Source organism: Halobacillus shinanisalinarum (assembly GCF_022919835.1).
GTDB classification, from domain to species: domain Bacteria; phylum Bacillota; class Bacilli; order Bacillales; family Halobacillaceae; genus Halobacillus_A; species Halobacillus_A shinanisalinarum.
Genome location: NZ_CP095074.1, coordinates 3,968,118 through 4,025,788, shown reverse-complemented (window position 1 = coordinate 4,025,788; position 57,671 = coordinate 3,968,118). Strand labels below are relative to the sequence as shown.

Below are 57,671 nucleotides of genomic sequence, written 5' to 3'. Positions count from 1 at the left end.
TCGATCGCCCATTTCCGTATGCTCATCAAGCGTTTGAAAGTTTAGCGAACTAATTTCAGAGATCTGACTGACTTCAGCAGCTTCTTTCATCGTTTTTGTCACGATAGCAAAGCTGTTCATTCCTTTGTCTTCCAACTGATCCATAACCTTAATAAACGCTCTCTTCCAACCTGGTTGTTTTTCAATAAATGCAGGGAGCGGACCATGCCTCACTACAGGTTCAGCTTTTGGAAGGTCTTCCGGCATTAGAGTTAATAATTGGTTGGCCAAGTTCATGATTTCAATCGTCGTTCGGTAGGTTTTTTGTAAGGTTAAGTAGCTAGGCTGCCGAAACACTTCTTTTAAAGATTCCCAATTTTGCAGTCCTCGATAGCGATAAATCCCCTGGGCGAGGTCACCTACAATCGTAAATAAATCAGTTTGAAAGGCTTTTTTCAAACTATAAAATTCCAGGAAACTATAATCCTGGGCTTCATCTACAACGACCTTCTTCACCTGATCATCAGCATGTAATCCACTTATATAAGTGTACATGTATAACAATGGAGCAAGATCTTCCGAGTGGAGCTGCTTGTTTTGTAAATACTTGCTTGTGGTCTTGCGAAGGTACTGAAGCTCTGTCGAATCCTCTTCTACCAAGGAACAAAACATTTCCTCTTCATACATGGACTTATATAAATTTGTCAGCTTATGCTTAGGGAATTGCTTCATATAGCGTGAGACGGCTGTGCGAGCCTGTTTCTTCAATTCGTTAAGTCTTTCTTCTTTTCGAGTAATTAAGAAACTGACACGTGTTTTACGTTTATCTTTATCCTTCATACCAAACAGCGCTTTATCTAATTCGTCATCATATTTAGCAGCTACTTTTTCAATGATTTGCTTCTTCTTACGTCGCAATTCACTTTGCAATACGCGTTTTATTTTTTCAACACGTACTTCATATGGGAAATGCTGAAAATCCTTAAGAAACAGGCGCTTAATATTCGCGCCACTCTTAATCTTAAATTCTGCTAGCATAAAATCTTCTTCCACAATGTATGTTTGTTTTACTTTTTGTATATAGCGGTCAAGCAGCTGTTTAAAAGCCTTCGAACCCTTGTATCCAGCCATTTGCAAATGACGTGTTTCTCCTTCTTCTGCTTTTTCAATGGTCCCCATTAACACATCATGCTGACTAACTACTGGCCAATCCACTTGGATAATGTGTTGGACAAAATCAGAGAAGGTCGTTTGTTTAGCTCTATTTACACCGAGCTCTGGAAGCACCTCAGATATGTACTGAATGAACAAGCGGTTAGGGGCTAAGATCAGCATTTCATCTGGTTTGAAAATATCACGCATGTTGTATAAAAAGTAGGAAATTCGGTGTAAGGCAATCGTTGTCTTTCCACTTCCTGCCGCGCCCTGAACAATGATTGGCTTTCTCAAATCAGCACGTATGACTCTATTTTGTTCTTCTTGAATGGTTGAAACAATCTCAGTTAAACGGTGTTCAGCATTTTGGGCGAGCGAATCCTGAAGCAGCTCATCCTTTGTCGTTAAATCAACATCTCGAAAGCCAAGCAGTTCTCCGTCCTCAATCTGATATTGCCGCTTTAAGGAAACATTACCTTCATACACCTCTCCATGTGCTTCATAGCTCACGTCTCCTAAGCGTCCTTCATAATAGACGTTTGCTAGAGGTGAGCGCCAATCTAAGATAATCGGTAATTGAGTTTCACGGTCAAATAAAGATACTTTTCCAATGTAAAAGGTTTCTTTGTCTGTCTTTTCTTTACGGTGAAAGTCGATGCGGGCAAAATACGGTTTCTTACGTAGATTCTTGAGGTTCTCTAACTGGTCTTTAGAAAGTTTCATGAAGCTTGAATGTGTAAGCATTTCCTGATAGCGAAGACTGCTATCCTTAAAATCCAGTCTGGCCAGCGTGTCTTCCTGTCGCTCTTTTAAAGCCTTTTGACCTGATTCCTGCACAGTGATTAAGTGGTTCATGTACTCCTTTGTAAAAGTTAACCTTTCCTTTTCACTCTCTAAATGCTCATCATACACTGACATTGCCATTCTCCCTTTCATCGTTAGTTAGGAATGACTATGCACCTGACTCAAGCATGGAACATTTTTTCGAAGCAACGAAAAATAAACATACCACAAATCTTCTGTAAGCGCAATCACAAAAAAGATTTGTCAGAATCCTTCTTGATACCTGGATATAGAGAGGGTGGAGGCACTCTTAAAGTTTTCCTTTTTAAAAAACCTGCTACCCATTTCGATAGCAGGTTAACCCATTATTGGTGTTTTTTATTTTCGACGAACTTAGGTAACCTACTTTCTATGAACACATAAGAAACGACCCTTAGAACAACAGGATAGAGGGCCAACAGCCCAATTAAATCGCCTATTTGTCCCAGCGTATTCGTAGTAATCATCCATAGGAATAGGATCAACATTAGAATGACCGTAACTAATCCACTTCTGCCATTAATCGGTGTCCACGTTCCGGCAATGGTTCTTGTATCTTCCTCTATCTTTCCGAAACATCGATAATGATAAGGACGGATTCTAAACCAGCTTGAAGCGGTTACTAACTCATCACGATCTCGTATTTCTTTATAGCAATAACGACAAATTTTTGACTTCACTTCATCTACCCCTGAAGAAAATATTTTTCATAACTTCCTATATTAATTATAACTCAAAAGTATCTTCTTCTGTATGTCTTGCTGTCGTACTATTTTTCAGCTTTTTGAATAATGGAAATTACCTCATTTTTGGTTCGTTTACTCTCGTATTTCTCCATATTACTGAGCATTTGCTCTTTGCTATCTATTAAATGTTTCAATTCTTTCAGCAAGCTTTCAGAATTAAGTTCTTCTTCCTCAAGCTTGTGCGCATATCCCTGCTTCACGAAAGAGTCGGCATTTAGAATTTGGTCACCACGGCTAGCTTTTCTTGATAAAGGGATAAGCAGCATTGGTTTTTTTAATGCTAAAAATTCAAAGATAGCATTGGAGCCAGCGCGTGAAATAATATAATGGCTGGCAGCAAATAAATCCTTCAATTCATCACTTACATATTCAAATTGAGCATAGCCAGAACGGTTAATTGTCTCATCCTTTTGCCCTTGGCCGCATATATGGATGATTTGCACTTCCTTTAATAGTTCATCTAAATTTGTTCGGATAGCATCATTAATTTTCTTCGATCCTGTGCTCCCGCCCATAACTAAAACAACTGGCTTATTCGTCGTCAGCCCGCTATAAGAGAGGCCTTTGCTTCTGTCCCCTGTGAAGAGTTCTTCTCGGACAACCGCTCCGATATATTGGCCTTTTTCTTCGGGTAAATGCTGCATCGTTTCCGGGAAAGTAGCCAATACCTTCTTAGCAAAAGGAAAAGAAAGCTTATTGGCAAGACCTGGAGTATAATCGGATTCGTGGATAATCGCTGGCACACGATTTAGCTTCGCGGCGGCGACAACTGGGACCGAAACAAACCCACCTTTTGAAAAAATAACCTGAGGTTTACGTTTTCTTATAATCCTGAGTGATTGGATAAGCCCTTTCATGACCTTAAACGGATCTTTCAGGTTCTCTTTAGACATATAACGGCGCAGTTTCCCTGTTGAAATCCCGTGATAGGTTACACCCTCTAAAGAACTAATTAATTGTTTTTCTATCCCTTGATAGGATCCTATATAGTCAACTTGATAGCCTTGTCTTTGGAATTCAGGAATGAGAGCCAGATTCACAATAACGTGTCCTGCTGTTCCTCCTCCAGTAAATAAAATACGCTTCTGCTTCAAAATTTCATCGTCCTTTCATCAGTCACACTTAGGTAACACTGTACAAAATATGCTATAATCCGTTCCTATAGGAATTGTATCAAAAAGGAGATCGCCTATGTATGAAACAAAGACATTAAAAGAAAAAATAAAACTATTTACCGTCATTCTCATTCCTATTTTTATTACACAGGTTGGCATGTATGCAATGAATTTCTTTGATACGATTATGTCTGGCCAAGCAGGTCCAAATGATTTAGCCGGTGTGGCCATCGGCTCCAGCATATGGCTGCCCATTTTTACGGGATTAAATGGAATATTGATGGCTATTTCACCAATCGTAGCACAGCTAAAAGGGGCAAAGCTGGAGAAAGATATTCCTGAATCAGTCAAGCAAGGCGTTTATTTATCCATTGTTATCGCTTGTTTGATTGGAGGAATTGGTTTCTTCTTGATTGATCCTGTGTTAACGCTAATGGATCTCGAGTCAGAGGTCCGTCATATCGCCAAATACTACCTCATCAGCTTAGGAACCGGAATTATACCATTATTCGTTTTTAACATCCTGCGTTCGTTTATTGATGCCCTTGGTCATTCAAGAATATCAATGATGATTATTTTGCTTACATTACCTACAAACATTTTCTTTAATTACGTGCTGATTTTTGGTAAATGGGGCTTCCCTGAACTCGGGGGGATCGGTGCAGGTTTAGCGACCTCTTTAACGTATTGGGTGGCTTTTGGGATTATCACTTTTGTTATCCATAAGCTTTACCCACTTCGAACCTACGGAATTTTCACAAATTGGGTTTCTCCTTCTCTTAAAAGCTGGTGGGAACAATTAAAAATCGGTATTCCTATAGGATTTGCTATCTTCTTTGAAACGAGTATTTTTTCAGCCGTTACCTTTTTCATGACAGAGTACGATACCTACACGGTCGCCGCACACCAGGCAGCCATTAACTTTGCCTCATTTGTATATATGATGCCGTTAAGCATTGCTTTTACGTTAACGATTGCCGTCGGTTATGAAGTGGGGGCCAAACGGTTCACTGATGCAAGAACATACTCTTATCTCGGAATATCGATAGCCGTTTGTATGTCTTTAGTAGCTGGTGCCATTCTGTATATCTTTGATGATACCGTCGCAAGACTGTATAGTTCTAATCAACGTGTAATTGAACTGACAAAAAACTTTATCTTCTTTGCTATCTTTTTTCAGCTTTCTGACGGATTCGGTGCTCCTATCCAGGGGATTTTACGGGGCTACAAAGATGTATCGATTACTCTCATCATGTCGTTTGTTTCCTATTGGGTGATTGGATTGCCAACTGGTTATCTATTAGCCAATTATTCAAGTCTTGGTCCATATGGATATTGGATGAGTTTAATTGTTGGTTTAACAGCTGGGGCGATCACGTTAATGCTGCGCATGCTTTATCTGCAGCGGAAGAACATTCGGCTTTATCAGGTTAAGAAGGCAGGCTCATAAAATGTTCAGTAGAACCCGGCTTTTTGTAAAAATGCGGGGTTCTACTTACAATAAAGTTCTTCTACAATCACGCTCGATTTGCTGGAGGTTGTCTTTCAAGGATTCAATAGAGCCTTCTCATATAACTTAATTAAAGGGAGCCCTCCTCCTTCCTTTCCATATGCTTACGTATGAGCCTGATTTGCCCACGATGATTTAGTTCGTCTTCAAATACATGAAACCAACGAAAATAATTATTGGCTGAATGATTAGGACCAAAGGGTGACACTTCATCTAACCAGCTGTCCTCTTTTATCTTGAATCCTTCTAACGTGCGTTCCCGGACCAAATTTAGTCGCTCCTTATAGAATTCAATTCCTCTGCCATAGATTTTTTGATGAGCATTTCCACCAAGACTTAATCCAACTTCAAGAGTAAGCAGTTCTTCTTCAGTTGGATCCCGTTCCTCAAAGGTTATAATCTGATAAACTTCTTCGACACATGCCATATGATATAATAAGCAGCCTATTGAATTTCCTTTACCGTCTATACGATAATCTAACTCCTTTATTGTTAAACCATTCACTGCTTCAAGGGTGGTTAGCCGTGTGTACTCCATCATGGATAATAATCTTCCTATGGTTGGGGTGAAACCTGCATTTTCTTCTATAATAAATCGTTTACCTTCTGTTGATTGCATTTTTTATCTCCTTTCTAATTTTCACTATTAACGAACAAACAAGCATCTATTACAGATTTAAGTACTTGAGCTTTTTTCTTCATACCACCGAAGCATTCTCCATTCTCCATCTGACTCTTTACGCCATACCTCAAGAGATAAAGCTCGAACTATCTTTTCTTTATGCTGGTGTGTAATTTCATATGAAACAGCGGCTTGGGTTTCAGATTGGGGAATAATATGTAAGCCAGAATAAAGAAACTTAATATTTTTCCCCTTATAGTGTGTTGCTGCACCTTTGTTTCCTTCTTTAATTTGTTCGGCATTGAAGAATTCTACTTGATCCTTATCAGGCATATAAAGATATCCTTGAAATTCCCCGGAGTAGTATCCATTCATTTCATCAAAACAACCATTTGAGAAATTCTCATGTAATTCACGCATTCGATAAACTCGAGTTGCTACTTCATTTTCAATACTCATTAGTCACCTCCCTTTTTCTTCCACTTGAATATATTCAATAAAAGGATGAAGATTCCTTTATTCAAATTACTTCCTCTATAAGGAAACATATCGACCACCAGCTATGAAACCTATGTTAATATGGATCAAACACAGAGATCATCTATGTTTTGATCCTTTTGCTATCCGACGAATTAATTAAACTCTCTTATTCATTTAAGGCTATTTTAATAATGAATAGACGTATGTGTCGTGAGCTATACCATTTTGATACATATATTCCCCTCTTTTTGAAAACCTTTTTTGGTTAATAATCTATTAGATGCTTCATTGTCAATAAATACAACAGCACCTACACGAGTTAAATCCATAACATCGAAGCCATATGAAAGAACTTTAGATACTGCTTCAGAAGTATAACCTTCTCTCCAGTGTTCAGGATGGATTTCGTAGCCTATTTCTGCTCGTTTATGTTTAGGGGACCACGCATTAAAGCCAATTGTTCCAATTATTCCATTGGTCTCTTTCCTTTCAATCCCCCAGCGTATTCCTCTTTTTTCATTGTAGTTTTTGGAAAAGAAATCAACGACTTGCTCTGCTTGCTCTATATTATGTAATGTTTCTTGTCCATAATAACGTGTTACCTTATCATTAGAAAAACAAGCAAAAATACCTGGTGCATCGTCTTTTGTTATTTCTTTTAATTTTAGTCTTTCTGTCTCTAACACTGGAAACATATAATCTCTCCCTCTTCTTATCAGTAAAAAAAATATAAACTATCCTGACCAGTTGCCTTTTAAACAAAGCTTCTTTCATTAAACGGGCTTCTCCTCCAAAAAAAGGGTGCAGATTCTTATTCTGAAAATGCACCCTTTTGAACTTCATTTAAATTACTGTCTTATTCAAGAAAGCCTTAAGTTAGTGGTTCTTCGTTTCGCTCGATCCCACGCTTTTTTAAAAGCATTAACACTTTCAAATCTCACTTCTCTTTTTTCGCTAACCGCACGTAAAGCTACATCATACAGTTGTTTCCCAGCCTCCCATTTTGAAAAGGAGTGGTCCATTTCTCCGCCCAGAGCACCAAATGCAATAGCTCCCATAGTGAAAACGTTAGTCCTTGCATCTATAGGAGATCCTAGACTAAATTCTTCCGGTGATTTTGACCGACTTGATCCCCAGAAGCTCTGCCCCATATCATTTATAGTGGGAGATTTTCTATAAAAATCTATATCGCATATTTTCGTCCTATCGTTAGAAAAATCATATAAAATGCTTCCATCATAAAAATCTACAGCTACATACCCTTTTGATTCGACAAAATTATGAAACGACAGAATGGCATCTAGTGAAACTAATCGGTTTTTAACAGGTAAATTTTTACACCTATAGTATGGAGATTCAGGGTGAGTGTATTTTGCGGGAGGCGGAAAAGACCAATGTGAATGTAAACATTCTCCTTCAAACCATTTGTATACAGCCGCGTAACCATGATCTGTGTGAAAGTAATCCACTAAAGTGATTAGGTTAGAGTGTTTTAGATACTTGTATAGTGGTATTGCATTTTGCAATCTGGCTATAGCATCTTGTGGGTTCCCTGAAAAATCAATGGGTTTTGAACCTGCATACTTCACAAAGCTCTTTTGGCCATCATTCTCAATCCCAAAACAAATATTACCTGAATCTTGTTCGTCAAACACGCAAAATACATGCCCCAAAGAACGTAACCATTCAAAATCATGTGATTCTTGAAGTTGAAAAGTAACATCATCTAAAGATATAATAACTGGAAACTTATCTGATCTACTAAATTCCATTTGTACCCCTTTCAACAAAAGGATAATACGTGGTTTATAGGGCCAGTTATACGTATATCCCCTCAATTTGGTTAGCCCTGCACCGGATTATGTTTATATACATATTACAACGCCTCCTTTCAATAATTGCGAATAGTCGCTTTCTAAACATCAGCAAATACTCTATTAAATAAAAAAAAATGGACAAGGTAACGTTCACTTTCCTAAAGTGCTTATCCAGTAAGCATTTGATCTCTTGTCAATTTCCTTTAATAGCTGCACTAAAGGTTGCGGCTGCAAATTATATTTATGTATATTTTCTACACTCACCCAAATAAACTCTAGGTGATTCTCTTTACTAAAAATTTTCTCTTCATCATTTTTCAACTCGACTTTAAACAGATGATTAATTTCAACATTCTTTCGACCTCTTGACATCCATTCATGTTCAATATCACCTATAAATCCTTTTAACACAACAGTAATTCCCAATTCCTCTTTTATTTCTCGAATAAGGGCCTTTTCAGCTCCTTCCCACATTTCAACGTGTCCACCAGGTAGAAAGGTATGACCATACCCCTTGGCTCTTGCTAATAATACGTGACCATTTTTAAGGATAACTCCCCTACTTAACCGATGAATTTAGCCATAATAACGCTCCTTCTATTTCAGCCGTTCATCTATCTGTATATTTCGATTTACAGCTTTGAAACTCCTTCCCTTATTCAACGAAATGGACCTATTGAAGAAAATCACCGAACAGGTATGTTTAAACGGAGTATATATTTTATACTTTTAACGAAAAATATCAATAAACTAGGGATGCTCATCTTTATACAAAAGCGCTAGGAGGAATGTTTGCTATGAAGGAAAACAACGTAGTTAAGGAATTGAATGAATATTTAAAAGGTGAATATATGGGAATCCATGCTTACGAACATTACATCAAAAATGCACAAGACCAGGATATTAAAGCTGCCTTACAATTAATCCAGCAAGAACATAAACAACATGCATTGAAAATTGCTGAAAGAATACAAGATCTTGGTGGGAAAGCTGCTGAGGACAATGGATTCATGGGTTCTGTACGAGAATCAATGATGAATCTCAAGGGTTTTCCTGATACAACAGGAGAAATTTTGAAGGGCGCAGTAAAAGGACAACAAATGGGAATCCGCACCACGGAAGATATTGTACGAGGAGACCTTGATCCGAGAAGCCGACAAATGGTTGAAGAAAATTTGGCTGAAGACAGGTCGCATATTGATCAATTGAACAACCTAATGTATTAGATCCCTCCCCCTGGTGAAACTGATCTATTGATAAATTAAGTGCAATATTTGGTAGAAATCGTTGCCCTGTTGAAGGAAGCAGAGAAAGGGATACCGGATTTTTCAGATCAGAGTGGTAAAAGTCAGCCTTTTACACACTCACTTGCCTCCCAACAATATGTCTCGTTTACTTAAGAACAGAGACTATTATAGTAAAGAGCTTTACTGTTACTCGGCAAGCGTGTCGGTAGTTATAATTCACAAAACCCTAAAAAAGGCCGTGGAGTCCACGACCTTTTTTGGATAAGAGAAAGTACACGTTTGCTTTTCCAAATTACTGATTTAAGTTCATGACAACTAATCGTTCCTCTGTCATTTCCTCAATAGAATACTTCGGTCCTTCTTTGCCTGAACCGCTATCTTTCACACCGCCATATGGCATCAGATCCACGCGGTATTGTGAAGAATCATTGATCATCAGCCCGCCGACTTGCACATGTTTGGCTGCATAGAAAGCTGTATCAAGATTTTGTGTAAATATGCCGCCTTGCAATCCGTACTGGGACTTATTGACTTCATTGATGCATTCTTTAATATCTGTGAATGGGATCAGACTTACAACAGGCGCGAATATTTCTTCACAAACAACTTTCATTTCAGGTGTAATATCTTGAAGAACTGTTGGATATAAAAGGGCACCCTCTCGTTTACCGCCGTGTACGACAGTTCCACCAGCTTGTTTCGCTTCCTCTATCCATTGCTCGGCACGTTTAGCCTCATCTTCACTAATCATCGGTCCTACGTCTGTTTGATCATCATTCGGATCGCCGACTTTCAACTCTTTCACTGCTTTAATAAACTTTTCTTGGAATTCTTGCCGGACATCTTCATGGACATAAAGACGCTGAACAGAGAGACACACTTGTCCGGCAAAAGCGAAGCTCTTAGCCGCTGTGTTTTTTGCTGCAGCATCGATATCTGCTTCTTTATCAACAATAACCGGAGAGTTATTTCCAAGCTCAAGGATCAGCCGATTGAGACCGGTAGTTTGTTTAAGTTTAAGCCCAACTTCAGCACTCCCTGTAAACGTATATAGCTGGATTCGTTTATCTTCCATCATTTGATTTCCCACAGTGGACCCCGAGCCCACAACGACATTGAAGAACCCTTTTGGCAATCCAGCTTCATGAAACATTTCAGCTAACATTATGGAAGCGACAGGGGTTGCACTAGCCGGCTTCAACACTACAGCGTTCCCCGCGGCAATAGCTGGGGCAATTTTATGAGAAACAAGATTTAATGGGAAGTTAAATGGACTGATTGCCCCGACCACGCCCACAGGGACTTTAATCGTAAAGGCCATACGATTCTCAGAGCCTGGGGCTGATTCGACAGGAACCCCTTCCCCATGGATCCGCTTCGCCTCTTCCGCTGAAAGTTCAACCGTTTGTGTGGCGCGGTCTACTTCGTTACGTGCCTGTTTAAGCGGCTTCCCTGCTTCCATGGTAATGGTTTTCGCGAACTCCTCTTTATTTTCCTGTAAAAGTTCACTAACACGCTTGAGCACTTGATATCGCTTATAAGGAGACATTTGCTGCTCTGTAAATGCACGTTCAGCGGCACCGATCGCTTGGTCTACTTCTTTTTCAGATGCTTTTGCTACTTGGACATACGTATCATGTGTATATTTATTTGCTACATTTACTACTTCATCTGTATCTATCCATTCACCGTCTATATATAATTTAAATTGCTTAACCACAGAACATACTCCCTTTCAAATGGAATCTATAGAGAATATAACCTTTTTAAGTAGGAAGTAAACTTATTGTAGTTCTTCTCAAAGATGAACTTGCTCCTCACTCCAGCGCCATAATTTTTCAGCCAAGTCTAAATCAAGACCTCGCTTTGAAGTAGGAGCCTTTTTTTTATTATAATAATACTCACCAGATATCCCCTTCACTTCAGGACTAGTTGCTAGGTAAATGGCTGTCTCAACCCCTTGTAATGGTGTCTTGAAAAACGAAGACAGACCTTTCATAATCATCTTTCCGAAGCCAGTCCCTCTGTCTACGCCAAGGTTAGTAGCAACTGCACCAGGATGAAGGCTATTTACGGTTATATTTGTCCCTTCCAACTTATTTGCTAAAGCTCTTGCAAATAAAATGTTAGCCAGTTTAGATTGTCCATATCCCTTGATTACATTATAGTTTTTTATGAAATGTGGATCATTAAAATAGATCTTCCCCCATTTATGTGCCCCCGAAGAAACTACAATGACTCTCGCTTCATCTGCAGCCTTTAAATTATCAAGCAGTAAATTCGTTAATAGAAAATGACCTAAATGATTGACACCAAGTTGAGACTCAAAACCGTCCTGAGTCACACGTTTTTTAATAGAAACAACACCCGCATTGTTAATAAGCAAGTCAAGTGCTTGATGATGTTTTTTAAATTCCTTCGTTGCTTTTCTTATACTTTCAAGTGAACCGAGATCGCAGAGAATTAGTGAAAGATTGTCTGATCTACTTTTCTCTTTAGCTATTTTTAAAGCCTCCGCCCCTCTATTTTCATTCCTGCAAAACATGATTACATGTGAACCGTATTTAGCAAGTTCAATCGTCGTCGCAAGTCCCATTCCTGAATTAGCGCCTGTTACTATAGCTACCTTCTTATCCATTCAACCACCTCAATTTATATAGGATTAATTTATTATTCCAATCTCTCATAAGTCCCCCGAGATCATTTATGTTTTTATACGTTTAACCATACAAAAACATGAGAGAACATTGCAACACAGAACAGTTCGATAGTTTCTACAAAGGAGAGTATTATTTATGTCTAACATAAAAGAGAAAGTAGTGATTATTATGGGAGCATCTAGTGGAATTGGTGGGGAGACTGCCAAAGAATTAGCAGATAAGGAAGCAAATATCATTCTCGCAGCAAGAAGGGAAGAGCGTTTGAAGGATTCTGTCCTAAATCATTGTGATTCTGCCCACATGCAAAAAAGCCTGGCCAAGGAATCTCTCTGGCCAGGCTTCTTCTTACTTATTTTTATAGGAATAATCCAGCCATCGTTGCAGAAAGCATGGAACCAAGTGTTGCACCAACAAGAAGCTTCATACCAAATCCTGATACGCGAGCACCTTTGTCAGCGTCAATCCCTTGTACCGTGCCTGCAATGATTCCTATAGAAGAGAAGTTAGCAAAACTTGTTAGGAACACCGTAACAATACCAACTGTTTTTTCTGATACTTGATCAACCATTCCTTGGAACTCAAGCATGGCAACGAATTCGTTCGTTACAATTTTCGTTCCCATGATGGCACCTGCATCAATTACTTCTGAAGCAGGGATACCCATTAGAAAACCGATTGGTGCGATAAGATAGCCAAGCCCTTCCTGTAAAGTGAAGCCTGCGAATAGGAATGAAAAGAGAGCATTAACTAATTCAAGGGATGCGATAAACGCGATAAGCATCGCCGCTACGATTAAAGCAATTTTACCACCGTCTAATGCACCATTCCCCATGGCCTCGAAAAGACTTTTCGAACCAGACACGTCTTCAATGTCTACGTAGTCTTCCTCTTTAGGCACTTTAACGGGTGCAATTAATGAAGCAACAATAAGTGCACTAAACATATTTAGCGGAAGGGCTACAAGAACATAATCAGGAGGTAGAATGCCAAGATATGCACCGACAATGGAAGCTGATACAGACCCCATTGCTGAAGCACTTACGATATATAAGCGGTTATCACTAAGCTGTTTAAATTGTGACTTAATAGCAATAATGGCTTCGGATTGTCCAAAGAAGATACTGTTTACTGCGTTAAAAGACTCAATCTTAGGTAAGCGAGTAATATAAGATAAGAACTGACCTAAATATTTAATAATAAATGGCAAAATCTTTAGGTACGTAAGAACAGATAGAATGGTTGCAAAGAAGATAATTAATAGTAGTACATTAAAGAAGAATACAGAAGCTCCCTCATCTGTCGCCACACCGCCAAGAACAAAGTTGACACCAACGGTCCCGAATTCAATGAGTTTGTTAAATACCCATGATATTTTGTTAATAATCCATGCGCCAACTTCTGTCTCAAACATGACAAAAGTTGTTATAAGCTGGGCCAGGAGCATAACACCAATACCAAAATAATTTATATTTTTACGATCATTAGACATGAAATATGCGATTCCAAGAATAACAACAACGGCCAAAATTCCTAGTAAGATATCCACGCTTAAGTTCCCCCTCAAAAGTTTAAATCGTCAGACACACACAAAATGAAAATGCTTTCATGATCTGTTTCTAATATGGATTTTAACAGGTTGTCAGACGTCTTGCAATACTTATTCAATTGATAGAATTTTCATTAAATCGATCTTTATCCTCATTTATCGATATTATTCCCAATAACAAAGCATTTACAAGTGTTTTTATTGATTCAGGAATTTTTTCCTAAAGCATAAAAAAAGCTGCTGAATGATTTATTCAGCAGCTTTTTTTCCATAAATATTTGTGCCTGTTACGTCCCAGAACTTCCATTCTTAGTAGACCTACTTACGTCAAATTGGCAGCATACTATCAACCATCTCTTCAGCTGGCGTTGCCCTGCTGCGATATTTCCCGCAGCATCCTATCAGTTTCTTTTGAAAGGAGCGTAATCTGTAGGAATAACTTCTCTCATAAAAAACCAAAATGCACCCTCCGGTGGTCAGCCGAAGAGTGCTATACCTAAGGGGAGGTATATCATTTTTATAATGAAAGGCTCGTGTAACAATAATGTATCACGACCTGTTCACCAAACTTCACATACTCAGTATCCTCTAACGCTTTAAAGTGTTTCTATACATTAGACGAATCAGTTAAATAAATAGTTTCAAAAATTTTAAATTAACATTTATGTTAGTCATCCCCCATGTTCTTGCATGAGGAACATAACTTAAGAACTTAATGACCTGGGAAAAAGATCATTTGCAGGATGAAAATAAAGCCAAATACATATAAAATCCAGTGGACATCCTTCGCTTTGCCATTCATTAGTTTCAACAGCGGATAGGTTATAAAGCCAAAGGCGATTCCTGTAGCGATGCTTGATGTCAAAGGCATAGATAGAATAATAATGAAAGCTGGAAAAGCATCATCAAAATTCTGCCAATTGATTTTTGCTAAGCCTTCCATCATAAAACAACCGACGATTATAAGCACAGGTGCTGTAATCGCGGCCAAATTCGATACTGCTCCTACTAACGGAGAGAAGAAAATAGAAAGTAAAAATAAGCCAGCAACAACAACAGTAGTAAGCCCGGTTCTTCCGCCGACAGCCACACCTGAAGAGGATTCAACATAAGCGGAGGATGGACTCGTACCAAACATTGCACCAGCGGTCGTAGCTGTGGCATCAGCCATCAAAGCAGCACGTGCTCTCGGTAAACTTCCATCTTTACGAATGAAACCGGCCTGTTCAGCTACTCCAATCATCGTTCCTGTCGTATCAAAAATGGTCACGAGCAAAAAGGCAAAAATCACTGTATATAGTCCATTACTGAATACTCCAGCTAAATCAATGTCCCAAAATACGGGAGAAGGTGGTGCAGACATAAGTCCATCTTCAAAAGATAACTGCCCTGTAAACATTCCTATAATAGCTGTAACGACCATGCCAATGAATAACGCCCCTGTTACTCGGCGAGCAATTAAACCAAGTGTGATAAACAAGCCAACGATCGTTAACACCGTCCCTGGTGCGGTGAGATCACCAAGGGTAACGAGTGTAGATTCACTTGCGACAACGATGCCTGACATTCGTAATCCCAAAAATGCAATAAAAAGACCGATCCCTGATGTAATTCCGTACTTTAGTGAAGATGGGATAGCTGTAATTAGGATTTCTCTCAAGCTGGTTAAACTTAAAATAACAAATAGAATACCTGCTAGGAAGACGGTCCCTAAAATCACAGAATAACTTACATCTTGTTGAGCCACTTCTGTAACAAAGTAAGCATTCATCCCCATTCCAGGTGCAATGGCTATCGGATAATTGGCAGCTAACGCCATGATTAACGTACCAACAATCGCTGCAATCACTGTTGCCATAAATACCTGGTCGAAAGGCAGACCAGCAGCAGAAAGAATCGCAGGATTAACGATGACTATATAAACCATTGTTAAGAACGTTGTTAGACCCGCCAGCATCTCTGTTCGGACATTTGTATTGTTTTCTTGTAAACGAAATATTTTCAACATGAATCACACCTTACTTTCCGAATGAAAATCATAACATGTATAATAATATTCGTTTTACGAACAAAATTCAAGTATTTATCAAAAATCGTTCGGTTTTAACAATAAAAAAAGTCGATTTCTACAAAAACAATAGAAATCGACTGAGGATCACCCTATATTTTCATGTTTAAACCAATCCATTATCTGTTCAATATCCTCATTCTCTAAGTGATGACAATGTGCTCTTGCCTTTCCTACTCCTGTTTTTAACGTTACTTCAACTGAGGAAAGGCGGGCACGTTTTTGTAATATAGATTGTGAACACTGGCTTGATTGAATTCGGTGCTTTTTCATAACATAGGTTTGTTTCGTCATAAACCGATAGCTTAATGTTAGTTGTTTATCACGAACATTCCATCCTGCATCCCGATGATTCAATACACCTAACCCAATGAAAATCGGAACAATCAGTAAGGAAACCAAACCAACAGGCCAAAAGAACACACTTGCAGCTATGGCAAGGACGGCAGGAAACAAGACACACCTTACTAGATAGCGTATTCGTGCACGCTTCGGCGGACGTTTTAACGATACATCAAGATCATATTGGGGCAGGATGCTTTCCATAACACCTTTGATTTGACTCCGCTTAATTAAAGGGAGCACTTTAAACTGCTGCTCCGCGTCACCCTTGATGGAGCCACCTGCACTAATGATCGATATGGTTGCAAACCCTAAAGGCTGCCGTATCATATTTTCATCCACTCTTATCCCTTGAATCCGATTTAAGGGTATGGTGATTTGTTTCTTTTCTAGTAAACCACGTGTGATGATTAAGTCTTCCCCCTCAATGAAAACGGAAAATTTGCCAAAACGAAGCACAGTTAAGATAACAGAGATTCCGTAAGCCAGTAGAAGAATAAGTAGTGCGGTTAAGCCGACAATAAGAACTCCAATTTGAAGCCAATCGAGCACTTCTTCATAAATCGTTCCCACGGGAAGAAATTCAATAATCTGCGAAAAGAAAACCGCTACCCCTGAAATAACTACACCTGCTCCTCCAGAGGTAAGAGCCATGAGCACCAGATCCTTCATAGTCATCCCATAAACAAGCATCCGATCCGAATCCATTCCCTGTTCCTCTGTCTGCTCCTCTACGAAAGAACGTTCCTGTTTACCATGGTATATAATTTCCTCAAGCCTTTTTGCTTCTGATCTCTTAATTGCCGTCAATTCAGCTTCTGCCTCTTGACTTCCTGGAGAACCGGCTGTTTCAATCGAAACTTTCACAAGTTGAAAAGGCCTGTGCAAAACCCCTTCAGAGAAATTGAGGCTTTGGATCCGATCCATAGGGATATACCGCTTTTTTCGAAAAATCAGACCATATTCAATACGCAGTTCCCCTTCCTGCACTCGATAAGTAAAACGAAGCCACTTTACAATCCCGGCTATTAGTATGAGTACTAAAAAGGAGGCTGATAAAATGAGGGGAAGCCAGTTGAGGAAGCCTTCCACCTGGTTCCCATTTAAAAAGAAAATAGCAATGATCGGAAAAATCGCGTCCTTTAACCCTTTCACAAAGTTAAGAACGGCGGATACTGGATGAAGACGTTGTGGTTCAAACATCATCCTCAGCCACCCTTGCTAAAGATGAGATCGTATTCCTAAGCCCCTCAGCTTCTCGTTCATCGAGTGCCGGTATTTTATGTACCGTTGCGGCTGTAGATATACTAATTGTAGCCAATCGATACTTTCGAAGCAGCGGGCCTTGTTCTGTATCCACATGCTGCACACGAACCATTGGTACAAGAATCCGTTTAACGATAAATAATCCATATTGGTATTCAATTTCCTGATCTCTCACTTCATACCGCAAACGATCCCACTTAATAGATGGAATCAGCCAAATAGAAAAAATAATTTCTAAGACAAATAGAACACCAATCACAAAGCTTGGCCAGAGCGGCCATGAATATAGATTTGTAAGGATGATAATCGCAATGGCTATGACCCCTACGATTCCTGTATTTATGTACCCATAAATCCTCCAAAGTGTGAGGGCACGTCTCGATATTCGTTGACTTGGTTCTCTCATAAGCAGACCTCCTTCTCCTCTTTTTGTACGATCGACCCCTTCCGATCGTTTCAAAACAAACAAAATCCAGGCCAAACATGCCTGGATTCCACCTACCTATGAGCCGTTAGATAATTCTTTAGATTTATCCGTGCAGGCATTCATCGCTTGAATGACCGAACTTCGGAGCCCTGCTTGTTCAAGCGTGTTCACACCCTCAATCGTAACCCCTCCAGGCGTACAGACGGCATCCTTGAGCTCACCTGGATGTTTCCCTGTCTCTAATACCATTTTCGCAGCCCCTTGGACAGCCTGGGAAGCCAGCTTATAGGCCTTCTCTCTCGGGATACCCTGTTGAACCGCGGTATCCGCCATTGCTTCAATAAACATATAGACAAAAGCTGGTGATGACCCGCTCACTGCTGGAACAGCATCCATTAAGCGTTCTTCAATCACTTCAGCTTCACCAAAGCTTTCAAAGATTTCCTTTACATCATGAAGATCCTCTTCGGTTACAAAATCATTTGGACAAAGCACACTCATACCTGCACCGACTAATGATGGGGTATTTGGCATCGAGCGAATCACTTTCACTTGAGAATCAAAAGACTTCCTCACTTTATCCAATGTCATCCCAGCTGCAACTGTTACGATGACTGTATCATCATTAACAGATGATTTAATTTCTTGAATAACTCCTTGGTAAACATAAGGCTTAACAGCAAGGAACAAAATATCACTTTCCTGTGCCAACTTTTTATTATCATTAGAGATACGGACCCCTAGTTCCTCAGCAACAAAGTCGATCGTTTCATCCGTTAATGCTGTTGCTGCGATTTGCTCAGGTCTAACTGCACCCGATTGAATCATCCCTTGAATCATAGCCTGGCCCATTTGACCGCAGCCAATGAAACCAATTTGCTTTTCCACCATACAACACCCCTTTCTTGTGATTCTTATTGTATCCGAATATGTCTTTCACTACAATCTCTTGATGATTTAAAGATCGCAGTCAGCGATTTTCCCATGTTTTCCTGATAAAGCCTTTACAAATCCAACCTGCTTTACTATAATTAACATTGTATTCTTCATATCATAACGATCCACAACAAATATCATAGCTGCTACGAAAAAAGCTGAGCTGCCTTCAAGCTCAGCTTTTTTCGTGGAATTATTTTCACTCATAAATCAGCATAACTTTAGAAGCTCCACCTATCCATGGATATATAGTCATTGACAGAACAACTTTTTCTGCACTAACTCGCACAATGTCTAAAAAAAGCACCCACAAAAAGAACCAGGATCGCGACGATCCTGGTTCACAGTTTTCAGCTTGTTACTTCCGCTTTTTTTACATCATTAAAGAATGTTTTCATCGCATGAAATACATCTACTTTTTTCCTCAAAATATGATGCCTGAATTTAGGATGATCAATAGATTTGTATGCCTGCATTAAGCTAGAAGAACGGTTATATTGATTCACCTCACCATAACCAAACATTTGTGACACTCCGATAAGCTCCTCAATAAGCGAAATACATCTCTTGTTATCAGAAGTAAGATTATCACCATCAGAAAAGTGAAAAGGATAAATATTATAACGTTCTGGTGAATACTTTTCGTCTATCAGTTGAAGTGCTCTGCGATAGGCTGACGAACAAATTGTTCCACCGCTCTCACCCTTAGAAAAGAAATCTTCTTCACTAACCACTTTTGCTTGCGTATGATGGGCAATGAACTCCACATCTACCGTTTCGTAATTTTTGTTTAAAAAACGATTCATCCAAAAGAAAAAACTGCGGGCCATATATTTTTCCCATTGTCCCATACTGCCGCTCGTATCCATCATCGCGATCACGACAGCTTTCGATTCTGGTTTTTCTTGATCTGTCCATGCCTTGTAACGAATATCTTCAGGGTATATCGGTGCAAAAGAAGCATCGCCTGCAAGTGCATTCCTTTTATACGCTTCAAGCATCGTCCGTTTTTTATCTATATTTCCTGTTAATCCTGTTTTCCGTACGTCACGGAATTCAATATCTTCATGAACGATCGTGTCTTTTTCTTTTTCTGCCAAATCAGGAAGAGTCAACTCTTTAAAAAATGCTTCCTCTAGCTCAGCCAAGGTGACTTCAGCTTCATAGTAATCTTCTCCTGCCTGGTCGCCAGCTCCTTCGCCTTGCCCAGGCTTGGCTTTTTTCTCCTGTGATTGACCTAGAACATCCCCTACCTCACTATCACCATCCCCTTGACCTGCATGCTTATTCTTGTCGTGATTATAACGAATTTTATATTCATCAAGTGACCGAATCGGAATTTTCACAACACGTTTTCCATTAGACATCACAATATTTTCTTCCGTAATCAAGTCAGGAAGTTGTTTGTTCATTGCATCTCTTACTTTTTCCTGATGCCGGCGCTGATCATCATAGCCTTTCCTGTGGAGGGACCAGTCGTCTTCAGCAATTACGAAACTTTTCTCATCATCCATATTCAAATTTCCCTCCTAGCTTTGAGTATTACTCTATCGTATGCAGGTCCTTGTCAATGGATGAAGCGAAATCGCGGAAGGGTCAATTATTTCTGAAAAAAGAAATGTGTGCCTATAATGATCGGAAAATAGATTTGGGAAGGATCTTGCTTTTTCTTGACAAAATCGCAACATTTTTGGGCAGAATCCGGCTTTCCATTCAAGACCGTCTGAGTCACACTCATTAAAAAAAAGCGAAAAAAGAACCTCGCTAACTAAAAAGTTAGCAAGGTTCTCTGCTCTCTAGTAACTTATCCTTCTAAAAGTAGATCATATGGATCTTCAATCATTTCTTTAATTCTGCGCAAGAATTGTACCGCGTCTTTTCCATCAACGATTCTATGATCATAGGAAAGGGCGATATACATCATTGGACGTGCTTGAATCGTATCATCTGGCATCACTTTAGCTCGCTTCTCGATATTGTGCAAGCCTAGAATACCTACCTGTGGTGCATTTAAGATCGGTGTAGACAACATGGATCCAAAAATACCACCATTGGTAATTGTAAAGGAACCACCTTGCAAGTCATCTAGCTGCAGCTCTTTGTTACGAGCTTTCGTAGCTACGTCTGCAATTCCTTTTTCAATTCCAGCAAAGTCAAGGCGGTCTGCGTCACGAACCACCGGAACAACTAGTCCCTCTTCGGTTGAAACAGCCATACCAATATCATAGAATTGCTTCTTCACGATTTCATTACCCTGAATTTCAGCATTAATCAGTGGAAATTCTTTCAGGGCCCCGATAGCTGCCTTCGTAAAGAAGGACATGAAGCCTAGTTTAATATCATGCTTTTTCAAGAACGAATCTTTACGTTCTTTACGAAGATTCATCACATGTGTCATGTCTACTTCGTTGAACGTTGTAAGCATGGCAGAGTTTTGCTGCGCTTCTACAAGTTTCTTAGCGATTGTTTGACGACGACGAGACATTTTCTCTCGTTCAACAGGCTTAACAAACTCTGTCTTCTCGTTTGAGTCTTGCTTGCTTTCCTTCTTCTCTTTCTTCGGAGCTTCTTTTTTCTCATTCTTGCCGCTAGCAGCAGATTCCACATCCTCAGGACGAATTCTGCCTAAAAGATCACGAGCAGAAATTTGGCTTAAGTCGATGCCTAGCTCGCGTGCACGTTTGCGGGCTGCTGGTGTTGCAATCACATCGCCCTTCGATCCCTCTTGTTCTTTAGAGCCTTCCTCTTGCTTGTCTTCTTTTTGATTAGAGGAAGCAGTACTTTCTTGTTTTTCTTCTTTAGGCTCTTCTTTTTTCTCTTCATCATCTGAAGAACCGCCAGCTTCTCCGTTCTCATCAACCTTAGCGATCACATCGCCTACTTCTACGTCATCCCCTGCTTCTTTAAGAAGTTCTGAGATAATGCCACTAGCATCAGCGTTTACTTCAACATTTACTTTGTCTGTCTCAAGTTCTAGCACAGGGTCCCCTTTTTCTACTTGATCCCCTTTTTTTACAAGCCATTCGGCAATAGTACCTTCAGTGATGGATTCAGCTAACTCAGGAACTTTAATTTCCTTCATTTGATTTTCCTCCTTTAGACATCTGTAACGCTTCTTGGATGATTCGGTTTTGTTCTGTTTTATGAATGTTTGGTTCACCTACAGAAGGAGAAGCCCGATGTGGTCTGCCTACATAACGGTGAATTTGTCCTTTTTTTAGCAATTTGTGAAGGATTCCTTCAACAAAATACCAGCTCCCCATATTTTGCGGCTCTTCCTGAACCCATACAAGTTCTTCGAGATTTGGATATGTCTCTAGAATTTCCGCAAGCTTCTTCGCAGGGAAAGGATAAATTTGTTCAATTCGAACCGCATCGATCGTATCGAATGTTTCATTCTCAGCATTCTCCACTACATCTTCAATTTCAACCATAATTTTTCCGCTGCCTAAAAGCAATGATTTAACTTTATCCTTATTTTCTTCTTTGCTTAAACCAGGTTGTTTCAGGATTGATTGGAAGTTACTGTCACTAAATCTACTGCCTTCAACGGCTACGCGCTGGTTACGAAGCAAGCTTTTCGGTGACATGATAACCAATGGTCTAGCTTCCTCTGCATTACTAATCGCTGCCTGGCGTCTTAGTAAATGGAAATATTGGGCAGATGAGGTCACGTTAGCCACCGTCCAGTTATTCTCAGCCGCTAATTGCAAGAAACGTTCAAGACGGGCACTTGAGTGCTCTGGTCCTTGTCCTTCATAACCGTGTGGAAGTAAGAAAACCATGCTTGATTTCTCTCCCCATTTGGCACGACCTGCTGCAACAAACTGGTCAAAAATAACTTGACCCGCATTAGCGAAATCGCCAAACTGCGCCTCCCAAATAACGAGCGCTTCAGGTGCCTGTACACTGTATCCATATTCAAAGCCAATGACTCCAGCCTCTGATAATGGACTATTATAAATATCAAAGGAGGCTCTTGCCTGTTCCAAGCCGTGGAGTGGGCTATATGTTTCATCTGTTTCAATGTCGTGCAGAACCATATGACGGTGGGCAAAGGTTCCACGTTCTGTATCCTGTCCTGTAATTCTTATTGGTGTTCCATCTTCTAAGATAGAAGCAAAGGCAAGCGCTTCTGCTGTAGCCCAATCTACTTTATTTCCGTCATCCAACATATTTCCACGGCGCTTGAGGATTTTTTCCAGCTTCTTAAATCCGTTAAACCCTTCAGGGCGTTTAAGCATATCTTGATTTAATTTTCGTAAACGTTCAATATCAACCATTGTTTCAATTTCATCAAGCGGTCGCTCTACTCCACCAGGACGATTTTTTACATCGGCTTCTTTTGTTTCATTCTCATTCATATTGTTGTAAGTAGTACGAAGATTCGTTTCGATTTCTTCATTAATTTGCTTAAGAGTTCCTTCTTCCACACTGCCTTCATCAATAAGAGATTTTTCAAAAATGTTAGCAACTGTTGGATGATCATCAATCTCTTTGTAGAGTTTCGGTTGTGTTGAGCGGGGCTCATCTATCTCGTTATGTCCATAACGGCGATAACCGACTAGATCAATTAGAAAATCTTTATGGAATTTTTGACGATATTCATAAGCCAATGACATCGCAGATAAGCAAGCAACTGGATCATCAGCGTTCACGTGAATAATAGGGATTTCAAAACCCTTGGCAAGATCACTTGCGTACCTTGTCGAGCGGCCATCCCGTCTGTTCGTTGTGAAACCTACTAAGTTATTCGCAATAATATGGATGGTCCCACCTGTGCGATACCCTGGTAAGTCACTCATATTTAACCCTTCAGCGACAACCCCTTCTCCGATGAAAGCAGCATCGCCGTGAATAAGAATTCCGAATGCTTCACCCTCGTCCATCTGAGCATAACCCGGTTCGGAACGGTCATCTTGAGCCGCCCTTGTAAATCCTTGTACAACAGGATTGACATATTCTAAATGGGATGGGTTGTGGCTTAATGTCACCCGAGTGCTTGTTTGTTCTCCATCGCCAATTTCTCGGCGAGCACCAAAATGATATTTCACATCCCCTGTCCAGCCATAGTTAATTCCTGTGGAACCTTCTGAAGGTACCAACTCTTTATCTGGGGAAAGATGAAACTCAGAGAAAATTCTATCGTAAGGCTTTCCTAACACATGAGCAAGAACATTCAATCTTCCTCTGTGAGCCATTCCCATCATAATGTGTTCGATTTTGTCACCAGATGCTGATTGAACAATATGATCCAGCATCGGCACCATCACATCTAAACCTTCAATAGAGAAACGCTTTTGAGCAACAAAGGTTTTAGCAAGGAAATTCTCGAAACCTTCTACATCAGCCAGTCTCTTAAGGAGCTGTTTCTTCTCTTCTTTACTTAAGTTGACTTGGAAGGCAGCTGACTCTACATTATTCTGAAGCCACTTGCGTTCTTCGTCATTATTTACATGGTCATATTCAAAGGAGATCGTACCTGCATATCTCTCCTTAAGCGTGCGAACAACACTTAAGGCATTATCTAATTTAACAGGAGACTCTGGCCAAACCCATTCAGCTGGGATTCCCTTTAAGTCTTCTTCAGTCAATCCATAGTTTTCAATGTTTATTAAAGTCGAAACAGGACGTTCCTCGCTTCCGACCGCATAAATGTCTGCCTCTAAGTGACCATGACGACGAATAGCCTCAACAAGTTTCAATGCTGAGGTCACTTTCACAATATCTTCGGATGAAGCCTTTGCTCCCCCATTCGTTGCAGGAGATGTATGTGTATTCATCATCCATGCTGGTGCACCATAATTATCAAATACTTCTTTTAACGAAGCGTCGACAGAATCTGCGTCATTTTGATATAACTCATACTGTTCTTCAATATACCCCATGTTGGGGCCGTGAAATTTTTCCCAAAAGCTTTCACTGGAGCCTTGATTTGACACGTCTAAATACCCCCAAGTAATTGTTGTCCAATGCTAGAACGTAAACGTTTGCAAATACATACTCTATTATAGAGTCGAAACGTCCATTAATTCAACATATAGTACTTATTTTTTAAACCTTAAACAACATTTCCATTATAACAATAAAGGCGCACCTATGGGTACGCCTTTTTCACTTTTTATCGGTAAAGTGTGAGAATTCAAATTCTCTCCATCACTGAAACACGTGCTAACCCTCATGACTAGAAGGCTTACACATATTTAATGGATGATGTAGAATTTTGTCGATGCTTTTGTTTTCTCATCAAAAAGTCGCCCAAGATAACTGTATACTATTATTCCCAGTTTTCGAATAGATAAAACATGGTACCTGTTAAAGCTGAAGAGTCTGGATTATGTAGTGCAGGTTCTACTAGTTCGAAAAAGGAAGGAATTCGACTAAAACGAAAGACGTTAAAAAGCATGCCAGCCTATATTTAGACTGACATGCCCTTAATGAATTTATCGATTTAATAAACTTCCTACATACTTTAATAATTCATTTGCTGAAGTGGAATTATAGCCGTGCTCATCTACTAATGTAGCTACAACCTCATTAATCTTCTTCAACTGCTGTTCATCAGGTGTTTTCGTTGATGTGGTAATCTTAACAACATCCTTCAAGTCAGCGAACAGCTTCTTCTGAATCGCTTCACGGAGCCGTTCATGGGATTGGTAATCGAATTTCTTCCCTTTTCTTGCATACGCGGAAATTCGAATAAGAATTTCCTCACGGAACGCTTTTTTCGCATTCTCCGAGACACCAATTTGTTCTTCAATAGAACGCATTAGTCGCTCGTCAGGGTTCAATTCTTCACCTGTAAGAGGATCACGTAGTTTCGCTTTATTGCAGTAAGCTTCCACATTGTCTAAATAATTATCCATTAATGTTCTAGCTGACTCCTCATACGAGTAAACGAATGCTTTCTGGACTTCCTTCTTAGCAAGATCATCATATTGTTTTCTGGCAAGCGAAATAAATTCCAAATAGCGATCCTTATCCTCACCTGATATAGAGGCATGACTATCAAGGCCGTCTTTAAGGGAGCGTAACACATCAAGCGCATTGATGGATGTCATTTCTTTTTTAATAATAGTCGAAGAAATTCGGTTTATGACATAACGTGGGTCAATCCCACTCATCCCTTCATCCGGGAACTCCTTCTTCAATTCTTCTACATCCACATCACTAAAGCCTTCCACCATTTCCCCGTCATATAGATACATTTTCTTCAATACATCAACCGATGCCTTCTTCGATTCTTTTAAACGCGTTAGAATCGTGAACATGGCAGCTACTTTAAGCGTGTGTGGCGCGATATGCACATCACGTATGTCACTTTCACGGATCATTTTTTCATAAATCCGTTCCTCTTGTGTGACTTTCAAATTGTATGGAACCGGCATGACAATCATTCGAGAATGAAGCGCTTCGTTTTTCTTATTGGCAATGAAAGATCGGTACTCCGCTTCGTTCGTATGTGCGATAATCAATTCATCCGCAGAAATAAGTGCAAATCGCCCTGCTTTGAAATTTCCTTCTTGTGTGAGACTCAATAAATGCCACAGGAACTTCTCGTCACACTTCAACATCTCCTGAAATTCCATCATTCCACGGTTCGCTTTATTCAGTTCACCGTCAAAACGATAGGCACGCGGATCCGATTCAGAGCCGTACTGTGCGATCGTTGAAAAGTCAATAGAGCCTGTCAAATCTGCAATGTCCTGTGACTTCGGATCAGAAGGACTAAATGTTCCAATCCCCGTTCGCTTATCCTCCGAGAAAAAGATGCGTTCAACTTGGACATCTTCCATACGGCCACCATAATCCTGTTCCAGCCGCATCGTGTTTAATGGTGAAAGGCTTCCTTCCACACGTATTCCATATTCTTCCTGGAATTCTTCCCTAAGATGGTGTGGGATCATATGAAGAGGGTCTTCATGCATGGGACAGCCTTTAATCGCAAAGACAGCCCCATCGTCGGAATACGAATATTTCTCTAACCCGCGTTTCAATAAGTTCACAAGTGTAGATTTCCCGCCACTCACAGGCCCCATTAATAACAAAATTCTTTTTCTTACATCCAATCTCCTTGCTGCGGGGTGAAAGTATTCCTCAACCAGCCGCTCCATTGCTTCATCTAACCCATAAATATCTTCATCAAAAAAGGAATATTTCTTGTGACTGCTGTCTTCCTCAACCCCGGCTTCTGTAATCATATTATATACACGCGAATGGGCAGATTGAGCTAAGAACGGTTTCTCTTTTAATAGATCTAAATATTCTCGAAAAGTACCTTCCCATTTCAATTCTTCCTCATGCTCTCTTCGTTCCTGAATTTTCTTTAAAATATCCACTTAACGACCTCCCTCGTCGTATCAACCCAAAGTTAATTTAGTCTATGCCCGACCTTATGAAAACATGAATCTCGCGTGATATTTGGATACCCTAAGAAAACCTTAAACATCGAAACGAATGAATCAAATAGTAAATTACCATTTAACAATTAAATATAAATAGTACCTAATGAAGATTTTGACACTTGTAAAATGCATTGTTAGAATTATTATGAATATTTTAGGATGATAAATAATTTAGTATAGTGTATGTTCAAAGAGTTGACGAATGAAAAACGAGGCGCGAACGTTTTGAGGATCACAGCGTATGCCTTTCCTACGTGGGGATCGGAAAAACCGAGCAACGAAGAAATTCGCCGTATATCATTGGGTGACTCTTTGAACATCCTCTTATAGGAAAGAAGGCGAACATGATGGAAACATGGTACTTTGTCGATTCTAATCATCTGTCACCTGCCTTGAACATGGCCATGGATGAAGCTCTGATGAATTGGCATCGTGAAGGAAAAATACCGCCTGTCCTTCGTTTTTACGGATGGAAACCAGCCGGTCTATCTGTCGGTTATTTCCAAAAAGTTAATGGAAAAATTGATATAGAAGGTGTTAAAAGGCACGGTTACGAACTCGTTCGCAGACAAACCGGCGGACGCGCCGTACTTCATGACAATGAGTTAACCTACAGTGTCATCGTCTCAGAGCAACACCCGCAAATGCCGGCTTCTGTCAAAGAAGCCTACCTTATTATTTCCAAAGGATTGTTTGAAGGATTTAGAGAATTAGATATTAAAGCTGAATTTGCCATCCCTGAGGGGAAACTCGACACAACTGGTTCCGCTGTATGCTTTGAAGAACCTTCCTGGTACGAGCTGATCGTCAATGGAAAAAAGACAGCCGGCAGCGCCCAGACAAGGAAAAAAGGAATCATCCTCCAACACGGATCCATTCCTATCGATGTCGATGAAACCAAATTGTTTGACATGTTTATCTACAAAAATGACCGAATCAAGGCAAGGGCACGGAAAGCTTTTGGTGACAAAGCAAGTTCCATTAACAGTCTGCTATCTGAACCCAAGTCGTTTGATGAGGTGAAGTCTGCTTTTAAAAAAGGATTTGAACAAGGATTAGATCTAAATTTAAAGCCCTTCACATTAAATGAAGAGCAATGGTCAGAAGTACACAAAATTGCTGAAGAACGATATACCAATGATGAGTGGAATTACTCACGTTAAAAAAGGGAGCGGATCAAACTATGGCCAAAAAAGAGGAGCACGTCAGAAAACCTGACTGGCTGAAGATTAAAATCAACACAAATAAATCTTACACAGGGTTAAAGAAACTCATGCGTGAGAAAAAACTGAACACCGTATGTGAGGAAGCACGCTGTCCAAACATTCACGAATGCTGGAGTGAAAGAAAAACCGCCACGTTTATGATTCTAGGGGATACATGCACACGCGGCTGCCGCTTTTGTGCCGTTAAGACAGGCCTTCCTAATGAATTAGACTGGGGTGAGCCAGAGCGCGTTGCTGAATCTGTTGAAATTATGGGTCTCAAACACGTCGTTGTTACTGCGGTAGCACGTGATGATTTGAAAGATGGCGGTGCAGCTGTGTTCGGTGAAACTGTGAAAGCTATTCGCCGTAAAGTTCCTGGCTGTACCGTCGAAATTCTCCCTTCGGATATGAAAGGGGATTACGAAAGCCTTCATACATTGATGGGTGGCGAGCCTGACATTTTCAACCACAATATTGAAACTGTCCGTCGACTAACGAAAAAGGTACGTGCTCGTGCCATGTATGACCGCTCTCTTGAGCTGTTGCGCCGAGTGAAAGAAATCCGTCCAGATACACCAACGAAATCAAGTCTCATGGTCGGTCTAGGTGAAACGAAAGAGGAAATTATTCAAGCTATGGACGACCTTCTTGCACATAATGTAGACATAATGACAATTGGTCAATACTTACAACCAACGAAGAAGCATTTAAATGTAGAACGCTATTATCACCCTGATGAATTTGAGGAGTTAAGAAAAATCGCAATGGAAAAAGGCTTTAAACATTGTGAAGCTGGTCCGATGGTTCGTTCCTCTTACCATGCCGATGAGCAAGTTAATGAAACTTCCGCACAGCGTCGGATTAAGTACATGCAAGGCTACGAATCTCAAGGGGAAACATTAAATAGTACCAAATTTTAATATGGAAAAAGTCGCCTAGAAGGCGACTTTTTTAATGGAAGTTACTGATCTTCGTCATCAGTTGGTTGTTTACCGTCCGTTGATTCTTCTCCATCTGCTTCCTTATTTCCTGGTTCTTTCTGACCTGTTTGATCATCCTCTGATGTACTACCGTCCTCCGGTGTCCCATCCTGCTCCTTATCCTTTGTTTCTTCGTCGCTGCCTTGATCTCCCTCTGTTGGATCGGTTGGTTGTTCCGGTTTTTCAGCATTAGGATCAGGAACATCATTTGTTACTTTTTCATCTTCTTTGTTAACTTCCTCTTCTTTCTCAGCCGTGCTACTATCAGGAGTTTTGTCTTTTTCCTTTTCCTGGAGCTGTGTTTCTGATGTATCTATGTTTGACGTATTTGACGACGAACTCCTCTCTGGGTCCCATGTGTATGAACTTTCACCTGAATAACTGTGTGATGGAGGATTATAGCTAGGCTGGTCACTTTCATTATATGTATTTCCGGTTTGATTAGATGAATAGGTTGGTTCAGAAGAGTTTGGAATATCAACCTCTTCCGTATCTTTCAAAACAATTTCTTCTCTTGCCTCTCGTTCAACTTCTTTATCTGTCACCTGATCCTTTTCAACCTGTTCTTCATCATTTTCCTTTGTTGTCGAAGCATCTTTATCCTCTCCCGCTTCAACTTTCATTACTTTGTCTGATGGTTTATCTTTGTCCATTTTTTTCTCAAGCGTAACCGTTATCGGATCTTTCGTTTGGCCCTTCTCCCCTTCCACACTGCCACACGCGGCTAAGAATAAACAAAGGATTCCTAACAAGAATGCCATCTTTACAGCTTCCACAATACCTACGCTCCTTTTAAAAAGTATTTTCGAATCCTGAATAGTTGGACTTTTAATATAGATAAATTATAGCATAAACTAAGAAAATAGCCGCCTAGTCGACGGCTATTGCAAATAACTTTTTTACCAGGGCGAACCATAATAATAAGGCGGACGTCCGTATGGCGGGCGATATCCATAGCCTCCCCCGTAACCATACCCTGGACTAAACCCTGGGCCATAACCTGGACCATAGGGGCCATATCCAGGCCTAGGACCAGGGCCATAACCACCATAGCCTCCATCTGGTACAATAACGCTACCTAATAATCCTCCAAGAAACCCTCCTGCAAACGGGCCCCAAAGAACCTATTTCCCTCATAGCCGTATCCAAATGATTGCTGATCAGCAATTCGCGCATTTTCCTCGTCATGATAACCATACTGATAGGGATTGTGATAATACGGATCCATTTATATTCCTCCATTTTAAACCTTGGTTATTCACCTACATTTCAGCCTATGTAGGGAAAAACCCTACTGTATAGGCACTTACCTTATATATTTCTAATTTGTTAGGATAATTCCTAATGCAAGCGATTCACATTGGACAACAAATGGGGTATAATAACATCAGCATGCTTGTCTGTATAGACTTAAAGGAGGACACAATACATGAAATTAACTCTAATTATCCTAGTGACGATCACTTATTTAGTATCAATCTTCGCTGCAGGGTACGATACAAAAGCAGGTAGACCTAAAAAATAGTCAACGTATAAAATCGCACCCCAGTTTTGGGATGCGATTTTTTTAACGACTTTATTTTATTAAATCAGGAAAACTCTGCTGCTTCAACGCGTTGAATAAGATAATCGAAGCAGTATTTGCCAAGTTTAATGAGCGAACCTTGTTCGTCATAGGAATCCGCAGGCAGCGATCCTCCAAGCCTTCGAGCAGTTCAGTAGGAATGCCATCCGTTTCCCTGCCAAAAACAAAAAACCACTCTTCCTCCACATCACTAAAATCAAAATCAGCATACGATCGAGTTCCAAAATTTTCAATATAATAATATTGACCATGTGGAAATGTCTCGTAAAGCTCTTCAATGGAATCGTAATAATGGATCTTCACATCATGCCAATAATCAAGACCGGCTCTCCTCAACATTTTATCGTCAGTTGAGAAGCCTAGCGGACGAATTAAATGCAGCTGTGTATCGGTAGCTAAGCATGTGCGAGCAATATTGCCTGTATTTGCAGGAATCTCGGGCTGAAATAATACGATATGATTAGCCAATTTGTTCACCTCAATGTATGCAGAATCAACCTGACCATTATACCATATTCATTCCGCTCCTATCTTAAAAAATTTATACTGAATAGATGGAGTGTAAGCTGTAGAGTCATGATAATCCCAAAATCGTTGGCGACTATTCGTTGTATGAGCATTCACTAGAGGAAGACCTTGGCTGTTCATCTTCACAACAATCGTATTATGATCAAAACGACCCGTCCCTTGAAAATCATAACAAATGACATCGCCGGGAGATAAAAGGGATGCGTCGGTTACTTCTTTAGCCGTTAACCCTTGCCTTGCTCCGCTCAAGTACCAGCGAAGGGAATGGGCAACAGCCCAGCTGTAACTCCAGTTATTACTAGAATACCACCAACCCTTGCCACGGTTAGGCTGGCCCCACATCGGTGCACCACCTGCTCGCAAGCATTGTGATATATAGTTGGTACAGTCTACCTCGAAGTGTTTATAAGCAGGATTGTAACTGTCCCACCATCGCTCAGCATACTGTACAGCCGCTCTCCTATCGTATTCAAATGGGACACGTTGACTTGATTCTTTATCAGTAAACGCAGTGGCCAGATGCTCACTCCCACCTGTACTCTTTTCAGTTTCAGTATGCTGCTCTACTAATTCTCCTTCGCCTACTAATGCCTTACAATGGTAGACACCTTCTTCCAAGTAATACTTCTTCCGGTCCTTTATCAAAAGAGAGAGGGCAAGCATATAAGAAACATCCCTTGTTGCCTCGTAATGCACTTTATGATAAGGCTTCAAATGAAATGTCGCTCGTTTAACAACTTGCCCTCGTTCATGTAACTTTTGCACCTTCCGTTCTAGCCATGGCTCATCTTGCTGCTCCATCAATCTCTCCATAATATCTTCCCAATACTTTTTTATAGCCTCCATTCACATCGCTCCTTTTTTCTATCCTATGAGCGAGAAATAAAACCATGATCATAAGCATGAATGCTTGGATCATGGTTTTCGTGCGCTTACTCTCTTTTATCGGCATCGCTCACACAAAAGGATGCGCCAGGCGCATCCTTTTGTGAAATCATTATTTGGCTTGCATAAGCTGCGGATTCCCTTCCCACTCAAGCAGCTTTTGCTTTTTATCTAATCCACCTGCATAACCTACTAATTTTCCGTTGCTCCCGATCACTCGGTGGCACGGTACAACGATTGAAAAAGGATTTTTGTTAACGGCCCCGCCTACTGCACGTACAGATTTAGGAGCCAGAAGGGCCTCTGCCACTTCCTTATAGGACTTTATCTCACCTAATGGAATGGTATGAAGCAGCGCTCTCCAGACACTTCGTTGAAATGCTGTACCGTAACAATTTAGCGGCAGTGAAAACTCTTTCCGATCACCACTAAAGTATTCGTTAATTTCCGTCCTTGCCTGTTTTACATACTGGTGTTCCGTGTCTTGTTTGAACTCACCTTTTAGAAAGTGTTTTTTTCTCCAGGCTTGGTAAAATGTTATCCGATTCTCGTACTCTCCATAATCAATCCTGTTTACCCCTTTATCATCAGCCAACACGGTTATCGGACCCACAGGGGAGTCGAATACGTCATAATACAGATAAGATGGATGATTCATAGATAGTCCCCTTACTAACATTTTTTTCTATTATACAATAATCTATCTTCTTATGAAAAGGTATACTATATCATTGATATTGAAATTGCAGGCCCTTATTCATTTCAAAAAGTACTTCGTCATTATCTTCCATTGTTTGAGCCTTTTCGATAGCAGCGTAACAAGCTGTAGTTCCAATTTTCCCAAGTCCATAGGCTGCTGTTCCTCTAATCACAGGCCTGGGATCGTTTTTCATCAAGCGAATCAATTCATCAATTGATGTTTCATCCTTATAATGGGCTAAAGCAAGGATTGCATTGCGTTGAATCGGTTTCTTCCCACGCCAGGATCCAGACGCAGAACCGAATTTCTCTTTGAACTCACGGTTTGACATGGACAACAAAGGAATCAACTTTGGCTTAGCTACTTCAGGATCCGGTTCAAACTCCTCGTGGTTATGGAAATCTTTCTTCCTATTTTTAGGGCAAACTGTCTGACACGTATCACAGCCGTAAAGGCGATTGCCAATTTTAGTTCTAAATTCATCAGGCAGAAAGTCTTTCGTCTGGGTCAAAAAAGCGATACATCGCTGCGCATTAAGTTGCCCACCCTGAACAAGCGCATCTGTCGGACAGGCATCTACACATATATTGCAATCCCCGCAAGAATCATCAACCGGTTCATCCGGCTCAAAAGGAATGTTCGTTACCATTTCCCCTAAATAAACATAAGAGCCAAATTCTGGTGTAATAATCGCACTGTTTTTCCCGCTAAAACCAATCCCTGCGCGTTCAGCAACGGCACGATCTGATAGTTCCCCTGTATCGACCATCGAGGATAACTCAGCTTCTGGAAAACGTTCCTTAATAAATGCACCTAATTTTTGCAAACGATCCCTAAGCACATCATGATAATCCCGTCCCCAGGAGGCACGGCAAAAAATCCCACGCCGTTTACCTTTCACACTACGTGGGGCATCGTGCATTTTTGAAGGATAGGCTAGGGCTATGGATATTATCGACTGGGCCCCAGGGAGCGTGCGGTTCGGCTCTGTACGCTCCTCCAGACTGCCCTTTTCAAATCCAGATTGATAGCCAAGGTCTTGTTGTCTCTTCAATCTTGCTTTCAGTTCTCCAAATACATCAACAGAGGCAAAACCGATTTTGTCTATGCCAATTTCTTTACTGTATGCAATGACTTCTTCTTTGAATGTGTGATCGCCCACCTTGACTACCTCCTTTGAATGTTTTAACTTCAGCGCCTATACAGCATAAGCTGCTATTATTTATCTCAAATCACTCACTTTTGCAGTACGCAATCGATTTAAAGCTGCCGCAATTTCAAATCGTCTAGGACGGGCAAGTTCCCCTGGATGCTGATCCTTAAAGGGAGCAACTGATGCTAGACCTTCCCCTTCCAGTTGTTGATCAATTTTATCAAGCAACTCTTTTACCGAATGATTTTGATCTAGCCATCCTCTTTTACTTAAATGTAACAAAAGATCGGCAATCAAGTTGGTTTGCGAAGGATCGACAAGTTGTTCAACCGCATCGAGTGACAGCTCCGTCCTCCCCATTAAAATGAGTGTCCTTCCTTTCGCTTGCACCTTTTCTTTTTTCCCTTTTCTTGCCTGAATCGATTGAGACTCAAATGATCGTACAGGCAATGTACCAAACGATTCCTCTAAAGGTTGACGCTTACTCGGATATTTTGCAGCGATTTGTTTTGCCTGTTCTGTCACATGATACGGGACATATTGATCCATCATAATCACTTCATCAGCCGCATGAAAGTAGTCACCAGATCCACCCATAACTAATATGGTAGATACATCTAGCTCATTGCGCATCTGTGTGATTTTATCAATAAACGGGGTAATCGGTTCCTTCTCGCTGACAACAAGTTCCTGCATGCGCTCATCACGAATCATAAAGTTGGTTGCACTCGTATCTTCATCAATGAGTAACGTTTGTGCACCAGCCTCGATTGCTTCAATGACATTGGCAGCTTGTGATGTACTGCCACTGGCATTCTCCGTTGAAAATTGCGTCGTATCGACCCCATGAGGCAGATTTTTAATAAAAGGAGAAATGTCTACATTCGTAACTTGACGGCCATCTTCCGCTCTTACTTTGACTGCCTGAGGGTCTGTAACGACATACTCCCGACCATCGCCACTAATATGGGGATACACTCCTCGCTCAATGGCTTTGAGTAAGGTACTTTTACCATGATAACCGCCACCGACAATCAGAGCAATCCCCTTACGGATCGCCATCCCTGTCAATGGCTCCTCTCGATGCGGCAGTTTAATTGCGACCCTGTTTGCTTCAGGGCTTTGAAAAGCAACAGCATTCTTCATTGGTTGATCGCTTACCCCACTCGCCCGCGGCAAAGTAGCGCCATCCGCAATAAATGATATAAACCCTTCTTCTTTCATTTTGTCCAAAATCGCTTCATGCTGATCAGCTAATTTCACCGCTTCGTCTATCTCTTTATCCGTTATACTTAGAACAGACTTTTGTATAATTTCAGGTAACACTTGAAAAAACAGCTTGTCCGCCTGTTTCCCATTGATCCTCCGCCCATTCGCTGGCAGACCAACTGTTAAACACACGGTCGTATACCCATTTTCAAAAACAGCCGCCGTACGTTCCAAGATCTCCTGACCAGGACGATCAATGGCAACAAGGCCGCTCTTTCCTGAACCATGCACATTGGGATTTGAATGCTGAATAACATTTGACACCTTCCTTGTCATCACATCTTCAGCAAACACCTTTCGCTTGTTCGTTGATGTCCATTCCTGATCAATCGTACGCGTTTTATTAGGAATGCGTACCCGTATTTTCGAAGGGGCCGCAAAAGGATCCCCTTGAACATAATCAATGAGCAATTCATACGATGGGAAAAAGTATCGTCCTTGCATTTGCTTATAACCTTTGTAGCTCTTACCATCTATTTGCTGCAGCAGATTTTTTAACTTTTTCATAGAACACCACTCCTCTATCCTCTATGTATCCTTTAGCCTTCAATAAAAAACGCAATGCTTCGTTACTTGAATAAACGAAACACTGCGTTGGTTCACATTGTATAAAAATAATGGCATACTACCTTATAGGCAGTTATGGAGCGGGTGAAGGGAATCGAACCCTCATCATCAGCTTGGAAGGCTGAGGTTTTACCACTAAACTACACCCGCATAATAGGGTTTCATTAGCTGCGTTTGGTCATGCCTCTTCCTCTAAAAGATTATTCTGGGAAGTAAGATCCGTCGAGGCAACTCGCAGTGAATTCGGGGAAGTTATGCTCGTGGCTGAGGTTTTACCACTAAACTACACCCGCATTTGATTTCGAAATCGTATTTTTTATTATAACAACCATACACAGCGTATGCAACACGAAATAATCGGTTTTTGTCGAATAATATCATTCATTTATTCTATTGTCTTACTATATTACTAGTATAGTAAGCATGCTCCCTTTTTATACGAGGACAGCAAAAATCATTAAGACCTTTTTTACCATCTAGAGAATTAAATCCTATAAGGGGGATCAGAATAGTGATAAATCTAGTGCTCGGAGTCGTTATGCTTTTTATCGTGGGACTATATTTGGGGAGCTATATATTTGATCCGAATAATGCTTTAGTCGTTTCATTGTCAAAAAAACAATTCATCATTTTGCTTATCGTATTTACCTTGATAACGGTGTACTTATTAGGAACAGGTATTTATCACAGCTTTTTAAAATAAAACAGTTGAATTGATTGGGAAGGAAACTTACGATAAGAAGAGTATATAATATGCGATATTTTAGAAAAGGTTGATGAAGCATTGAAGCAATTACAATTTAAGAATTATTGGGTCACTCGACTACTCGCCTCAGACCCCGGGCGAAAACGATTGAATCAAGCTGGCAAAGCCGTCATTAGTTTGATTTCTTCCGTATCATCAGTAATCCTCATTCTACGTATGTTAGGACAACCTCCCTTAACCCCAGCTATTGTCGCTGGTATCACAGGCATGCTTGGAATTATGACTGTGATGGATGATACAAGGAAGAAAAAGAAAATAACTACGCTGCTACTGGGGATATCTGCAAGTTTTGGAGTGACAGCAGGATCGTTATTAGCGTGGAATGTCTATCTTGTCTCAGGTTTGATGATCCTTATTATATTTAGTGCATTTTATTTTTCACGATTTGGGAGCCGTTATTTTTCACTCGGTATGATCGGATTTATGACTGTTTATTTTTCTTCCTTTTTAGGGCTTTCCCCTAGTCAGTTACCGTGGTTTTACATGGGCATTGCCTTAGGTGTAGCTTTCGCATACCTATATAATTTTATTATCTTCAAAGACTCTGCCCAGCTGTTAAAAAGAAGTATGCGTTCCTTTCATATCCAAGCAAACCTGACATTCGAATTACTGATTGAAACGATTCAAGATCCAGAAACAAGCGACCCGCGGATTAAAAAACTTCAGTATAATGTGAGCAAGCTCAGAGAGTATGCAAGTAACGTCGCAACAGATTTAAACGCTCAAGATGTAAAAGGAATTTGGCCAGGCCTCACGACATCACAGCTAAGGCTATACGTGTTTGATACGGCAATGCTGGTTGCGACGTTAGCTGAATCCTTGCACCAATTAAAGAAAGATGATGCATTCGAGGCAGATGAACTAAGAGAGTTGTTAATAAGGGTGATTACTTCTCTCCGTGAATCAGAAGTTCTAGCACAAAACTATGAGGAAGAAAACTTGGTGAAAGCCCAGAAAACATCAGATTCTTTACGTCAGATGATCAATGAGCTATTTTCGAAGCAAGATTCACACCCTGGAAGATGGCTCTACATCATACGTAGAATTGAATCGATCACTACACATGTGACAAACGGTGCGCTAGCCATACAACAATCCTTACACAAAGGACAACAATCGAAGGAAAATACGGAAGAAGATAGCAGCCAAGATGGAGACAATGAAGAAAAAGAAGAAGATCAAGGGTTAAAACCATCAACGAAAAAAGCCTATCAATCACTAATTGCCGGAACGATAGCGATCATTGTTGGTCATTTAATCTCACCTGTCCAGCCCTACTGGGTCCTGCTCACAACATTTATTGTGCAGCTCGGGACAGAGTCCGTTGGCCGAACCTACATGAAAGGCCTTCAACGTTCAGTGGGCACAGTCATTGGGGCTATGCTTGGATTTGTATTAGCTAAAGCCGTTTCAGGACACTCCGTATTGGAAATTATTCTTCTATTTGTTGTCATATTTTTAGCCTTTTATATATTTGCTGTCTCGTACACATTAATGAGTCTCTTTATTACCTTACTTATCGCCTTTATGTATGACCTTTTGCTGGGAGGGATAAGCTTCTCCTTATTAAGTGCCCGTGTCATTGATACCATCGCTGGTGCAGCGATCGCCTTAACCATTTCCGCGGTTATTTTTCCAACAAAAACGAAGGAAAAAGTATCGGAGGCTTTTACCGATTATCTTAATGAACTTAACTCATACGTTATCCAGTATATTCGAAGCTTCCGTGAAACCATGGATATAAAAGAGCTAGCCGATCACGCTTTTAAAATGGATGAAAAAGTTCAAGCCATTAAAGACGAATCAAAACCGATCCTCCAGCGTCCAGGGGCACTAAGACATCGGGAGCTCCCACGCTGGATAACCATTTTCACAGCCATAAACTATTATGCCAAACACTTAGTCGCATCATCCTATCAAAAGAACTTCACTTATCCTGATGAACTAGAGAAAGTCTTTCCGTCGATGGAAGATAAATTTAACCACAATATAGAAACATTAACCCATATGATTAAAACTGGTGAAGGTGCCGGTGTGATCTACAACATGGATAACGAGAGAAAGCACATCGAACGCTTCGCACCAGGACATAACGAGAACCAGGGGGACCTCATTCATCATCTTTACTATGTATGGCGGATAAACCAGTCCATTTTAATTTTAGGGAAAGAATTAGGTGCCGAAGAAAGGGATCGGTAAGAAAAACGAAAAAAGAACTGACGTCAAGTAAACGTCAGTTCTTTTTTATTTAAAAAAAATTAAAATTGCGATAACCACTGTTCCATTTTGCCCTCTTCATCAGCACTATGTAGAACATTACTAAAAGAGAGTTATTCCCCTCTTAACGTTTCAGTTACGTCCCAAACCTTGTCGTAACCATTATATGAATTTAAAGCTATATCAAGATCGTGAAACATACGATGAAGGTTTCTAACTGTACCTTTATCTTCACGTTCAAGAACTGAATTCGCAAGCCCTTCAATTTCTTGTAAATCGCTTTTTAAGGTTTCGGAAGTCACATTTGGCAGCAACTCTTCAACCTTTTTAAGAACCATTTCCGCTTTCGCTCGTTGATCGTTCCAACTTAAGTTTCCAATTCCACCAAAACCTGTTGTGTCATTATAAAAATCGTGGGTCGTGGAAACGAATTCGCCAACATCTTTGTTCTCCTTCCCAACTGTTGCTTGTGTTTGTTCGATCGTATTGGCTGAAACCTCCCCAGCTTTCGCCTCTTCCTGCGCCCCTTTCGTTTGGTTTGTATCGCTACTCGCTTCCTGTTGAAAAATTACATTTGCAACAATAAGGTAAACGAACACGCCAAGGACTAAAAACGCAACCGTTCCTAGTCCCCACATGATCTTCTTGAATAATGTATCAAACATAAAATCCCCTCGCTTTTCTTGTAACGTAATCGTAACATTGAAAGAAAATCATGTAAATTAATCCAGTAAAATATATATAATACATCATTAACAAGGAGTTCTTCATAACTGCTTCAACGGAGAAAAGATGTTTACTTTGACTCAACCCTATACCATATATAATGGGCCGTCATTAGTTAGCCATTCTCAATTTTACATACCCACTTATAGTAATATAAAACAATAAGTAATAAGAAAGGATTAACCAATACTGAATACCACAAATTCCACCACCCATGATTAAAATATCCCCACGGTTCAGGTAATAAGGTGATGGCTTCGTAAAATGTAATTCCTATGACCCAAAATAAAATGTAAAAAATACGTTTATACATTAATTGTCCAAATGGGTACCAGTTTAGAAAAATCATATTCACGGGAGGGATCAATATAAGTAATGCAGGGATTGATCGCCACTCTATAGATTTAGAAAAGTACCAATATCCTTGATACTTTGCATCAATATATATATCAACAATTATTTGAAATGCTATGGTAAACATCCATATATGAACAACTTGATTTTTAGTTAAACGATTATTTGTTCTAAATGCAAGAAAATTAAATACAAAGACCGCAATTATTAGCCCTAACATAATAAGGCTCCTTTTTAAAATAGCCTTCCACTCTATCCCTTAAATTAATCATTCGTTCTAGTAAAAGAACTTCCATAAATTAGTTGAAATTTTTAGGGAAGTTAGGTAATTATTTGGGGATTTAAAGTGATAAATCAAATATACAACTTTGTAAGGAATTTGAGGATAAACTTAAAACAGATTTAACGGAACAAGCTTAGGATTCTCCTAAGCAAAATTACTTGTCTTTATAATACTTAATTTAAATCAACTTAATACCTTTTATATCGTTGCTAATTGATTGGTGTGAGGTTCCTACCTATTATGGTGCGTCTATTTTTAGAACCACCCTATCCGTTCTAAAATTCTCATTTGGCTTTTGGTCTCCAACCATAAGGGTCATGTCTACTTCAAACCAACCTTGAACTGCTTGACCGCCACCTTGGCATTCTTTTGGTAGTAGTAGGTGGAGCGCTTGATGCCAACGATGTTCAGAACCTTCGTCATGGCATAGCCCTGAGCGATCCAGTAATCGGCTACTTCAATTTTTTCCGTGAATGAGGGCTTTTCTTTTACGAGATCCCCAGAACGTCGATTTCAAGATCCTTCTCACCCAGAAGTTTCTTTAAATGACCGATCTCTTCAGCCAGGTGTTTCGTGTCAATTGAATCTACTTGATCAAGAGACACATCCCCAAGTTTTCCTTTATGAAACTCCTGGCACCAATGATCTACCATATTAGCGCTTAGTTTATAAAGACGAGTGACTAGGCTTTTATTCGCGGTTTCTTCGGCTTCTTTGAAGACTTGTTGTTTGAGCGCTATCGTGTACTGATTGCGTTTCATTCAACTCATCCCCTTTCTATTTGTCAGAGTAGTAAGATTCCCACCCACTGTCCAACGTCAAAAAGGGACTTTTTAGAGAATTAAACTGCATTTATCTCATGATTAGTTTTGAATTATTGTACTTGTTAGCCAGGATATACCTCTGAATAACAACTTAAAAGGTAAGAGAAACAATTGGGGTATCCAAAGTATCCAAGACAGTATCAAATTCAATGCTTCTGATATATAATCGCCCCTCCTTAGCTTTTTTATCAGTCCTCTCCCTATTTCTTAAAACTTCATTAAACCCCATTTTTATACCCTCCCATACTATTCTTGAACCTTACGCTAACCTACTTCGTTTGTTAAATAATGATTACTAATATTCTAACATAAATTGTAAAACTCAATACCTTTTTCTTATGTAGGCTATCCCTAAATCAAAGAATACTGGGACGGTCTTAATTACATAAATCACAATATCATTAAATAAATTATCGCTTCATTGAATGATTCTGCATACGAATGAATTCGAACTTTTTCGGACAATGGATATTTCACGGTCATTAAGATTATTCTTACGTCTTGCCATAGCTTGCCTTCCTTCGGAGCTATTCGCACGATTAATACACATGATTAGAGACAATGGGTAAACACTAAAAATCTACGTATTTTAGCTAAAAAAGACAACAAAAAAAACGCTTCCCACAATGTGAGAAACGTTGATATTACAGTATATTCAAGACTAATTGACTTACTCTTAACGAAAATAAAATAATACCGGTGGTCGGGTTCGAACCGACACTCCGTGAGGAACACGATTTTGAGTCGTGCGCGTCTGCCAATTCCGCCACACCGGCATGGAGGCGGCAACCGGAATCGAACCGGTGATAGAGGAGTTGCAGTCCTCTGCCTTACCGCTTGGCTATGCCGCCGTTTTACATCCTATGCTAACCATCTCTTAGTTATGAATATAAAATGGAGCGGGAGACGGGATTCGAACCCGCGACCCCCACCTTGGCAAGGTGGTGTTCTACCACTGAACTACTCCCGCATCTGATGGCTGGGCCAGCTGGATTCGAACCAGCGCATGACGGTACCAAAAACCGTGGCCTTACCGCTTGGCTATGGCCCAACAGATTAATTTAAAAATGGGGCGACTAGTGGGATTTGAACCCACGCATGCCGGAACCACAATCCGGTGCGTTAACCCCTTCGCCATAGCCGCCATAATGTAAAAAGCAGGGGTAGTAGGAATTGAACCCACATTGGCGGTTTTGGAGACCGCAGTTTTACCATTAAACTATACCCCTATAAATGGTGGAGGGAGTAGGACTCGAACCTACGAACCCGATGGGAGCGGATTTACAGTCCGCCGCGTTTGGCCAACTTCGCTATCCCTCCATCACAATGACCAAATGGTGCCGGCCAGAGGACTTGAACCCCCAACCTACTGATTACAAATCAGTTGCTCTACCAGTTGAGCTAGGCCGGCTAGTGGAAAAAGGTGGCTCGGGACGGAATCGAACCGCCGACACACGGATTTTCAGTCCGTTGCTCTACCGACTGAGCTACCGAGCCAGATTTCTAATGATTTACGTGTATATGTAAACATGGCGGTCCGGACGGGACTCGAACCCGCGACCTCCTGCGTGACAGGCAGGCATTCTAACCAACTGAACTACCGGACCAAATTTGGTTGCGGGGACAGGATTTGAACCTGTGACCTCCGGGTTATGAGCCCGACGAGCTACCAGACTGCTCTACCCCGCGATAATGTGGAATTTCCACTAGAAAATAGATGGTGGAGGATGCAGGGCTCGAACCTGCGACCCCTTGCTTGTAAGGCAAGTGCTCTCCCAGCTGAGCTAATCCTCCAGCTATATAACTTACTAGATATGTAATGTATTAAGAAAATGATATATTTAATAATACTTTCACTAATAAGCTTTGGGAAGTTGGTGACCCGTACGGGATTCGAACCCGTGATACCGCCGTGAAAGGGCGGTGTCTTAACCACTTGACCAACGGGCCAATCGAAAACTTTCGTTATGTTCGATATGGCGGAGAGCGAGGGATTCGAACCCTCGAAACCGCGAAAACGGTTTACACGAATTCCAATCGTGCTCCTTCGGCCAGCTCGGACAGCTCTCCGTAATGGCTCCACCGGTAGGATTCGAACCTACGACCGATCGGTTAACAGCCGATTGCTCTACCACTGAGCTACGGTGGAATAATAATGAAACCTGGCAGCGTCCTACTCTCACGGGGATCGACCCGACTACCATCGGCGCTGAAGAGCTTAACTACTGTGTTCGGCATGGGAACAGGTGTGACCTCTTCGCCGTCGCCACCAGATCTCTTAATTCTCTTTTTTAAAGGACAAGATATATTATATTGCTCTTTAAAAGAAAAATCAAGGGTTTATGTAGAAGTTTTTGAAAACCCTCAAAACTGGATAAGACAGGCAAGACCAAACGATTCAATTTTGATATAGATAAGTCATCGATTGATTAGTATCCGTCAGCTTCACGTGTCACCACGCTTCGACCTCGGACCTATCGACCTCATCGTCTCTGAGGAATCTTACTTACTTGGCGTAAGGGGAAATCTCATCTCAAGGGGGGCTTCATGCTTAGATGCTTTCAGCACTTATCCCGTCCACACGTAGCTACCCAGCGATGCTCCTGGCGGAACAACTGGTACACCAGCGGTGTGTCCATCCCGGTCCTCTCGTACTAAGGACAGCTCCTTTCAGATTTCCAACGCCCACGACGGATAGGGACCGAACTGTCTCACGACGTTCTGAACCCAGCTCGCGTACCGCTTTAATGGGCGAACAGCCCAACCCTTGGGACCGACTACAGCCCCAGGATGCGATGAGCCGACATCGAGGTGCCAAACCTCCCCGTCGATGTGGACTCTTGGGGGAGATAAGCCTGTTATCCCCGGGGTAGCTTTTATCCGTTGAGCGACGGCCCTTCCATACGGTACCGCCGGATCACTAAGCCCGACTTTCGTCCCTGCTCGACTTGTAGGTCTCGCAGTCAAGCTCCCTTGTGCCTTTACACTCTGCGAATGATTTCCAACCATTCTGAGGGAACCTTTGGGCGCCTCCGTTACTCTTTAGGAGGCGACCGCCCCAGTCAAACTGCCCACCTGACACTGTCTCCGAACCGGATCACGGTCCTGGGTTAGAATGTCCGTACAGCCAGGGTGGTATCCCACCAGCGCCTCCACCGAAGCTAGCGCTCCGGCTTCTCAGGCTCCCACCTATCCTGTACAAGCTGTACCAACATTCAATATCAGGCTACAGTAAAGCTCCACGGGGTCTTTCCGTCCTGTCGCGGGTAATGCGCATCTTCACGCATAGTATAATTTCACCGGGTCTCTCGTTGAGACAGTGCCCAAGTCGTTGCACCTTTCGTGCGGGTCGGAACTTACCCGACAAGGAATTTCGCTACCTTAGGACCGTTATAGTTACGGCCGCCGTTTACTGGGGCTTCGGTTCAACGCTTCGCGCCAAGCGCTAACGCATCCCCTTAACCTTCCAGCACCGGGCAGGTGTCAGCCCCTATACTTCGCCTTACGGCTTCGCAGAGACCTGTGTTTTTGGTAAACAGTCGCTTGGGCCTTTTCACTGCGGCTCCTCGGCAGAGGAGCACCCCTTCTCCCGAAGTTACGGGGTCATTTTGCCGAGTTCCTTAACGAGAGTTCTCCCGCTCACCTTAGGATTCTCTCCTCGCCTACCTGTGTTGGTTTGCGGTACGGGCGCCTCTTTCCTCACTAGAGGATTTTCTTGGCAGTGTGAAATCAGGAGCTTCGGTACTCTAGTTCCCTCCCCATCACAGCTTGACGTTGCCGAGCGGATTTGCCTGTCTCGACCGTCTCACTGCTTGGACGCACACATCCAGTGGTGCGCTCTCCTTATCCTCCTGCGTCCCCCCGTCGTTCAAACGGAAAGGAGGCGGTACAGGAATATCAACCTGTTGGCCATCGCCTACGCCTTTCGGCCTCGGCTTAGGTCCCGACTAACCCTGAGAGGACGAGCCTTCCTCAGGAAACCTTGGGCTTTCGGTGAAAGAGATTCTCACTCTTTTTTCGCTACTCATACCGGCATTCTCACTTCTAAGCGCTCCACCAGTCCTTACGGTCTGACTTCGCAGCCCTTAGAACGCTCTCCTACCACTGATCCCTAAGGATCAATCCGCAGCTTCGGTGGTGTGTTTAGCCCCGGTATATTTTCGGCGCAGCGTCACTCGACCAGTGAGCTATTACGCACTCTTTCAATGATGGCTGCTTCTAAGCCAACATCCTGGTTGTCTAAGCAACGCCACATCCTTTTCCACTTAACACACACTTGGGGACCTTAGCTGGCGGTCTGGGCTGTTTCCCTTTCGACCATGAACCTTATCACCCATGGTCTGACTCCCAGAACAAAGTCGTTGGCATTCGGAGTTTGACTGAATTCGGTAACCCGGTAGGGGCCCCTCGTCCAATCAGTGCTCTACCTCCAAGACTTTCTATTCTGAGGCTAGCCCTAAAGCTATTTCGGAGAGAACCAGCTATCTCCGTGTTCGATTGGCATTTCACCCCTACCCACACCTCATCCCCGCAATTTTCAACTTGCGTGGGTTCGGGCCTCCAGTCAGTGTTACCTGACCTTCACCCTGGACATGGGTAGATCACACGGTTTCGGGTCTACGACCGCCTACTGCTTCGCCCTATTCAGACTCGCTTTCGCTGCGGCTCCGCTGCTTTAGCTTAACCTTGCAGACGGTCGTAACTCGCCGGTTCATTCTACAAAAGGCACGCCGTCACCCATCAATGGGCTCCGACTACTTGTAGGCGCACGGTTTCAGGATCTCTTTCACTCCCCTTCCGGGGTGCTTTTCACCTTTCCCTCACGGTACTGGTTCACTATCGGTTACTAGGGAGTATTTAGCCTTGGGAGATGGTCCTCCCGGATTCCGACGGAATTCCTCGTGTTCCGCCGTACTCAGGATCCACTCCGGAGAAAAGAAGATGTCGACTACAGGGCTCTTACCTGCTCTGGCTGATCGTTCCAGATCGATTCATCTATCCTCTTTTTTTGTAACTCCAAAGGAGTGTCCTACAACCCAGAAAGCAAGCTTTCTGGTTTGGGCTGTTTCCGTTTCGCTCGCCGCTACTTGGGAAATCGCGTTTGCTTTCTCTTCCTCCGGGTAATGAGATGTTTCAGTTCCCCGGGTCTGCCTTCCCTTACCTATGTATTCAGTAAAGGATCCTGCTCCATTACGAGCAGGGGGTTCCCCCATTCGGAAATCTTCGGTGCACAGCCTACTTACGGCTTCCCAAAGCATATCGGTGTTAGTCCCGTCCTTCATCGGCTCCTAGTACCAAGGCATCCACCGTGCGCCCTTATTCACTTAACTATTGTCGTCGTGAAAAGACGTTAAAAAATTGATGTTTGATGTCTTGTCATCCCGTGTCGATCTCTATCTAAAGAGGATCGTCACGTTCTGATTATCTTATCCAGTTTTCAAGGTTCACATTGAAAGATCGTTTGATCTCTCAAAACTGAACAACCAACCAGGTACGTCTTCCGTATGCGGCAGCTTCCCGACTTTCTCGAAAGAGAAAGAGGTCGCCTTGCATATGTCCTTAGAAAGGAGGTGATCCAGCCGCACCTTCCGATACGGCTACCTTGTTACGACTTCACCCCAATCATTGGCCCCACCTTCGGCGGCTGGCTCACATAATGTGTTACCTCACCGACTTCGGGTGTTGCCAACTCTCGTGGTGTGACGGGCGGTGTGTACAAGGCCCGGGAACGTATTCACCGCGGCATGCTGATCCGCGATTACTAGCGATTCCGGCTTCATGCAGGCGAGTTGCAGCCTGCAATCCGAACTGAGAATGGTTTTATGGGATTTGCTACACCTCGCGGCTTCGCTGCCCTTTGTACCATCCATTGTAGCACGTGTGTAGCCCAGGTCATAAGGGGCATGATGATTTGACGTCATCCCCGCCTTCCTCCGGTTTGTCACCGGCAGTCACCTTAGAGTGCCCAACTGAATGCTGGCAACTAAGATTAGGGGTTGCGCTCGTTGCGGGACTTAACCCAACATCTCACGACACGAGCTGACGACAACCATGCACCACCTGTCACTTGGTCCCCGAAGGGAAAACCCTATCTCTAGGGCGATCCAAGGATGTCAAGACCTGGTAAGGTTCTTCGCGTTGCTTCGAATTAAACCACATGCTCCACCGCTTGTGCGGGCCCCCGTCAATTCCTTTGAGTTTCAGCCTTGCGGCCGTACTCCCCAGGCGGAGTGCTTAATGCGTTAACTTCAGCACTAAGGGGTGGAAGCCCCCTAACACCTAGCACTCATCGTTTACGGCGTGGACTACCAGGGTATCTAATCCTGTTTGCTACCCACGCTTTCGCACCTCAGCGTCAGAAACAGACCAGAGAGTCGCCTTCGCCACTGGTGTTCCTCCACATATCTACGCATTTCACCGCTACACGTGGAATTCCACTCTCCTCTTCTGTCCTCAAGTTCCCCAGTTTCCAATGACCCTCCACGGTTGAGCCGTGGGCTTTCACATCAGACTTAAGGAACCGCCTGCGCGCGCTTTACGCCCAATAATTCCGGACAACGCTTGCCCCCTACGTATTACCGCGGCTGCTGGCACGTAGTTAGCCGGGGCTTCCTCGTTAGGTACCGTCAAGGTACCGCCCTGTTTGAACGGTACATGTTCTTCCCTAACAACAGAACTTTACGATCCGAAGACCTTCATCGTTCACGCGGCGTTGCTCCGTCAGACTTTCGTCCATTGCGGAAGATTCCCTACTGCTGCCTCCCGTAGGAGTCTGGGCCGTGTCTCAGTCCCAGTGTGGCCGATCACCCTCTCAGGTCGGCTACGCATCGTCGCCTTGGTGAGCCGTTACCTCACCAACTAGCTAATGCGCCGCGGGCCCATCTGTAAGTGATAGCTAGAAGCCATCTTTTACCTTCCTCTCATGCGAGATAAAGGATTACCCGGCATTAGCCCCGGTTTCCCGGAGTTATTCCGATCTTACAGGCAGGTTGCCCACGTGTTACTCACCCGTCCGCCGCTCATTCCACAGGCTTCACCCCCGAAGGGGATCCGCCTGCTTCCTGCGCTCGACTTGCATGTATTAGGCACGCCGCCAGCGTTCGTCCTGAGCCAGGATCAAACTCTCCATAAAAGTTAAAGTTTGACTTGCTCATTTGCACACCGAATGTGCTTGTTTCAAATTCTCTCTATTTAATAGAAAGAATAAATTGACGTACTGGTTGGTTCGTTCAGTTTTCAAAGATCAAAAGTTGTTCGCCGCTTCAAAACAGCGACCTAATTAATATATCATGGTGAGTAAGTTAAGTCAATAACTTTTTCCATGATTTCTTCTTAAATCTGTGCGTCTGCCGCGTTTGCTTTGTGCGACGTTTAATAATATATCATGCTTATAAAATATGAGTCAATACATTTCATCAAAAATTTATAAAAAGCTCCATTGAAATCAGTCAGGGAAACTCATTCATAATAAAAACCCTCTCTTACCTTTGATAAGAAAGGGTGAACATTCCCAGTTTAGGATTGGCTTATTGGAGCTGCTTGATACATTCGATGATAAATATTTGCACCTTTTGTTTCCTGTCGTACAACTTCAATGAGCCCTTTATCTACCAAGTACTCAACCATAGACGACAGATCAAGCGCATACTCTTGGATTTCTGGGTGGATCTTAAGCTCACCAAATGACCACGCTCCCTCCCTACTATCTATTAGCAAAAGCAAGTGTTTAGCACTTGTTCGAGATCTTACACTAATTGCATGTTCAACAGCAAGAATCATCAACTGAACCCTTTTATTGGTTTCCTCTTTACTTTCAATGAGCTCTTGGTAAAGCTTATATACTTCAGGTTCTATTCTTCTCACCTGATTCCATACGGTAACTTCTGGGTGGAATCCTTTCTCAATAATAGCTAATCTAGCTAGATAATGAAGAGAGTGAACCATTCGACTGAATGAGTCAAGGTATTGTTCCGATTCAAACAAATCTTTGGATTCACTATAGCTCCTTATTAATTTAGCAAACTCAATGGCTTTCTTTAAATCCCTTGTTCGTGTAGGGAAAGATCTTAAGCGTTCCTTTAAATCCGTTACATAGTCATTGCGTTCAAATACCACCGTTCCATTGATTACCCACTCCACTGCTCTTCGATAAGAGCTCGTATCGATCCACTTTTGCAAAAGGGTTTCGTCTACAATATGCATGGCGGCGGATTGGTCATCGAATTCGTAATGCTTTACATACCAAGGATCTTTTGCGTCCTTAACAATTATAAACAGGATGACATCAAAATTATCTGTTACAGGACTATTTGGTTTCTTTTTTTCTAATATGAGAATTCCCATTGTATTGGCCTGGCTCGCCCTTTCTTGATAAATCGGGCGCAGTATATCTTCCATTATTTATCCCCCATATCATTAATTGGTTCATTGTTTTATTCGATACTTTTTGGTGAAATCCTTTTTTCGAATTATATTTTAATAGGGGAAATATGCTATACTACGTCTGTAGAGTATGTAGGAGGGACTTAAGATGGCTTTAAAGTACAGCAGTAAAATTAATAAAATTCGTTCCTTTGCTTTTTGGTTAATATTCGCCGGCTTTGGTGTTATGTATATTGGTCTTTTGTTTAAAGAAACAGCATGGGCGATGGCTATCTTTATGATTTTAGGTATGGGATTCATCGGACTAAGTACAGTGGTGTATTTTTGGATTGGGATGTTATCGACGAGGACCATCCAAATTGTTTGTCCATCATGTGAAAAGCCCACCAAAATGCTAGGCCGGGTAGATGCCTGTATGCACTGTAAACAGCCGCTTACATTGGACAAGTCATTAGAAGGTAAAGAATTTGATGAAAAATATAATTCAAAACGTTATAAGAAACAAGAAGCTGAGCATCAATCATAAAAATACTTACACTAAAAAGGGACCTCGTGCATTCGGCAGAGGTTCCTTTTCTTATAGTCCATAAAAAAACTGAAAGCATGGGCTTCCAGTTTTAGTGAGCTGTTTTCACTTTACATTCTGAGCATGTTCCGTAAACTTCCATGCGATGATGACTTACAGTAAATCCAGTCACCTGTTCAGCTAGTGCTTCCACTTCATTTAACTTAGGGTAGTGAAAGTCCACAATCTTACCACATGATTCACAAATAATATGGTAATGATCAGAGGTATTACAATCAAAGCGGCTGGATGAATCTCCATACGTGAGTTCGCGGACCAATCCAATTTCCCTAAACACGCGTAAATTGTTATATACTGTTGCGACACTCATATTTGGAAACTTGCTCTCCAATGCCTTATAAATATCATCAGCTGTCGGGTGAGTCATTGCATTCAACAAGTATTCAAGCACCGCATGACGCTGTGGTGTAATTCGAACCCCGGAACTTTTTAGTGTATCAATCGCTTCTTGTAGTCGTTGTTCAGACACCGTCATGCACCTCGCTTTCATATACTAACTTTTTTGAATTAGAAAATTATTAAATTAGAATCTTTATAATTAGTTTAACCTGTCTATAAAGGTATTGTCAATAAAATCATCATCTAAAGAAGCTGATCTGGTTACACATCTGGGTGCAATGGCAGCTCTTTTCCTCCGAGATGCTGATTGACATATCTTGCAGCTACAAATAACAAATCAGACAATCGATTCAAATATGACACAACCAGCGGGTTGACTTCCTCTTCCAATGCAACAGCTGTACGTTCAGCCCTTCTTACAATCGTACGCGCCATGTGCAGCCCGGCTGACGCTTCATGGCCTGATGGCAGAATAAAGTTATTTAATTCTGCTAAACTAGTGTCCCACTCATCAATATATTGTTCAAGATCATCAATATGCCCCTTTTTCAGTTCCCAAGTCACTTTTTTCCCCTTCGGTGTGGCTAGCTCAGCACCGACATGAAACAGGATCGTTTGGATTTTTTGCATTGCGGTGAGGAAGGCGTCTTTCTCCGTCCAATCTTCACGTACTAGATGACTTAAAGCCACACCTATAGCCGAATTGGCTTCATCACATGTACCATACGCTTCTACTCTTAAATCATTTTTTGCAACACGGTCCCCATAAATCAAAGAGGTCTTTCCTTTGTCTCCCGATCTCGTATAAATACGCATATTAATACCCCCGTTTAGGATCAATAAGATTTTCCATATCTTCCTTCTTATTTAAGAAGGATTGTAGATTTCTTTCAAAAATTTCAAACCCACGTGGTAAATATTGTGGAGTTATTCCCGATAAATGTGGGGTGACAGTCACTCTTTCTTCCTCCCAAAATGGATGGCTCTCAGGAAGGGGTTCTTCCTCAAAAACATCCAAAACGGCATGACTTATCTGATTCTCCTTAATTGCCTGCAAAATAGTGTGTGAAGCAACCAAGTCCCCTCTACCCATGTTCAAAAAGATAGCATGGGAAGGCATGAGCCGAAAGTGTTCCTCTGTAAGAAGATAGGTTGTTTCCTCTGTGCTTGGCAATACGGCCACAACTACATCACCGTGTGACAAGGCTTCCTTCATCCTATCTACTGAATATGTTTCGTCAAAATAAGGTTTAGTTCTTCCAGACTTTGATACCCCAACCGTCTTCATTCGAAACGTTTTTGCCAGTCGTGCTGTCTCTTGGGCAATCGCGCCTGTTCCGAGCAATACCATCGTTTGTCCATTAATTTCTTTCATCGGAGTTCTTCGGTTCCATTGGTGACCCTGTTCTAACTGAACCAAGGCCTTTGCTTGTCGTGACACCTGAAGAACCATTGAAATGGCATATTCAGCCATCGGAATTGCGTGAATGCCCCGTACATTCGTTACCAGGATGTTCCGTCTGGATATGTCTTCAAACGGCATTTGATCCATTCCGGCAGACAAAACCATGATCCACTTAAGCCTTGTAGCATCGGCTATCAGTTCAGGTGTGACATCCTCCCCGAACGTAATTAGCACATCCGCTTCCTTTAAATGCTGTCTACCCTCCTTCATTCCGTGACAAAAGTAAAAATCCACTTCTCCAAAGTTCTCCACTAACCGCTCTTTTATCTCATCCGGCACTCGTTTAATCACTGATACAACCTGCATAAACACACCTCTATCTCCATCTATTATTGGAATTTATTTTGATTGATTAGGATTTAATCTTTTTGTAATTCTTCTTTCACAAATCATCCATTGTCTCTAATTATTTCACCATGAGTGTACACTTGGCCACCATATTCAGGACGCTGAATTAAAACCATATCCCAATGAACTGACCCTCTTTAATGATTGGGATAATAAAACATCTGCCAATTTCCTTAATCTGGGACCCTTCATATGTATGCCTCCTCTTCCTACCGCTCCTTCTTAAATCATTCTGTACACCATCTTTAATTCCCTTCTTAAGCAACAAAAAAACCGTGATAGACGGATCCACCACGGTTTAATTCATTATGCTAAGTTTTCACGGATATATTGCAAGGCGGATTCTACGTGACCCTCTACTTTCACTTTACGATAATCTTCAGCCAAGTTCCCTTCTTTGTCAATAATAAAAGTGGAACGTTCAATACCATAATATTCTTTACCGAAGTTCTTCTTCAGCTTCCAAACGCCGTATTCTTCGGCTACCTTATGATCCTCATCAGCCAGAAGCAAGAATGGCAAGTCATGCTTGTCAATGAATTTCTTATGACTATCAACTGGATCCGGGCTAATACCAAGAATCACTGCATCTAACTCTTCAAAACTTTCGTGTTGGTCACGAAAATCGCATGCCTCTGTTGTACAACCCGGCGTCATATCTTTTGGATAAAAGTAAAGCACTACATTCTTCCCTTGATAATCTGATAGCTTCACAGTTTCCCCATTATTTGCTGTCAGTTCAAAATCCGGTGCTTTTTGTCCAGTTTCTACTGTCATTCTTAAATCCCTCCTAATTAGTATCTCCCTTTAGGATATCATGTTCTATTTATAAACATCCACTATCAAGAATCTCTAGTAGAACTCTGCCAAACCTTAGCTACAATCGCCGCCGGAAGTGTGTAGCCTATTAATGCTTCTATAACAGCAAAAAAACGCCCCCATCCGATCGGCATAAGATCCCCATAACCAACAGTAAACAGTGTGACCCCGCTAAAATAAACACCGCGCGCAACTTCTTTCGTCCATGAGTATGGGAATACCCCAGGGGATTGCGCAAAAATGATTAATCCTTGATAGGAGAGCGTCGCGTAGATGATACCAAATCCAACCATTATAATCGTGTACAATAGAAGGAGGGAAAAGAAGATTTGTCTGGAAAATGTTCGGTGTTCTACCTCAAGTGATGTTAACAACTGCCGTAAACTGCCTGCAATCAACAAAAAAATCAGGAAAGCAACAACTATGGTAAACACCGTAGATACACTCCCTTTATACAAGAAGCAAGAAAGGTGGATACTTCATGAAAATTTTTATAATAGAGGATGATCAGAAAATAGCCATGCTGCTCGCCCAATTTTTAGAAAAGTACGGGTATCAACCTCATGTGGCTACGCAATTTGACCAAATTAAACAGGAATTCATTCAGGTGGATCCACAGCTTGTTTTGCTCGATATTAATCTTCCTCGTTTTGATGGATTTTACTGGTGTCGCCAAATCCGTACACAATCAAACTGTCCTATCTTGTTTATTTCTGCAAGAGACTCAGGAATGGATCAAGTGATGGCAATAGAAAATGGCGGCGACGACTACATAACCAAACCATTTGATAACGATGTTGTATTGGCGAAAATCAAAGGACTAATCCGCCGTGTGTACGGAGAATATGCTGAAGCGAAACAAACGTCAGTGATCGAATTGAACGGATTGACACTTGACTTCTCTTCAATGGAGGCTGTCCATCAGTTTAAAAAAGTTATGCTTACTAAAAAAGAATTTGTTTTGTTAAAGGAATTTATGGACAAGCCCAGCCAAGTTCTATCCCGTGATCACCTGCTTGGGCTGCTCTGGGATGATCTGAATTTTGTTGATGATAACACGTTAACCGTTAATATTACGCGAGTCAGGAAAAAGCTTTCAGATATTGGAGTGGACCAGGCAATTGTGACGGTCAGAGGGACAGGGTATAAACTCGCTCATCAATGGAAGTCAGAGTCATGAAACTATTTATATTGGACAAACTTCCGCTTATACTTTTTTATTATGTAATGACTTCACTGTTTATGCTTGTTCTAAAGTTAGCAACCATGAACGTAAACAGTCCGCTGCCGAATGAAAATATTTTTTATTTATTTATCCTTGCAACCCTGGGACTTGCCGCGTTCCTAGGTTGGCAATATCGTAGGCAACGTCAGTTTTACAAGCTGGATTCTTCTAAAGATGATTCCTTAGAGGATTTAAGCTGGCTGCCTGAGCCTTGTGATCACAGATCAACACTGCTAATCACTCGTTATTACACCCAGCACCATTCTTATCAAAATCGTCTGGAAAGAGAAGACAAGAAACGACAGCAGCATATCGACTTCGTCCAACAGTGGGTGCATCAAATGAAAACCCCCTTGTCCGTTATAAAGCTTGCCTTAAATCAGGAAAAGGATGCAGTGAGCACTGAATTTTATAGAAGCATGGAAGAAGAATATGAAAAGTTGCAGCTTGGTCTAGACCTTGCTTTGTATCAAGCGAGGATTGACCGCTTTGATCGTGACTTTTTAGTTGAAAAAGTCACTGTGAGGGAACTGGCGCAAACGACCATCCAAGATTTCAAATCATCCTTTATACGAAACCGTGTGTATCCTGTCATTGAAATAGATAATGAAACAATTGTAGAGACGGATGAAAAATGGATGCGATTTGTCTTTCAACAGTTGACGGCCAATGCGATCAAATACTCCTCCGATACGAAGAAACAAATGACCTATGCTGCCCGACGTGTGGAGGGTACTGTGGAGTTTACTTTGGCTGATCCTGGTGTTGGAATACCTAAGCAAGACCTCACTCGTGTATTTGATCCTTTTTTCACAGGAGAAAATGGTCGGCACTTTCATGAGTCAACGGGAATGGGACTGTATTTATCCAAGGAAATTTGTGATCAAATGGGCCATGATTTAACCATTGAATCCATAGAAGGAGAAGGTACCATCGTCCATATCGTTTTTTAACTCATATTCTTACAAAATTGTAAGCTTAAACAGGTGAATTGAAAGGTAATTCGATGGGCAGTTGCTGTTTTCCCTTCTATACTTAAAGCAGATTAATGACAACAGGAGGTTATACTAATGTCTGTTTTAATAGCCAAGCAAGTCACAAAAACATATGGAGGTAAACAGGGAATCAAACATACTGCCATTGACCACTTAGATTTAAAAATTAGGAAAGGTGAATTCTTAGGCGTCATGGGGCCTTCAGGAAGCGGAAAAACGACCCTGCTTAACCTCCTCTCTTCTATTGATAAGCCAACATCCGGAACGATTGAAGTCAACGGTAAGCGGATCTCTACCCTGTCTACAAATCAATTAGCCAAGTTTAGACGGAGGGAAATGGGATTTGTGTTTCAAGATTTCAATCTCTTAGATACGTTAACCATCGGTGAAAACATTGTTCTTCCGCTTACACTCGCCGGCATGTCTGTTAAAGAAATGGAGAAAAAACTTGCTGCTGTAACGAAGAGATTAGGGATCGATACGATCTTACGGAACCGCACTTATGAAGTCTCAGGTGGTCAAAAACAAAGGGCTTCGATGGCACGCGCCATTATCCATGACCCAGCTGTCGTTTTTGCAGACGAACCAACCGGAAACCTTGATTCCAAATCCTCTAAGCAAGCCATGGAATCATTAGCTTCCCTACACGAAAAAGATGAATCAACCATTATGATGGTTAGTCATGATGCCTATGCTGCAAGCTTCTGTGAACGGATCGTGTTTATAAAAGATGGGAAACTGTTTACTGAAATCCACCGTGGAGATAATCGGCAAAGCTTTTTCCAGGATATCTTAAACGTTCAAAGTTTGTTAGGAGGAAACACCGATGACCTTCAGACAGTTCGCGTTTAATAATATCCGCCGTAATAGCCGACAATACTTAAGCTATTTCTTAAGTGCGACGTTTTCCGTTGCCGTGTTTTTTATATATGCCGTGCTGGTCTTTCACCCTGAAGTACAGGAAGCTACTTTCCGCCGAGACGTCCAGCAAGGGATTCTGGCAGCGGAAATCATTATCTTCGTGTTTTCCTTTCTGTTTGTGCTTTATTCCACAGGGTCATTTGTCAAATCCCGCAAGCAGGAATTTGGATTGCTTACAACACTTGGAATCAGTCGCGGACAGCTGAACCGAATGATTTTCATTGAAAATACCATCATCGGGATCGTTTCTATTCTGTCCGGAATAATTGTCGGTGGCTTGTTGTCAAAGATTTTCATCATGACATTTTCGGAGATACTTAAGTTAGATCAAGCCCTTTCTTTTTACTTGGCTCCTGAAGCGATCCTTCTTACGGCTGGTGCTTACTTTATTATGTTTGAATTAAATTCGTTTCTTTCGTTATGGACAATTCGGATGAATTCAGTCATGGAATTGTTCCGAGGGTCAAAGGCACCGAAGAAGGCACCTAAATTTTCATGGAACTTAAGTATCTTGTCACTGCTTCTTATAGGTGCAGGCTATTACTTAGCGATCACAGCTAACTTATTAACGATCGTTTCTCGCATATTGCCTATTTTAGCCTGTATTGTGCCAGGAACTTATTTATTGTTCAGTCAATTTAGTATAGCTTTTACAAAAGCCTTGAAGAGCCGCAAATCTCTTTTTTTCAAAAAAACAAATATGCTTACGATTTCAGACTTAATGTATAAGTTAAAAGACAACTCTAGAGTACTCTTTCTTGTTACGATCTTAAGTGCAGTGGCTTTTACATCTTCCGGGGTATTGTATGGAGCTTTCCAAGGGATTAAGGAAGAAACAGAAAAATATGAGCCGCTGTCCATTATGATGGCTACTACAGATAATATGGAGCTGTACGATAACTATCATAATAAAATAATCGATGAGTTGAAAAAACTAGAGATCCCCTATCAGTCTCTAGAAAAACAGCTACTAAAGGCTGAAGCGGTAAACGGTGAAGGGAAAAGCAGAGAAATCCTTGTCGTTAATGAATCAACCTATAATCAGTACGCCGAATTAACTGGGAGAGAAGGCATTTCCTCCATCCAATCAAATGAAGCTGTCCTATTGAATCCAAACGCTTCCATCTCAAGTCCTTACAGGGATTCATTGTCCTTGCAAATAAATGGCGTGACGGAGGAGTTTGAAACAACAACCAGGACGGAAACTGCGATGCCCGCTTATATCTATTTGGTACCACATGTTGCTGTCGTATCTGATAAACAATTGAACCAGTTTACACAAGTAGCTGAGCCTGGACAATATATCTCCTATTTAGGGATCTCCATTGACCGCTGGACCGAATATGTAGATGAAGCGATCGCGGTCCAAGAATCTTTGAGCTACACGAACACACATCCTTTTA

The 57,671-nt window shown here is 41.5% G+C and carries 48 protein-coding genes, 16 tRNA genes, 3 rRNA genes and 2 pseudogenes (2 of these 69 cut by a window edge); 12 read left to right on the top strand and 57 right to left on the bottom strand.

Features of this window, described 5'->3' with window-relative positions:
- From helD to MUO14_RS19935, 3 genes are all read right to left on the bottom strand, one after another.
- Positions 1-2,052, bottom strand: partial view of an RNA polymerase recycling motor HelD gene (gene helD, locus MUO14_RS19945; protein WP_244752275.1) — the 5' portion only. It extends 216 nt beyond the left edge of the window; 2,052 of the gene's 2,268 nt are visible here — the first part of the coding sequence; the start codon lies at positions 2,050-2,052; its stop codon lies beyond the left edge, outside the window.
- Positions 2,053-2,282: 230 nt separating this feature from the next.
- On the bottom strand, positions 2,283-2,636 hold the full coding sequence (locus MUO14_RS19940; RefSeq protein ID WP_244752274.1) for a hypothetical protein: 354 nt from the start codon (positions 2,634-2,636) through the stop codon (positions 2,283-2,285).
- A gap of 89 nt (positions 2,637-2,725) precedes the next feature.
- A complete protein-coding gene (locus MUO14_RS19935) occupies positions 2,726-3,796 on the bottom strand; it encodes an undecaprenyldiphospho-muramoylpentapeptide beta-N-acetylglucosaminyltransferase (RefSeq protein ID WP_244752273.1) in 1,071 nt (356 codons plus the stop codon).
- Between the two features lie 97 nt (positions 3,797-3,893).
- On the opposite strand from MUO14_RS19935, the gene MUO14_RS19930 reads away from it, so the two are divergent.
- Positions 3,894-5,267: an MATE family efflux transporter gene (locus MUO14_RS19930; protein WP_244752272.1), complete on the top strand. Its 1,374-nt coding sequence runs from the start codon at positions 3,894-3,896 to the stop codon at positions 5,265-5,267.
- Positions 5,268-5,397: 130 nt separating this feature from the next.
- On the opposite strand, the gene MUO14_RS19925 is transcribed toward MUO14_RS19930, so the two are convergent.
- From MUO14_RS19925 to MUO14_RS19905, 5 genes and pseudogenes are all read right to left on the bottom strand, one after another.
- Complete coding sequence (locus MUO14_RS19925; RefSeq protein WP_396265730.1) at positions 5,398-5,946, bottom strand: mycothiol transferase; 549 nt, start codon at positions 5,944-5,946, stop codon at positions 5,398-5,400.
- Between the two features lie 57 nt (positions 5,947-6,003).
- Positions 6,004-6,408: a hypothetical protein gene (locus tag MUO14_RS19920; protein WP_244752271.1), complete on the bottom strand. Its 405-nt coding sequence runs from the start codon at positions 6,406-6,408 to the stop codon at positions 6,004-6,006.
- A 201-nt stretch (positions 6,409-6,609) separates the two neighbouring features.
- A pseudogene (locus MUO14_RS19915) lies at positions 6,610-7,124 on the bottom strand (GNAT family N-acetyltransferase).
- A gap of 165 nt (positions 7,125-7,289) precedes the next feature.
- Positions 7,290-8,201: a serine/threonine protein kinase gene (locus MUO14_RS19910; RefSeq protein WP_244752270.1), complete on the bottom strand. Its 912-nt coding sequence runs from the start codon at positions 8,199-8,201 to the stop codon at positions 7,290-7,292.
- Positions 8,202-8,396: 195 nt separating this feature from the next.
- A complete protein-coding gene (locus MUO14_RS19905) occupies positions 8,397-8,822 on the bottom strand; it encodes an NUDIX domain-containing protein (RefSeq protein WP_255822212.1) in 426 nt (141 codons plus the stop codon).
- 221 nt (positions 8,823-9,043) lie between these two features.
- On the opposite strand from MUO14_RS19905, the gene MUO14_RS19900 reads away from it, so the two are divergent.
- The gene (locus tag MUO14_RS19900) at positions 9,044-9,472 is read left to right on the top strand and encodes a ferritin-like domain-containing protein (protein ID WP_244752269.1); all 429 of its coding nucleotides are present in this window, start codon (positions 9,044-9,046) and stop codon (positions 9,470-9,472) included.
- A gap of 313 nt (positions 9,473-9,785) precedes the next feature.
- Here MUO14_RS19900 and MUO14_RS19895 read toward each other — a convergent pair whose 3' ends face one another.
- The gene (locus MUO14_RS19895; protein WP_244752268.1) at positions 9,786-11,213 is read right to left on the bottom strand and encodes an aldehyde dehydrogenase family protein; all 1,428 of its coding nucleotides are present in this window, start codon (positions 11,211-11,213) and stop codon (positions 9,786-9,788) included.
- Positions 11,214-11,291: 78 nt separating this feature from the next.
- A complete protein-coding gene (locus tag MUO14_RS19890) occupies positions 11,292-12,131 on the bottom strand; it encodes an SDR family oxidoreductase (protein ID WP_244752267.1) in 840 nt (279 codons plus the stop codon).
- A gap of 157 nt (positions 12,132-12,288) precedes the next feature.
- On the opposite strand from MUO14_RS19890, the pseudogene MUO14_RS19885 reads away from it, so the two are divergent.
- Positions 12,289-12,420: pseudogene (locus tag MUO14_RS19885) on the top strand (SDR family NAD(P)-dependent oxidoreductase); the annotation flags it as partial.
- A gap of 88 nt (positions 12,421-12,508) precedes the next feature.
- On the opposite strand, the gene MUO14_RS19880 reads toward MUO14_RS19885, so the two are convergent.
- From MUO14_RS19880 to MUO14_RS19835, 10 genes are all read right to left on the bottom strand, one after another.
- Complete coding sequence (locus tag MUO14_RS19880) at positions 12,509-13,699, bottom strand: NupC/NupG family nucleoside CNT transporter (RefSeq protein ID WP_244752266.1); 1,191 nt, start codon at positions 13,697-13,699, stop codon at positions 12,509-12,511.
- 712 nt (positions 13,700-14,411) lie between these two features.
- Positions 14,412-15,707, bottom strand: a complete 1,296-nt coding sequence (locus tag MUO14_RS19875) for an NCS2 family permease (RefSeq protein ID WP_304654197.1) — start codon at positions 15,705-15,707, stop codon at positions 14,412-14,414.
- Positions 15,708-15,854: 147 nt separating this feature from the next.
- A complete protein-coding gene (locus MUO14_RS19870; protein ID WP_244752265.1) occupies positions 15,855-17,315 on the bottom strand; it encodes a PH domain-containing protein in 1,461 nt (486 codons plus the stop codon).
- Positions 17,305-17,781, bottom strand: a complete 477-nt coding sequence (locus tag MUO14_RS19865) for a PH domain-containing protein (RefSeq protein ID WP_244752264.1) — start codon at positions 17,779-17,781, stop codon at positions 17,305-17,307. Before MUO14_RS19865 ends, MUO14_RS19870 begins: the two co-directional genes overlap by 11 nt.
- A gap of 96 nt (positions 17,782-17,877) precedes the next feature.
- Positions 17,878-18,690 carry a pyrroline-5-carboxylate reductase gene (gene proC / locus MUO14_RS19860; RefSeq protein ID WP_244755697.1) on the bottom strand — a complete coding sequence of 271 codons (813 nt, stop codon included), beginning with the start codon at positions 18,688-18,690 and terminating at the stop codon, positions 17,878-17,880.
- Between the two features lie 69 nt (positions 18,691-18,759).
- Positions 18,760-18,945: a hypothetical protein gene (locus MUO14_RS19855; protein WP_244752263.1), complete on the bottom strand. Its 186-nt coding sequence runs from the start codon at positions 18,943-18,945 to the stop codon at positions 18,760-18,762.
- A 143-nt stretch (positions 18,946-19,088) separates the two neighbouring features.
- Entirely contained in the window at positions 19,089-20,258 is a 1,170-nt protein-coding gene (yhbH, locus tag MUO14_RS19850; RefSeq protein ID WP_244752262.1) for a sporulation protein YhbH, read from the bottom strand.
- A gap of 284 nt (positions 20,259-20,542) precedes the next feature.
- Positions 20,543-21,820: a 2-oxoglutarate dehydrogenase complex dihydrolipoyllysine-residue succinyltransferase gene (gene odhB, locus MUO14_RS19845; protein WP_244752261.1), complete on the bottom strand. Its 1,278-nt coding sequence runs from the start codon at positions 21,818-21,820 to the stop codon at positions 20,543-20,545.
- A complete protein-coding gene (locus MUO14_RS19840; protein ID WP_244755695.1) occupies positions 21,807-24,626 on the bottom strand; it encodes a 2-oxoglutarate dehydrogenase E1 component in 2,820 nt (939 codons plus the stop codon). Before MUO14_RS19840 ends, odhB begins: the two co-directional genes overlap by 14 nt.
- Positions 24,627-25,181: 555 nt before the next feature.
- Complete coding sequence (locus tag MUO14_RS19835; protein WP_244752260.1) at positions 25,182-27,077, bottom strand: PrkA family serine protein kinase; 1,896 nt, start codon at positions 27,075-27,077, stop codon at positions 25,182-25,184.
- A 413-nt stretch (positions 27,078-27,490) separates the two neighbouring features.
- Here MUO14_RS19835 and MUO14_RS19830 point away from each other — a divergent pair, with 413 nt between their 5' ends.
- Complete coding sequence (locus MUO14_RS19830; RefSeq protein ID WP_244755693.1) at positions 27,491-28,306, top strand: lipoate--protein ligase family protein; 816 nt, start codon at positions 27,491-27,493, stop codon at positions 28,304-28,306.
- Positions 28,307-28,326: 20 nt separating this feature from the next.
- Positions 28,327-29,271, top strand: a complete 945-nt coding sequence (gene lipA / locus MUO14_RS19825; protein WP_244752259.1) for a lipoyl synthase — start codon at positions 28,327-28,329, stop codon at positions 29,269-29,271.
- 41 nt (positions 29,272-29,312) lie between these two features.
- Here the strand turns inward: lipA and MUO14_RS19820 are convergent, their stop codons facing one another.
- The 9 genes from MUO14_RS19820 to MUO14_RS19780 form a co-directional block, all read right to left on the bottom strand.
- Positions 29,313-30,107 carry a hypothetical protein gene (locus MUO14_RS19820; RefSeq protein WP_244752258.1) on the bottom strand — a complete coding sequence of 265 codons (795 nt, stop codon included), beginning with the start codon at positions 30,105-30,107 and terminating at the stop codon, positions 29,313-29,315.
- A 5-nt stretch (positions 30,108-30,112) separates the two neighbouring features.
- Positions 30,113-30,373 carry a hypothetical protein gene (locus tag MUO14_RS19815; protein ID WP_244752257.1) on the bottom strand — a complete coding sequence of 87 codons (261 nt, stop codon included), beginning with the start codon at positions 30,371-30,373 and terminating at the stop codon, positions 30,113-30,115.
- Positions 30,374-30,409: 36 nt separating this feature from the next.
- Positions 30,410-30,559, bottom strand: a complete 150-nt coding sequence (locus MUO14_RS19810; RefSeq protein ID WP_244752256.1) for a hypothetical protein — start codon at positions 30,557-30,559, stop codon at positions 30,410-30,412.
- Positions 30,560-30,907: 348 nt separating this feature from the next.
- Positions 30,908-31,384, bottom strand: coding sequence for a tRNA (uridine(34)/cytosine(34)/5-carboxymethylaminomethyluridine(34)-2'-O)-methyltransferase TrmL (gene trmL, locus MUO14_RS19805; RefSeq protein ID WP_244752255.1), 477 nt, complete (start codon positions 31,382-31,384; stop codon positions 30,908-30,910).
- Between the two features lie 48 nt (positions 31,385-31,432).
- Positions 31,433-32,290, bottom strand: a complete 858-nt coding sequence (locus MUO14_RS19800) for an amidase domain-containing protein (RefSeq protein ID WP_244752254.1) — start codon at positions 32,288-32,290, stop codon at positions 31,433-31,435.
- A 151-nt stretch (positions 32,291-32,441) separates the two neighbouring features.
- On the bottom strand, positions 32,442-32,987 hold the full coding sequence (locus MUO14_RS19795) for a methylated-DNA--[protein]-cysteine S-methyltransferase (protein WP_244752253.1): 546 nt from the start codon (positions 32,985-32,987) through the stop codon (positions 32,442-32,444).
- A gap of 70 nt (positions 32,988-33,057) precedes the next feature.
- The gene (queG, locus tag MUO14_RS19790; RefSeq protein WP_244752252.1) at positions 33,058-34,191 is read right to left on the bottom strand and encodes a tRNA epoxyqueuosine(34) reductase QueG; all 1,134 of its coding nucleotides are present in this window, start codon (positions 34,189-34,191) and stop codon (positions 33,058-33,060) included.
- 60 nt (positions 34,192-34,251) lie between these two features.
- Positions 34,252-35,958 (bottom strand): ABC-ATPase domain-containing protein, encoded by a 1,707-nt coding sequence (locus tag MUO14_RS19785; RefSeq protein WP_244752251.1) that lies wholly within the window; start codon positions 35,956-35,958, stop codon positions 34,252-34,254.
- Between the two features lie 136 nt (positions 35,959-36,094).
- Positions 36,095-36,168: transfer RNA gene (locus MUO14_RS19780), tRNA-Gly, on the bottom strand.
- A gap of 361 nt (positions 36,169-36,529) precedes the next feature.
- Between MUO14_RS19780 and MUO14_RS19775 the strand changes: the two genes are divergently transcribed.
- Entirely contained in the window at positions 36,530-36,721 is a 192-nt protein-coding gene (locus tag MUO14_RS19775; protein WP_244752250.1) for a hypothetical protein, read from the top strand.
- Between the two features lie 81 nt (positions 36,722-36,802).
- Positions 36,803-38,983: an FUSC family protein gene (locus MUO14_RS19770; RefSeq protein ID WP_244752249.1), complete on the top strand. Its 2,181-nt coding sequence runs from the start codon at positions 36,803-36,805 to the stop codon at positions 38,981-38,983.
- A gap of 131 nt (positions 38,984-39,114) precedes the next feature.
- On the opposite strand, the gene MUO14_RS19765 is transcribed toward MUO14_RS19770, so the two are convergent.
- The 23 genes from MUO14_RS19765 to MUO14_RS19655 form a co-directional block, all read right to left on the bottom strand.
- On the bottom strand, positions 39,115-39,666 hold the full coding sequence (locus tag MUO14_RS19765; protein WP_244752248.1) for a hypothetical protein: 552 nt from the start codon (positions 39,664-39,666) through the stop codon (positions 39,115-39,117).
- Positions 39,667-39,842: 176 nt separating this feature from the next.
- Positions 39,843-40,301, bottom strand: a complete 459-nt coding sequence (locus MUO14_RS19760; protein ID WP_244752247.1) for a hypothetical protein — start codon at positions 40,299-40,301, stop codon at positions 39,843-39,845.
- Positions 40,302-40,852: 551 nt separating this feature from the next.
- Positions 40,853-41,125, bottom strand: a complete 273-nt coding sequence (locus MUO14_RS19755) for a helix-turn-helix domain-containing protein (protein WP_244752246.1) — start codon at positions 41,123-41,125, stop codon at positions 40,853-40,855.
- Positions 41,126-41,279: 154 nt separating this feature from the next.
- On the bottom strand, positions 41,280-41,417 hold the full coding sequence (locus tag MUO14_RS19750; RefSeq protein WP_244752245.1) for a hypothetical protein: 138 nt from the start codon (positions 41,415-41,417) through the stop codon (positions 41,280-41,282).
- A gap of 465 nt (positions 41,418-41,882) precedes the next feature.
- A tRNA-Leu gene (locus MUO14_RS19745) sits at positions 41,883-41,964 on the bottom strand.
- A gap of 1 nt (position 41,965) precedes the next feature.
- Positions 41,966-42,039: transfer RNA gene (locus MUO14_RS19740), tRNA-Cys, on the bottom strand.
- Positions 42,040-42,083: 44 nt separating this feature from the next.
- Positions 42,084-42,158: transfer RNA gene (locus MUO14_RS19735), tRNA-Gly, on the bottom strand.
- Positions 42,159-42,164: 6 nt separating this feature from the next.
- Positions 42,165-42,239 (bottom strand) — tRNA-Gln (locus tag MUO14_RS19730).
- Between the two features lie 17 nt (positions 42,240-42,256).
- Positions 42,257-42,332, bottom strand: a tRNA-His gene (locus MUO14_RS19725).
- Positions 42,333-42,346: 14 nt separating this feature from the next.
- Positions 42,347-42,417: transfer RNA gene (locus tag MUO14_RS19720), tRNA-Trp, on the bottom strand.
- A gap of 5 nt (positions 42,418-42,422) precedes the next feature.
- Positions 42,423-42,508, bottom strand: a tRNA-Tyr gene (locus tag MUO14_RS19715).
- Positions 42,509-42,523: 15 nt separating this feature from the next.
- Positions 42,524-42,599, bottom strand: a tRNA-Thr gene (locus MUO14_RS19710).
- Positions 42,600-42,612: 13 nt separating this feature from the next.
- A tRNA-Phe gene (locus MUO14_RS19705) sits at positions 42,613-42,685 on the bottom strand.
- Between the two features lie 33 nt (positions 42,686-42,718).
- Positions 42,719-42,795 (bottom strand) — tRNA-Asp (locus MUO14_RS19700).
- A 5-nt stretch (positions 42,796-42,800) separates the two neighbouring features.
- Positions 42,801-42,877, bottom strand: a tRNA-Met gene (locus tag MUO14_RS19695).
- Between the two features lie 29 nt (positions 42,878-42,906).
- Positions 42,907-42,982 (bottom strand) — tRNA-Val (locus MUO14_RS19690).
- Between the two features lie 81 nt (positions 42,983-43,063).
- Positions 43,064-43,138 (bottom strand) — tRNA-Glu (locus MUO14_RS19685).
- Positions 43,139-43,165: 27 nt separating this feature from the next.
- Positions 43,166-43,258, bottom strand: a tRNA-Ser gene (locus tag MUO14_RS19680).
- 4 nt (positions 43,259-43,262) lie between these two features.
- Positions 43,263-43,337, bottom strand: a tRNA-Asn gene (locus tag MUO14_RS19675).
- An 11-nt stretch (positions 43,338-43,348) separates the two neighbouring features.
- Positions 43,349-43,462 (bottom strand): 5S ribosomal RNA (rrf, locus tag MUO14_RS19670).
- Between the two features lie 135 nt (positions 43,463-43,597).
- A 23S ribosomal RNA gene (locus MUO14_RS19665) occupies positions 43,598-46,518 on the bottom strand.
- Positions 46,519-46,751: 233 nt separating this feature from the next.
- Positions 46,752-48,320: ribosomal RNA gene (locus MUO14_RS19660) — 16S ribosomal RNA — on the bottom strand.
- Together the 16S, 23S and 5S rRNA genes with 15 tRNA genes alongside form the textbook arrangement of a ribosomal RNA operon.
- A gap of 383 nt (positions 48,321-48,703) precedes the next feature.
- Positions 48,704-49,585, bottom strand: a complete 882-nt coding sequence (locus MUO14_RS19655; protein WP_244752244.1) for a nucleotidyltransferase-like protein — start codon at positions 49,583-49,585, stop codon at positions 48,704-48,706.
- Between the two features lie 133 nt (positions 49,586-49,718).
- Here MUO14_RS19655 and MUO14_RS19650 point away from each other — a divergent pair, with 133 nt between their 5' ends.
- Positions 49,719-50,096, top strand: a complete 378-nt coding sequence (locus MUO14_RS19650; RefSeq protein WP_244752243.1) for a YgzB family protein — start codon at positions 49,719-49,721, stop codon at positions 50,094-50,096.
- A gap of 91 nt (positions 50,097-50,187) precedes the next feature.
- On the opposite strand, the gene perR is transcribed toward MUO14_RS19650, so the two are convergent.
- The 5 genes from perR to MUO14_RS19625 all read right to left on the bottom strand — a co-directional run bounded on the left by perR (position 50,188) and on the right by MUO14_RS19625 (position 53,561).
- Positions 50,188-50,631, bottom strand: coding sequence for a peroxide-responsive transcriptional repressor PerR (gene perR / locus MUO14_RS19645; protein WP_396265857.1), 444 nt, complete (start codon positions 50,629-50,631; stop codon positions 50,188-50,190).
- Between the two features lie 125 nt (positions 50,632-50,756).
- Positions 50,757-51,311 carry a cob(I)yrinic acid a,c-diamide adenosyltransferase gene (locus MUO14_RS19640; protein ID WP_244752241.1) on the bottom strand — a complete coding sequence of 185 codons (555 nt, stop codon included), beginning with the start codon at positions 51,309-51,311 and terminating at the stop codon, positions 50,757-50,759.
- A 1-nt stretch (position 51,312) separates the two neighbouring features.
- Entirely contained in the window at positions 51,313-52,266 is a 954-nt protein-coding gene (locus MUO14_RS19635; protein ID WP_244752240.1) for a D-2-hydroxyacid dehydrogenase, read from the bottom strand.
- A gap of 348 nt (positions 52,267-52,614) precedes the next feature.
- On the bottom strand, positions 52,615-53,085 hold the full coding sequence (bcp, locus tag MUO14_RS19630; protein WP_244752239.1) for a thioredoxin-dependent thiol peroxidase: 471 nt from the start codon (positions 53,083-53,085) through the stop codon (positions 52,615-52,617).
- A gap of 65 nt (positions 53,086-53,150) precedes the next feature.
- Positions 53,151-53,561, bottom strand: coding sequence for a potassium channel family protein (locus MUO14_RS19625; protein WP_244752238.1), 411 nt, complete (start codon positions 53,559-53,561; stop codon positions 53,151-53,153).
- A 47-nt stretch (positions 53,562-53,608) separates the two neighbouring features.
- Here MUO14_RS19625 and MUO14_RS19620 point away from each other — a divergent pair, with 47 nt between their 5' ends.
- The 4 genes from MUO14_RS19620 to MUO14_RS19605 form a co-directional block, all read left to right on the top strand.
- Positions 53,609-54,307, top strand: coding sequence for a response regulator transcription factor (locus MUO14_RS19620; RefSeq protein WP_244752237.1), 699 nt, complete (start codon positions 53,609-53,611; stop codon positions 54,305-54,307).
- Entirely contained in the window at positions 54,304-55,305 is a 1,002-nt protein-coding gene (locus MUO14_RS19615; RefSeq protein ID WP_244752236.1) for a sensor histidine kinase, read from the top strand. Before MUO14_RS19620 ends, MUO14_RS19615 begins: the two co-directional genes overlap by 4 nt.
- A 117-nt stretch (positions 55,306-55,422) precedes the next feature.
- A complete protein-coding gene (locus MUO14_RS19610) occupies positions 55,423-56,199 on the top strand; it encodes an ABC transporter ATP-binding protein (RefSeq protein ID WP_244752235.1) in 777 nt (258 codons plus the stop codon).
- On the top strand, positions 56,174-57,671 hold the 5' portion of the coding sequence (locus tag MUO14_RS19605; protein WP_244752234.1) for an FtsX-like permease family protein. The gene runs 428 nt beyond the window's last position; 1,498 of the gene's 1,926 nt are visible here — the first part of the coding sequence; it begins with the start codon at positions 56,174-56,176; its stop codon lies off the right edge, out of view. The genes MUO14_RS19610 and MUO14_RS19605 overlap by 26 nt, the downstream gene beginning before the upstream one ends.

Coding starts and splice junctions, on each gene's coding strand:
- lipA (WP_244752259.1), top strand. CDS start 28,327: ATGGCCAAAAAAGAGGAGCACGTCAGAAAACCTGACTGGCTGAAGATT.
- MUO14_RS19930 (WP_244752272.1), top strand. CDS start 3,894: ATGTATGAAACAAAGACATTAAAAGAAAAAATAAAACTATTTACCGTC.
- MUO14_RS19865 (WP_244752264.1), bottom strand. CDS start 17,781: ATGAGAGAACCAAGTCAACGAATATCGAGACGTGCCCTCACACTTTGG.
- MUO14_RS19620 (WP_244752237.1), top strand. CDS start 53,609: ATGAAAATTTTTATAATAGAGGATGATCAGAAAATAGCCATGCTGCTC.
- MUO14_RS19875 (WP_304654197.1), bottom strand. CDS start 15,707: ATGTTGAAAATATTTCGTTTACAAGAAAACAATACAAATGTCCGAACA.
- MUO14_RS19920 (WP_244752271.1), bottom strand. CDS start 6,408: ATGAGTATTGAAAATGAAGTAGCAACTCGAGTTTATCGAATGCGTGAA.
- MUO14_RS19900 (WP_244752269.1), top strand. CDS start 9,044: ATGAAGGAAAACAACGTAGTTAAGGAATTGAATGAATATTTAAAAGGT.
- MUO14_RS19655 (WP_244752244.1), bottom strand. CDS start 49,585: ATGGAAGATATACTGCGCCCGATTTATCAAGAAAGGGCGAGCCAGGCC.
- perR (WP_396265857.1), bottom strand. CDS start 50,631: ATGACGGTGTCTGAACAACGACTACAAGAAGCGATTGATACACTAAAA.
- bcp (WP_244752239.1), bottom strand. CDS start 53,085: ATGACAGTAGAAACTGGACAAAAAGCACCGGATTTTGAACTGACAGCA.
- MUO14_RS19610 (WP_244752235.1), top strand. CDS start 55,423: ATGTCTGTTTTAATAGCCAAGCAAGTCACAAAAACATATGGAGGTAAA.
- MUO14_RS19870 (WP_244752265.1), bottom strand. CDS start 17,315: ATGATGTTTGAACCACAACGTCTTCATCCAGTATCCGCCGTTCTTAAC.
- MUO14_RS19765 (WP_244752248.1), bottom strand. CDS start 39,666: ATGTTTGATACATTATTCAAGAAGATCATGTGGGGACTAGGAACGGTT.
- MUO14_RS19910 (WP_244752270.1), bottom strand. CDS start 8,201: ATGGAATTTAGTAGATCAGATAAGTTTCCAGTTATTATATCTTTAGAT.
- MUO14_RS19750 (WP_244752245.1), bottom strand. CDS start 41,417: ATGGGGTTTAATGAAGTTTTAAGAAATAGGGAGAGGACTGATAAAAAA.
- MUO14_RS19760 (WP_244752247.1), bottom strand. CDS start 40,301: ATGTTAGGGCTAATAATTGCGGTCTTTGTATTTAATTTTCTTGCATTT.
- MUO14_RS19810 (WP_244752256.1), bottom strand. CDS start 30,559: ATGGATCCGTATTATCACAATCCCTATCAGTATGGTTATCATGACGAG.
- MUO14_RS19755 (WP_244752246.1), bottom strand. CDS start 41,125: ATGAAACGCAATCAGTACACGATAGCGCTCAAACAACAAGTCTTCAAA.
- MUO14_RS19855 (WP_244752263.1), bottom strand. CDS start 18,945: ATGAGTGAAAATAATTCCACGAAAAAAGCTGAGCTTGAAGGCAGCTCA.
- MUO14_RS19640 (WP_244752241.1), bottom strand. CDS start 51,311: ATGCGTATTTATACGAGATCGGGAGACAAAGGAAAGACCTCTTTGATT.
- MUO14_RS19650 (WP_244752243.1), top strand. CDS start 49,719: ATGGCTTTAAAGTACAGCAGTAAAATTAATAAAATTCGTTCCTTTGCT.
- odhB (WP_244752261.1), bottom strand. CDS start 21,820: ATGAAGGAAATTAAAGTTCCTGAGTTAGCTGAATCCATCACTGAAGGT.
- MUO14_RS19795 (WP_244752253.1), bottom strand. CDS start 32,987: ATGAATCATCCATCTTATCTGTATTATGACGTATTCGACTCCCCTGTG.
- MUO14_RS19830 (WP_244755693.1), top strand. CDS start 27,491: ATGGAAACATGGTACTTTGTCGATTCTAATCATCTGTCACCTGCCTTG.
- MUO14_RS19925 (WP_396265730.1), bottom strand. CDS start 5,946: ATGCAATCAACAGAAGGTAAACGATTTATTATAGAAGAAAATGCAGGT.
- MUO14_RS19815 (WP_244752257.1), bottom strand. CDS start 30,373: ATGGCCCTGGTCCTAGGCCTGGATATGGCCCCTATGGTCCAGGTTATG.
- MUO14_RS19785 (WP_244752251.1), bottom strand. CDS start 35,958: ATGAAAAAGTTAAAAAATCTGCTGCAGCAAATAGATGGTAAGAGCTAC.
- MUO14_RS19615 (WP_244752236.1), top strand. CDS start 54,304: ATGAAACTATTTATATTGGACAAACTTCCGCTTATACTTTTTTATTAT.
- MUO14_RS19840 (WP_244755695.1), bottom strand. CDS start 24,626: ATGGGGTATATTGAAGAACAGTATGAGTTATATCAAAATGACGCAGAT.
- MUO14_RS19890 (WP_244752267.1), bottom strand. CDS start 12,131: ATGGATAAGAAGGTAGCTATAGTAACAGGCGCTAATTCAGGAATGGGA.
- MUO14_RS19800 (WP_244752254.1), bottom strand. CDS start 32,290: ATGGAGGCTATAAAAAAGTATTGGGAAGATATTATGGAGAGATTGATG.
- MUO14_RS19635 (WP_244752240.1), bottom strand. CDS start 52,266: ATGCAGGTTGTATCAGTGATTAAACGAGTGCCGGATGAGATAAAAGAG.